The 57,671-nt window shown below is 31.0% G+C and carries 44 protein-coding genes and 3 pseudogenes (1 of these 47 running past the window's edge); 16 read left to right on the top strand and 31 right to left on the bottom strand.

The genetic code is table 11. The annotated features are described in order from the left end of the window. Window positions 1-461: the 3' portion of a Lon protease family protein gene (locus JJD95_RS04070; protein ID WP_291640626.1), read on the top strand. Its footprint begins 1,915 nt before the window's first position; the window shows 461 of its 2,376 coding nt (coding positions 1,916-2,376); the start codon falls outside the window, past its left edge; the stop codon is at window positions 459-461. Window positions 462-706: 245 nt separating this feature from the next. Beyond that, a complete protein-coding gene (locus JJD95_RS04065; RefSeq protein ID WP_291640624.1) occupies window positions 707-2,125 on the top strand; it encodes an MFS transporter in 1,419 nt (472 codons plus the stop codon). Between the two features lie 49 nt (window positions 2,126-2,174). Here the strand turns inward: JJD95_RS04065 and JJD95_RS04060 are convergent, their stop codons facing one another. The 3 genes from JJD95_RS04060 to JJD95_RS04050 are packed head-to-tail and all read right to left on the bottom strand — an operon-like array spanning window position 2,175 to window position 4,688. Further along, window positions 2,175-3,167 (bottom strand): Gfo/Idh/MocA family oxidoreductase, encoded by a 993-nt coding sequence (locus JJD95_RS04060; RefSeq protein WP_291640622.1) that lies wholly within the window; start codon window positions 3,165-3,167, stop codon window positions 2,175-2,177. A 43-nt stretch (window positions 3,168-3,210) separates the two neighbouring features. Then, window positions 3,211-3,786 (bottom strand): nitroreductase family protein, encoded by a 576-nt coding sequence (locus JJD95_RS04055; protein WP_291640620.1) that lies wholly within the window; start codon window positions 3,784-3,786, stop codon window positions 3,211-3,213. Between the two features lie 20 nt (window positions 3,787-3,806). Beyond that, window positions 3,807-4,688 (bottom strand): nitroreductase family protein, encoded by an 882-nt coding sequence (locus JJD95_RS04050; protein ID WP_291640618.1) that lies wholly within the window; start codon window positions 4,686-4,688, stop codon window positions 3,807-3,809. A gap of 508 nt (window positions 4,689-5,196) precedes the next feature. Between JJD95_RS04050 and JJD95_RS04045 the strand changes: the two genes are divergently transcribed. The 5 genes from JJD95_RS04045 (at window position 5,197) to JJD95_RS04025 (ending at window position 12,740) form a co-directional block, all read left to right on the top strand. After that, complete coding sequence (locus JJD95_RS04045; RefSeq protein ID WP_291640616.1) at window positions 5,197-6,318, top strand: BMP family ABC transporter substrate-binding protein; 1,122 nt, start codon at window positions 5,197-5,199, stop codon at window positions 6,316-6,318. Between the two features lie 130 nt (window positions 6,319-6,448). After that, entirely contained in the window at window positions 6,449-7,975 is a 1,527-nt protein-coding gene (locus tag JJD95_RS04040; protein ID WP_291640614.1) for an ABC transporter ATP-binding protein, read from the top strand. After that, on the top strand, window positions 7,976-9,127 hold the full coding sequence (locus JJD95_RS04035) for an ABC transporter permease (RefSeq protein ID WP_291640612.1): 1,152 nt from the start codon (window positions 7,976-7,978) through the stop codon (window positions 9,125-9,127). Beyond that, the gene (locus JJD95_RS04030) at window positions 9,120-10,058 is read left to right on the top strand and encodes an ABC transporter permease (protein ID WP_291640610.1); all 939 of its coding nucleotides are present in this window, start codon (window positions 9,120-9,122) and stop codon (window positions 10,056-10,058) included. Before JJD95_RS04035 ends, JJD95_RS04030 begins: the two co-directional genes overlap by 8 nt. 486 nt (window positions 10,059-10,544) lie before the next feature. Then, entirely contained in the window at window positions 10,545-12,740 is a 2,196-nt protein-coding gene (locus JJD95_RS04025) for an EAL domain-containing protein (protein ID WP_291640608.1), read from the top strand. Window positions 12,741-12,830: 90 nt separating this feature from the next. Here JJD95_RS04025 and JJD95_RS04020 read toward each other — a convergent pair whose 3' ends face one another. Both JJD95_RS04020 and JJD95_RS04015 read right to left on the bottom strand, forming a co-directional pair. Continuing rightward, entirely contained in the window at window positions 12,831-13,670 is an 840-nt protein-coding gene (locus JJD95_RS04020; protein ID WP_291640606.1) for a nitroreductase family protein, read from the bottom strand. 177 nt (window positions 13,671-13,847) lie between these two features. Beyond that, window positions 13,848-14,087 (bottom strand): hypothetical protein, encoded by a 240-nt coding sequence (locus JJD95_RS04015; protein ID WP_291640604.1) that lies wholly within the window; start codon window positions 14,085-14,087, stop codon window positions 13,848-13,850. A 218-nt stretch (window positions 14,088-14,305) separates the two neighbouring features. Between JJD95_RS04015 and JJD95_RS04010 the strand changes: the two genes are divergently transcribed. Then, window positions 14,306-14,785, top strand: a complete 480-nt coding sequence (locus JJD95_RS04010; protein ID WP_291640603.1) for an aminotransferase class I/II-fold pyridoxal phosphate-dependent enzyme — start codon at window positions 14,306-14,308, stop codon at window positions 14,783-14,785. Window positions 14,786-15,029: 244 nt separating this feature from the next. Then, a complete protein-coding gene (locus tag JJD95_RS04005; protein WP_291640600.1) occupies window positions 15,030-16,148 on the top strand; it encodes an NAD/NADP octopine/nopaline dehydrogenase family protein in 1,119 nt (372 codons plus the stop codon). Between the two features lie 107 nt (window positions 16,149-16,255). Here JJD95_RS04005 and JJD95_RS04000 read toward each other — a convergent pair whose 3' ends face one another. Beyond that, window positions 16,256-16,846 carry a class I SAM-dependent methyltransferase gene (locus JJD95_RS04000; protein ID WP_291640598.1) on the bottom strand — a complete coding sequence of 197 codons (591 nt, stop codon included), beginning with the start codon at window positions 16,844-16,846 and terminating at the stop codon, window positions 16,256-16,258. Window positions 16,847-17,277: 431 nt separating this feature from the next. Then, window positions 17,278-17,697: a YkvA family protein gene (locus tag JJD95_RS03995; RefSeq protein WP_291640596.1), complete on the bottom strand. Its 420-nt coding sequence runs from the start codon at window positions 17,695-17,697 to the stop codon at window positions 17,278-17,280. A 271-nt stretch (window positions 17,698-17,968) separates the two neighbouring features. On the opposite strand from JJD95_RS03995, the gene JJD95_RS03990 reads away from it, so the two are divergent. Further along, window positions 17,969-18,844 carry a DMT family transporter gene (locus JJD95_RS03990; protein WP_291640594.1) on the top strand — a complete coding sequence of 292 codons (876 nt, stop codon included), beginning with the start codon at window positions 17,969-17,971 and terminating at the stop codon, window positions 18,842-18,844. A gap of 205 nt (window positions 18,845-19,049) precedes the next feature. Here JJD95_RS03990 and JJD95_RS03985 read toward each other — a convergent pair whose 3' ends face one another. From JJD95_RS03985 to JJD95_RS03965, 5 genes and pseudogenes are all read right to left on the bottom strand, one after another. Further along, a complete protein-coding gene (locus JJD95_RS03985) occupies window positions 19,050-20,561 on the bottom strand; it encodes a DUF2357 domain-containing protein (RefSeq protein ID WP_291640592.1) in 1,512 nt (503 codons plus the stop codon). Beyond that, a complete protein-coding gene (locus JJD95_RS03980) occupies window positions 20,536-22,785 on the bottom strand; it encodes a hypothetical protein (protein WP_291640590.1) in 2,250 nt (749 codons plus the stop codon). The genes JJD95_RS03985 and JJD95_RS03980 overlap by 26 nt, the downstream gene beginning before the upstream one ends. Before the next feature lie 558 nt (window positions 22,786-23,343). Continuing rightward, window positions 23,344-23,973 (bottom strand): GyrI-like domain-containing protein, encoded by a 630-nt coding sequence (locus JJD95_RS03975; RefSeq protein ID WP_291640589.1) that lies wholly within the window; start codon window positions 23,971-23,973, stop codon window positions 23,344-23,346. A gap of 3 nt (window positions 23,974-23,976) precedes the next feature. Then, window positions 23,977-24,132 carry a hypothetical protein gene (locus JJD95_RS03970; protein WP_291640587.1) on the bottom strand — a complete coding sequence of 52 codons (156 nt, stop codon included), beginning with the start codon at window positions 24,130-24,132 and terminating at the stop codon, window positions 23,977-23,979. A 107-nt stretch (window positions 24,133-24,239) separates the two neighbouring features. After that, window positions 24,240-25,120 (bottom strand): annotated as a pseudogene (locus JJD95_RS03965) (Rpn family recombination-promoting nuclease/putative transposase). 300 nt (window positions 25,121-25,420) lie between these two features. Here JJD95_RS03965 and JJD95_RS03960 point away from each other — a divergent pair. After that, the gene (locus JJD95_RS03960) at window positions 25,421-26,245 is read left to right on the top strand and encodes an HAD family hydrolase (RefSeq protein WP_291640585.1); all 825 of its coding nucleotides are present in this window, start codon (window positions 25,421-25,423) and stop codon (window positions 26,243-26,245) included. Between the two features lie 241 nt (window positions 26,246-26,486). Here the strand turns inward: JJD95_RS03960 and JJD95_RS03955 are convergent, their stop codons facing one another. The 3 genes from JJD95_RS03955 to JJD95_RS03945 form a co-directional block, all read right to left on the bottom strand. Next, complete coding sequence (locus tag JJD95_RS03955) at window positions 26,487-26,633, bottom strand: hypothetical protein (protein ID WP_291640583.1); 147 nt, start codon at window positions 26,631-26,633, stop codon at window positions 26,487-26,489. Window positions 26,634-26,941: 308 nt separating this feature from the next. Further along, window positions 26,942-27,682: a hypothetical protein gene (locus JJD95_RS03950; protein WP_291640580.1), complete on the bottom strand. Its 741-nt coding sequence runs from the start codon at window positions 27,680-27,682 to the stop codon at window positions 26,942-26,944. 240 nt (window positions 27,683-27,922) lie between these two features. Further along, on the bottom strand, window positions 27,923-28,288 hold the full coding sequence (locus tag JJD95_RS03945; RefSeq protein ID WP_291640578.1) for a hypothetical protein: 366 nt from the start codon (window positions 28,286-28,288) through the stop codon (window positions 27,923-27,925). 163 nt (window positions 28,289-28,451) lie between these two features. On the opposite strand from JJD95_RS03945, the gene JJD95_RS03940 reads away from it, so the two are divergent. Continuing rightward, window positions 28,452-29,807, top strand: a complete 1,356-nt coding sequence (locus JJD95_RS03940) for a hypothetical protein (RefSeq protein ID WP_291640575.1) — start codon at window positions 28,452-28,454, stop codon at window positions 29,805-29,807. Window positions 29,808-29,888: 81 nt separating this feature from the next. On the opposite strand, the gene JJD95_RS03935 is transcribed toward JJD95_RS03940, so the two are convergent. The 3 genes and pseudogenes from JJD95_RS03935 to JJD95_RS03925 form a co-directional block, all read right to left on the bottom strand. Then, window positions 29,889-30,314: a helix-turn-helix domain-containing protein gene (locus JJD95_RS03935; protein ID WP_291640573.1), complete on the bottom strand. Its 426-nt coding sequence runs from the start codon at window positions 30,312-30,314 to the stop codon at window positions 29,889-29,891. Window positions 30,315-30,418: 104 nt separating this feature from the next. Beyond that, window positions 30,419-33,595 (bottom strand): annotated as a pseudogene (locus JJD95_RS03930) (DUF3427 domain-containing protein). A gap of 282 nt (window positions 33,596-33,877) precedes the next feature. Beyond that, complete coding sequence (locus JJD95_RS03925) at window positions 33,878-34,669, bottom strand: site-specific DNA-methyltransferase (RefSeq protein ID WP_291640571.1); 792 nt, start codon at window positions 34,667-34,669, stop codon at window positions 33,878-33,880. A 111-nt stretch (window positions 34,670-34,780) separates the two neighbouring features. Between JJD95_RS03925 and JJD95_RS03920 the strand changes: the two genes are divergently transcribed. Both JJD95_RS03920 and JJD95_RS03915 read left to right on the top strand, forming a co-directional pair. Continuing rightward, window positions 34,781-35,755 carry a hypothetical protein gene (locus tag JJD95_RS03920; protein ID WP_291640569.1) on the top strand — a complete coding sequence of 325 codons (975 nt, stop codon included), beginning with the start codon at window positions 34,781-34,783 and terminating at the stop codon, window positions 35,753-35,755. Window positions 35,756-36,222: 467 nt separating this feature from the next. Beyond that, window positions 36,223-36,620 (top strand): annotated as a pseudogene (locus JJD95_RS03915) ((deoxy)nucleoside triphosphate pyrophosphohydrolase). A gap of 8 nt (window positions 36,621-36,628) precedes the next feature. On the opposite strand, the gene JJD95_RS03910 reads toward JJD95_RS03915, so the two are convergent. From JJD95_RS03910 to JJD95_RS03865, 10 genes are all read right to left on the bottom strand, one after another. Continuing rightward, the gene (locus tag JJD95_RS03910) at window positions 36,629-39,529 is read right to left on the bottom strand and encodes a DUF3427 domain-containing protein (RefSeq protein ID WP_291640567.1); all 2,901 of its coding nucleotides are present in this window, start codon (window positions 39,527-39,529) and stop codon (window positions 36,629-36,631) included. Window positions 39,530-39,645: 116 nt separating this feature from the next. Continuing rightward, on the bottom strand, window positions 39,646-40,563 hold the full coding sequence (locus JJD95_RS03905; RefSeq protein ID WP_291640565.1) for a DUF5655 domain-containing protein: 918 nt from the start codon (window positions 40,561-40,563) through the stop codon (window positions 39,646-39,648). A 260-nt stretch (window positions 40,564-40,823) separates the two neighbouring features. Continuing rightward, entirely contained in the window at window positions 40,824-42,881 is a 2,058-nt protein-coding gene (locus tag JJD95_RS03900) for a reverse transcriptase domain-containing protein (protein ID WP_291640563.1), read from the bottom strand. A gap of 952 nt (window positions 42,882-43,833) precedes the next feature. After that, window positions 43,834-45,189: an SEC-C metal-binding domain-containing protein gene (locus JJD95_RS03895; protein ID WP_291640561.1), complete on the bottom strand. Its 1,356-nt coding sequence runs from the start codon at window positions 45,187-45,189 to the stop codon at window positions 43,834-43,836. Between the two features lie 1,001 nt (window positions 45,190-46,190). After that, window positions 46,191-46,949, bottom strand: a complete 759-nt coding sequence (locus JJD95_RS03890; protein WP_291640559.1) for an NERD domain-containing protein — start codon at window positions 46,947-46,949, stop codon at window positions 46,191-46,193. 15 nt (window positions 46,950-46,964) lie between these two features. Further along, a complete protein-coding gene (locus JJD95_RS03885; protein WP_291640557.1) occupies window positions 46,965-48,233 on the bottom strand; it encodes a PD-(D/E)XK nuclease family protein in 1,269 nt (422 codons plus the stop codon). 350 nt (window positions 48,234-48,583) lie between these two features. Further along, entirely contained in the window at window positions 48,584-49,594 is a 1,011-nt protein-coding gene (locus JJD95_RS03880) for a virulence RhuM family protein (RefSeq protein WP_291640555.1), read from the bottom strand. 281 nt (window positions 49,595-49,875) lie between these two features. Next, a complete protein-coding gene (locus JJD95_RS03875) occupies window positions 49,876-50,223 on the bottom strand; it encodes a hypothetical protein (RefSeq protein ID WP_291640553.1) in 348 nt (115 codons plus the stop codon). A 1,135-nt stretch (window positions 50,224-51,358) separates the two neighbouring features. Beyond that, a complete protein-coding gene (locus JJD95_RS03870; RefSeq protein ID WP_291640552.1) occupies window positions 51,359-51,571 on the bottom strand; it encodes a cell wall-binding repeat-containing protein in 213 nt (70 codons plus the stop codon). Between the two features lie 74 nt (window positions 51,572-51,645). Then, window positions 51,646-53,628, bottom strand: coding sequence for an FAD-dependent oxidoreductase (locus JJD95_RS03865; RefSeq protein WP_291640550.1), 1,983 nt, complete (start codon window positions 53,626-53,628; stop codon window positions 51,646-51,648). A 135-nt stretch (window positions 53,629-53,763) separates the two neighbouring features. Between JJD95_RS03865 and JJD95_RS03860 the strand changes: the two genes are divergently transcribed. Next, window positions 53,764-54,369, top strand: coding sequence for a TetR/AcrR family transcriptional regulator (locus JJD95_RS03860; RefSeq protein ID WP_291640547.1), 606 nt, complete (start codon window positions 53,764-53,766; stop codon window positions 54,367-54,369). A gap of 320 nt (window positions 54,370-54,689) precedes the next feature. Here JJD95_RS03860 and JJD95_RS03855 read toward each other — a convergent pair whose 3' ends face one another. Then, the gene (locus tag JJD95_RS03855) at window positions 54,690-54,917 is read right to left on the bottom strand and encodes a hypothetical protein (RefSeq protein ID WP_291640545.1); all 228 of its coding nucleotides are present in this window, start codon (window positions 54,915-54,917) and stop codon (window positions 54,690-54,692) included. A 31-nt stretch (window positions 54,918-54,948) separates the two neighbouring features. On the opposite strand from JJD95_RS03855, the gene JJD95_RS03850 reads away from it, so the two are divergent. Beyond that, window positions 54,949-55,824 (top strand): transposase, encoded by an 876-nt coding sequence (locus JJD95_RS03850; protein WP_291640543.1) that lies wholly within the window; start codon window positions 54,949-54,951, stop codon window positions 55,822-55,824. Between the two features lie 207 nt (window positions 55,825-56,031). On the opposite strand, the gene JJD95_RS03845 is transcribed toward JJD95_RS03850, so the two are convergent. Next, entirely contained in the window at window positions 56,032-56,790 is a 759-nt protein-coding gene (locus tag JJD95_RS03845) for a hypothetical protein (protein WP_291640541.1), read from the bottom strand. Beyond that, window positions 56,771-57,316: an RNA polymerase sigma factor gene (locus tag JJD95_RS03840; protein WP_291640539.1), complete on the bottom strand. Its 546-nt coding sequence runs from the start codon at window positions 57,314-57,316 to the stop codon at window positions 56,771-56,773. The genes JJD95_RS03845 and JJD95_RS03840 overlap by 20 nt, the downstream gene beginning before the upstream one ends. Between the last annotated feature and the right edge of the window lie 355 nt (window positions 57,317-57,671).

Below are 57,671 nucleotides of genomic sequence, written 5' to 3'. Positions count from 1 at the left end.
GTATTGTATTTGAACAATTATATTCTGGAATTGAAGGAGATAGTGCCTCTGGTGCTGAACTTATTGCATTATTGTCCAGTCTTTCTGATTTCAAAATAAAACAAAGTCTTGCAATTACAGGTTCTATAAATCAAAAGGGTGAAATTCAACCTATTGGTGGTGTAAATGAAAAGATTGAAGGTTTCTTTGACATATGCAATTTATATGGTTTAGATGGAACTCACGGAGTAATCATTCCCTATAGTAATGTTAATGATTTAATATTAAACATAAAAATATTAGATGCCATTGACAATAACTTGTTTCACATTTACGCAGTTAAAACTTTAGAAGATTGCATCGATATTCTGTACGATTTCGACTTTCATAAAAATGTGAGTACTTCCATCATGGATACTATTAAGGAGCGTATAATAGCAAAATTACAAAAATATAATAAAATCATTTTAGAAGAAAAATGAAGTTCATAATCTCCCTTTATTAATAACTTGTTATTAACTTGCCGACTTTCTTTAATAGATAGTCGGTTTTTATATTATTTTGCCACACCATCGCCTGTAAAATCTCCTATTACTTGGAGAACCTCTATTTACATTACTTATGGCTTATTTTATTAGCGAAGTGAATTTGCTTATGATATAATATTGCGAAACGAAAAAAATGGTACAAGACCAATTACAAGAATAAATATAAAAGGAGAACATATATGGATTCATCAAATAATAGTAGTAATAATAGTAGATGGGTAGTTTTATTTATAGTAGTAATGGTAACTTTTATGGCTACCCTAGATAGTAGCATTGTAAACGTGGCATTACCTGTAATGGCTAAATCTTTGAATGTAACATCAGGTGGTATTCAATTGGTAGTGACAAGTTATTTAATTATAATTTCGGCAACTATATTGATTTTTGGAAGACTTGGGGATATGGTCGGTAAGACAAAGATATTTAAATTTGGATTAGCTTTATTTACGCTAGGTTCTTTGTTTTGTGGAATAACAAACTCATTTTCAAGTTTGATTTTAGCTAGAGTAATACAAGCAATAGGCGCTGCAGCTGTTATGGCAAACAGTCAGGGAATTATCACAGAAACATTTCCAGCAAATGAAAGAGGTAAAGCGCTAGGAATTACAGGAACCTTCGTGGCTCTAGGCGCCTTGGTAGGACCAGCATTAGGAGGATTTATAGTAGACACCATCAGTTGGAAATACATATTTTTAATAAATATACCAATAGGTATAATAACTTTATTTTATGCTTTTAAGTTACTTCCTAAAGGACACAAGAAAGTAGAGGGAAAAATGGACGGAGTCGGAGCATTACTTTTTATGTTTGCTATAGTTCCTTTATTTGCAGCTCTAGGTAAAGGACAGCAGGTTGGTTTTACCCAGCCAATAATTTTACTTGGCTTTTTAATATCTATTATTTCCTTTGCTTTATTTATTGTAGTAGAAAAAAGGATTGAAAATCCATTATTGCAACTACAAATTTTTGAAAACAAATTATTTTCACTCAGCATATTTTGTGGATTTATATCATTTTTAGCTATATTTTGTTCTATTATTATTCAACCTTTTTACCTTCAGAATGTGATGAAGTTTTCACCTGCATTCACAGGATTAATACTTATGATTTTTCCCTTAATTTTGTCTATAGTGTCACCAATTAGTGGACATTTGTCTGATAAAATAGGTTCTGAAATTCTAACATTTATAGGGCTTGTGTTTACAAGTTTTGGGCTACTATTAATGTCAACTTTAAATGAGAAGTCTTCAGTAATAAGTATGATATTTTTTATAGCAGCTATGTCTATAGGTAATGGTTTATTTCAATCTCCTAATAATTCCCTTATAATGTCCACAGTACCAAGGGACAAGCTAGGCGTTGCAGGAAGTATAAATGGACTCGTAAGAAACTTAGGAATGGTATGTGGAATAGCTTTATCTACTACCCTGTTGTATAACAGGATGAGTTATAAAATTGGTCATCATGTAACTGATTATGTAGTAGGACGTAATGATGCATTTATTTACGGCATGAAAACTGTATATATAACTGCAGCTGCTATTTGCATGATTGGGGCGATTTTAACCTTTTTAAGATTATATAGAAAAAAGGTATAGCAAAATTTTGCTATACCTTTTTCTTCATTAAGCTTAATGTCTATATCTTTCAATCTTTGCTGCTAACTCTATAATTTTTTAAAATTTCATCCATAACCCAATTGGTTCTTGCGGCACTAATCCCTTTACTTGGGCTTACTTCCAAGCCATTAAGGTCATTTACGACACTTTGTATCAATTGCTGTTGAATATGCAATGGTTTTTTGATGTCTACTTCCGTAATACCCTCCATTGTTGTCAGTAAAATCGGCTCTTCTCCAAAAGTTGAAAATGATACTTTTCCTTTACTTCCCACAATCTCATTCATATCATAGTCAGAAAAGCTTGTAAAGCTCCATACCCCTACCCCCTTGACTCCTGAAGCGAATGACAATGACGCTGTAACAATATCTTCTGCCTCATACAATTTAGCTTGATTGTCCGCATAACCAGTTGCTTCCTCGATGGGTCCCAAAATATAATCTAAAACATCCAGGGTATGTGAAGCAAGATCGTGAAATTCCCCTCCGCCTGAAATTTCAGGGTTAACTCTCCATGGCATTTTGCCAGAATTCGAGTCAACTTGGATAGGTGTCCTATACAATGTAATTGAAACAAATCGAATTTCTCCAATTTGTCCGGAATCAACTAGTTCCTTAACCTTGTTGAAGCGGTCCAAAGCCCTTCTGTAATATGCAACAAATAATGGTACTCCGGCATTCTCACAGGCCTGTATCATTGCATTACATTCCTCAAAATTAAGTGCCATTGGCTTTTCAACATAGACCGGCTTTCCTGCTTGTGCACATTTAATTGTATACTCCTTATGAAATGCAGGGGGCGTAGCTATGTAAACTGCATCCACATCAGGGTCATTTATCAATTCTTCAGCATTATCATACCACTTAGGTACATTGTGACGCAGTGCATAATCCTTAGCAAGCTCTCCATTACGGCGCATTACAGCTACTAATTGTGAATGTTTTGATTTTTGAAATCCAGGTCCACTCTTAACCTCGGTAACGTTACCACATCCAATGATTCCCCATCGTATTGTCTTCATTTTAACCCATCTCCCTTTATTCTCAGTGTTATATTTAAATATATTACTCTTCTCTAAACTTCCTAAGATATTCAGATGCTGATCTATTCATTTCTAGTGAGAAATCAGACATATACTTACGGTTGCATAAAGCTTTAATATCTTCGCTGATATCTCTATTTGGAATTTCTGCCTTCTCATTTCTTATGCTTTGCATTTCTATATGCTCTTCCTTAGTTAGTCTTCGATATTTATTTTCATATACAATATACTTCTCTTCAAAACGCACAGGTTTTTTCCTATTCTTTTGAGCCTGAACGGGATAACCATAAACCACCATAGCAGCAGGCACCACATAATCCGGAAGATCTAATAACGCTCTAATAGTTTCACAATTCTCAATGATATCACCAATGTAACATGAACCAATTCCTAAAGATTCCGCAGCTACTACTGTGTTTTGAGCAGCTATTATTGCATCAGCACAGGCAAGAAGGATGTCACCCTCCCCTGGTGTTCTTGGATTGCAATTCTCTAATTCAAAAGCATCATACCATCTTTGATAATCTGCAAGGAATATAAGCACTAAAGGAGCTTTTGCAATAAAAGACTGATTATCACATTCATATAATAACCCCATAGTATAATTTAGTTAAAATATTATTTAGACCAAGTACAAATGTATTCCCATTCATTTGGTATATTTATATTTTTCACTTCTTGCCACTTGCCTTTTAACCCAAGTTCATTTGCAGATAACTCAAAGTGGCATTTGGCTATTCCAATGTCGTTTTTTTGCATCTCGTAACCAGTTACTCCATATCCTTTTGTTCTGGAAAGGAAAAAGTGATACGCATCCTTATCCTTTATAATTCTCCAAGGTTGTTTGTTTGAAGCAGAAGGTCCAAGTCTTACCATCTCTAAAGGAACAGCATATTCCCCCTCGCTGTCTTCATTAATTGGCACTAAACCATCTGCTTCAAAAAACAATTCACTCCACGGCTTTCGTTTATTAGCACCAATAATTGCTCTCATATCCGATTCAAAAACTCTAGGCTTTTCTTTTTTTATTCCTACAGGAGAAACAATGGGTATGAATTCATTATCAAGTAAACTCATATTTTGTTCAAAATTACTCTTATTAAAAGTTCCACCCAGCCAACATGTTTGAAGTCCCAAATCCGTTGCGAAAAGCACAATTTTTTCGAATAAATACCCAAATTCAAGTGCATCTTTTTCTTCTTTATCTAATATTCCAATAATATATGAATTAGCACGTGATATAATACCATATGTCCCTAATTTTTTCGCTTTTCCACCATCATTATCATTACTTTGTATAAATATAAACCTAACCCTTAATTTTGTTTCTTCATTGATTTTTGTAATATAATCCTTTAGTTTTTTAAGGGTTATACTATCAATATTTTTTTGATTAAATGATCTGCTTGATGTCCTCATCTTTATAAGTTCAATAACTGACTTTTGAAATTCCATACTTGCTGCTTTTAAGTTATCATTTATCAAGATTTCATTTCCCATTTATTTGATTATTATTTAATACAAAACTTATATATTAATGATACCATAACTAATAAAAAATATTAATACATTCCTTCCTTTTATATGCTTATATCACCAATATTAACTTGCTTCATATCTTAATAATAAGGACACATATTGAATAATTAAATAAATGCAACATCGAAAGTTTATTTCATAGAGGAATCTAAGGGATAGGCTTTTTAGCTTTGTTTCGATTTCTTGCTTTCAATTGGGTTTATAATTGGAAATTTAAAAACCAGGATGCCTTTTCAAAATGAATAACTTCAATATTGAAAAATCAAAACTCGCAATTGTATGATTATTCACAAAAATAGATTGATTTTATATGAGAAATGATGTAACATTACTAAAAGGTGAAAATCGAAAAATAATTTTAAAATGGAGGAACTTTAATTGAAAAGGAGGGTGTTTAGGCGAAACTTTAGATATAATAAAATCTAGTAAGTATTATTAACAATCGAATTGATTAGAGGGGGAATTATTAATGAAAAAAAAATTAGGAAGTTTATTTATTTCACTTACACTAGTTATGTCTTTAGTGTTGGTAGGCTGTTCTAGTGATTCAAAAACGGAAACACCAGCAACCGAAACACCTGTTACTGAAGATAAACCATTATCCATTGGGTTTCTATATGTAGGACCTGTAGGTGACGAGGGATGGACTTACGCTCATGACGTATCTAGAAAAGAACTAGAAACAGAATTAGGTGTAACAACAATGCTTAGAGAATCAGTAAAAGAAGATTTAGCAGAAGTAGAAAACGTATGCGAAGATATGATTAATCAAGGAGCTAACGTTATTGTAGGAACAAGTTTTGGATTCATGGATGGCATGGAAGCATCAGCATTAAAGCATCCTGATGTTAAATATCTACATGCATCTGGATACAAAAGTTCAGAAAATATGTCAAACTATTTTGGCCGTATGTACCAAGCAAGATACCTTTCAGGTATAGTTGCAGGAATGAAGACTAAAACTAACACAATAGGATATGTAGCAGCTTTCGCAATTCCAGAAGTTATAAGAGGTATAAATGCCTTTACTTTAGGAGTACAATCTGTAAATCCAAAAGCAATAGTAAAAGTAAGATGGACTAATACTTGGTATGACCCAGCTACAGAAAAAGAAGCAGGAAAAGCACTAATCGCCGACGGCGTAGACGTACTTTCTCAACATCAAGATACAGCAGGTCCACTACAAGCTGCTGAAGAAGCAGGGGTGTTTGCTATTGGCTACAATACAATTATGGAAGCTAAAGCACCTAAAGCTTATATGACATCACCAATTTGGGATTGGACACCATATTATGTTTCTCAAGTAAAAGCTATTCAAGATGGAACTTGGAAATCATCAAGTTATTGGGGTGGTTTAGATGACGGAATAGTTAAACTTGCACCATTAACAGCTAATGCACCAGAAGGCGCACAAGCGGCAGTAGATAAAGCAGAGGAAGCAATTTTATCAGGGGAAAACAAAATATTTGTAGGACCTTTAATGGGTCAAGATGGAAAAGTTAAAGTTGAAAAAGATATAGAGATGACAGATTCAGAAATGCTACAAATGGATTGGTTTGTTGAGGGAGTAGAAGGACAAATAGCAAAGTAGAATAATATCAGTATCAAAACATATATTATTAACCTATAAGAATATGAAATATAGTAAGTATGAAATTTATACTTACTATATTTCATATTTTATGTATCCAGAAGACTAAAAAATATGAAGGGCAGGGAATATGAATATGGATAAAATCCCTTATGTATCTATAGAGAACATCAGTAAAACCTTCGGAAAAGTTATTGCTAATAGAAATATGAATTTAACTGTACATGGAGGGGAAATCCATGCATTACTAGGTGAAAATGGAGCAGGTAAAAGTACTCTGATGAATATGTTATCTGGAGTATACACACCGGATTGTGGTACTATTTCTATTCATGGAAAGAATATGCATTTCACGTCTCCAAAAGATGCTATAAAGGCTGGAGTTGGAATGATATATCAACATTTTAAATTAGTAGAGGAAATGACAGCAAAGCAAAACATATTACTAGGCCAAAGCAGTGGCATATTTTTTAATAATAAATTAGAAGTAAAAAAGATCAATGATATATGTGAAAAGTTTCAATTAGAGGTGAATATAAATAAATATGTTTGCGATATGGCAGTAGGCGAGAGGCAAAACCTTGAAATACTTAAGGTACTCTATAGAGGTGCTAATATTTTAGTGTTAGATGAACCTACCACAGTGTTTACAGATAGTGAGATTGACAAATTATTTAAAATAATGTTAAAAATGAAAGAACAAGGATGCGCAATTATATTTATAAGTCATAAAATGGACGAAGTAATGGAAATATGTGATAAGATTACAGTTTTAAGAAAAGGTGAAGCTGTTAAAACAGTGGAAAAATCAAATACCACTCCGAAACTTTTAACAGAACTTATGATGGGACGAAAAGCAGATTTATCTATAAATAGAGTAGATAGAGAGGCAGGAGAAATAGTACTAGCAGTAAAGGATTTGAGAGTGTTAAATGCTGAAAAGGCAGAGGTAATTAAAAGTATTAGTTTTTATTTGAGAGAAGGCGAAGTTCTTGGAATAGCTGGAATAGCTGGAAGTGGTCAAAAGGAATTATGTGAAGCTATTGCAGGAATTCAGAAGATTTTCGGTGGTGAGATAGTACTTGATGGTGAAAACCTAGTTGGAAAATCACCAAGGGATATTATAAATAAAGGTATAAGCATGAGCTTTATACCAGAGGATAGATTAGGAATGGGACTGGTTGCATCTATGGGCATGGTGGATAACCTTTTGCTAAAGGATTATCATAAACAAAAAGGGATATTTATAGATAGGAAACCAGTGATTGAAAAGGCAAAAAAAATGGTGGATCAATTTGAAATTAAAACACCAGACATATATCATCCAATAAAATATTTATCCGGTGGAAATATTCAAAAAATATTAGTTGGAAGAGAACTTAGCATGTATCCGAAAATTCTTATTATGGCTTATGCAGTTAGAGGACTAGATGTTAATACATGTTATACAATTTACGATCTTATAAGTAAAGAAAAGGAAAAGGGTACAGCTATATTGTTCATTGGAGAAGACCTAGACGTATTAATGCAATTATGTGATAAGATTATGGTTCTTTGTCATGGAGAAGTTACTGGGATTGTCGATGCAAAACTTACTTCAAGAGAAAAAATTGGCATGATGATGGTAGGAAATTCGGTAGATGAGGGGGCAATATAGATGAGATTTGTTAAAAGAGCACAAATCAGTAAAACTGATAGTTTTAAAATAAGAACTATTGCAATCCTCCTATCACTTTTAGTACTAGCTATATTTCTACTAGTAATTAAACTTAATCCAATAGATGTGTATGCAGCAATTATAAAAGGGAGTTTTGGATCAGAATATACTATCAAGCAAACACTTATTAAAGCAATACCCTTAATTATTGCTTCACTTGGTATTTCTATAGCCTTCAAAATGCAATTTTGGAACATTGGTGGAGAGGGACAAATATTAATGGGCGCACTTTTTGCTAGTTATTTTGCTTTGAAATTTCCACAGATGCCTCAAATTCCACTATTACTAATAATGTTTGCTGCAGGGGTTTTAGGTGGTGGCTTGTGGGCATTAATTGCAGCAGTTCTTAAGGGAAAATGGAAGACTAATGAAACCATTGTAACCTTAATGCTAAACTACATTGCCATAAAACTTATTACTTATTTGCAATATGGACCTTGGAAAGATAAAAACGCAATGGGTTTTCCAAAAATACCAAATTTTTCTCTAAATGCAACTCTTCCACAGTTTTTCGGTATACATATGGGATGGGTAATTGCAATAATCCTTGTGATTATAGTGTACATTTTTATGAAATATACCAAAAAAGGATATGAAATATCGGTGCTTGGGGAAAGTGAAAAAACAGCTATATATTCAGGTATCAAAGTTAAAAACACCATGTATGTAGCTATATTTTTAAGTGGTGCCCTATGTGGAATCGCAGGTGTAATTCAAGCTTCAGCAGTTAGTAGAACTTTAACTCTACAAGTTGCAGGTGGAGCTGGATTTACAGCTATAATTATAGCTTGGCTATCTGCACTCAGTGCACCCGTTATTGTAATAGTATCTATACTTTTTGCAGCTCTTTTAGAGGGCGCCTCATATATTCAAACAGCCTTTGGAATACCAGAAGCAGCTGCACAACTAATTCAAGCGGTTATACTATTTTTCGTATTAGGCAGCGAATACTTCACTAGATATAAGGTAAGTTTTAAAGAACAATGTTATGTAAGTGAAATTAATATACCGAAGGATAATACTTTTGAGGTTAATGTGGAGCAAGTTAAAAAAGATGATGGCACCATAAAGGAGGAGAATGAAAATGGATAGTATAATATCATTTTTGGCAGCTGCGGTTGTAGCTGGTACACCTCTACTTTTTGCTACATTAGGTGAAATATTAACTGAAAAAGTTGGAAATCTTAATCTTGGTGTAGAAGGCATGATGCTTGTTGGTTCTGTCATTGGATTTATGGCTGGACTAAGTACAGGAGATCCAATCATAGCAATGATAGCTGCAGCAATTGCTGGTGCATTTAGTGCATTGATTTATGCATTTTTAACTATAAGTCTTAGGGCTAATCAAGTTGTATGTGGCCTTACACTTACAATATTCGGAACCGGATTTTCGAGTATGATAGGTAAAAACTTGATTGGACAAGTAACCCCTGATAAAGTTAAAGCATTTTTCGTACCTGTAAGAATTCCATTAATCGGAGATATACCTATTATTGGAGATGTATTTTTTAATCATGACAAATTTGTTTATTTTGGATATATTGTAACTGTACTTTTATTTTTATATTTGTATAAAACTACTAAGGGATTAAACACCATGGCAGTTGGAGAAAATCCAGCAGCAGCGGATGCAGCTAGTATAAATGTTAATTTATATAAATATGTTAATACTTTAATAGGTGGTGCTCTTTGTGGTCTTGGAGGAGCATATCTATCTCTTGTTTATGTGCCAGCTTGGCAAGAAAATGTAACAGCAGGTAGAGGGTGGATAGCGGTGGCTTTGGTAATCTTTGCGACTTGGAAGCCTCATAGAGCAATTTTAGGAGCATACCTTTTTGGAGGGCTTGATATCATTGGTTTTAGGTTACAAGGCATACCAAATTTCCCTGTATCTCAATACCTTATCGCTTTGATACCTTATGTAACTACAATAATTATTCTAGTAATAGTATCTAGGAAGAAATCCAGCAAAAATTCACCACCCGCTGGACTTTCTAATCCTTATTTTAGAGAAGAAAGATAATTGTATGCTTTAGAGAGGATGTCTCAAAATGATTAAATTAATCATTTTGAGACATCCTCTTTTCTAATTTTAAAGAGTTTGTGATTTACTTATAAAAAATACGGCTAATGCGCCTGGTCCACTATGTGATCCCACAGAAGGTCCAATTTCTCCTGATTACTTATCTGTTGCTCGCCGCACTACATAACTTATTTCTACTCATTAGCAAGAAAAAACCGGAATAGTTTTTATGTAAAATTAAACTCATTATTTATAATTTAACAGGGATATTTGTTGAAGTTTGTTGAAGTTTGTTGAAGTTTGTTAATTTTTATTGAAGTTCGTTAATTATTATGATATTATCTAAATGTGTATATTACAACAATTAGAGCATGTTACAAATGAGTTATTACAGCATTCTATTGTTAATTTAAAATATATCAAGGATGATTGTTTATCAAACATAAAAAATTTAAATATATTATTCCTAGTTTTTTTATCTTACTTTTGCTATATTCCTGTATATTTTATTTATATGAAAATCATAAACAAATATACATTTCAGAAATAGATGTTACGCTAAAAAAAAACTCAAATGATTATTCACTTTTTTTTAAATCAGCGATTAATTCCATCAAAAATCTAACAGAAACAACAGGTAATTTACTTTTACCTTCCATTTCTGAGTCAAAGGATGTATTAAACCCTGAAGTATCCACTAAAATAACCAGCACCTTTAATAGAATTATTAATAAATCTTCGACACTTCACAGCATTTATTTTGTTGATAATAAAACTGGCGTTGAGATTAACTATAAGGGTAACGTAACTATTGAAGACAGAAAAATTGACTTAAGGACTAGAATTTGGTATACCCAAGCTATTGCTACAAATTCATCTATAATATCAAAAGTCTATGATGACGTTGCTACAGGAAAACCTGTTATTACAGTAAGTTATGCTATAAAAAAAGATGATAATTTAATAGGAGTAATTGCAACAGATCTATTCCTGGATGATTTTTATAATACTTATAACGTTATTACAAATAACGGGTATACTAATACAAATATTACTGATCAATATGGAAATGTAATTCTTAATCATGAAAAAAATCTCTTAGGTTTTTCAATGTCAAATCCACAGGCTGAGTATTTAGCCACATATAATGTAAATGAACAAAAGATTATTAATAGTTACAAGGATTTATGGACTAAACACCTCTCAGGAAATGAATTTGGACAAATTGATTATATTAACATACTAGGAGTTAACGTTCATGGTTACTTTACCAAAATACCAGATTTAAATTGGCGAATTATTAGTTTAATAGATTATGATATTATGAATAAAAATTTTAATAACTATTTATTTAAGCTTTTACTTACTGGATTTATCCTTTCAATAATACTTATTTCATATGTATACTTTATATTGAGTACTTCTAATTACAATGATATTCTTACAGACTCTTATAACAAAAATAAATTAATAGATATTTTAAATAAGAAATCTAAAAGCAATAAAGAAAAATTTATTTTATATATAGATATTAATGAATTCTCATCTATTAATACAACTTATGGCAATGCTGTTGGTGATAAAATATTAAAAGAGTTTACATTAATATTAAGACACCATTTGTCAGATTACGGAACCCTGGTGCATTATAAATCAGCTGATTTTATGTTTTTATTTGAAACTCAAGATTGGAATTATGCATTAAGTATAGCCAAAGAACATCACGAACTCTTAAGCAAAACAATCATAAAAATTGAAGATTTTACAATTAGCATTAATACTTTCATGGGTTTAATAAAATTCAATAAAAATCAATTAAGAGATGTTGAAAATTCTCTACATTTATCAAAAGATACACTTAATGATTTGAAAAATTCAGATAATAAAGCTTTCCTTTCCTTTGATAATTTTGATGATATGCTTAAAATAAATGAAGAAAAGACTAAAAAGAAAACAACGCTACTAAAAGCTATCGATGAAGATAGAATCATTCCATTTTTTCAACCTATTTACAATATTAGAAAAGATAATGTTTCCAAGTATGAAGTTCTTATGAGAATTAACAGTGGAGATGAATATCTATCCCCTTTTCCTTTCATACAAATAGCTGAAGAAAATAATTTAATTGAGACCGTTGATTTAATAGTACTAGAAAAAGCTTTAGCCTATAAAAACATTGCGGATCCTGATGACACTATTGAATTTTCATTTAACATTTCTGGTAAGATGTTAAACAATGATGATTATTTAATTAAAGTAATAGATATAATGAAGATTCACAATATAAAAGCTAAAAATATCGTGCTAGAAATAACCGAAACTCAAAGTATTAAAAACCTGGATAATCTAGCTTCTATAATGCATACCTATAAAAAACTAGGTATAAAATTCTCTATAGATGACTTTGGAACTGCATTTTCATCTATACAATATTTAAAACAAATTCCTGCTAATTATATAAAAATTGATGGTTCGTTTATTCGAGATATAAATGATAAAAAAGAAAATTTCTACCTTGTTCAATCAATACTGAGTATGTCTAAAGCTTTTAAAATGGAGACTATTGCTGAGTTTGTTGAAAGTGAGCAAATATTAAATACTATTAGTGAAATTGGTATTGATTATGCTCAAGGATATTATGTAGGCAAACCTAAAAAAAGCATAATTCAGGTTTCAATTTAGTCACAGCCCAAATTTTATGATAAGACTATTCAGCATTTTACATTATTTTTTCATCACTATTCTCTTCCGATTATGTATTCGTTTATATTATTATACATTAGACCAGGTACAAATATACTCCCATCCATTTGGTGTATTTATATTTTTTATTTCTTGCCACGTGCCCTTTAACCCAAGTTCATTTGCAGATAACTCAAAATGGCATTTGGCTATGCCAATATCATTTTTTTGCATATCGTAACCAGTTACTCCATAGCCTTTTGTTCTGCAAAGTAAAAAGTGATATGCATTCTTATCCTTTACAACTCTCCAAGGCTGTTTGTTTGAAGCAGATGGTCCAAGTCTTACCATCTCTAATGGAACAGCATATGGTCCCTCACTATCTTCTTTTAGTGGTAGTAAACTATCTGCTTCAAAAAACAATTCACTCCATGGTTTTCGTTTATTAGCACCAATAACTGCTCTCATAGCGGATTCAAAAACTCTAGGCTTTTCTTTTTTTATTCCTACTGGAGAAACAATTGGTATGAATTCATTATCAAGTAAACTCATATTTTGTTCAAAATTCCCCTTATTAAAAGTTCCACCGAGCCAACATGTTTGAAGTCCCAAATCCGTTGCAAAAATCACAATTTTTTCAAATAAATACCCAAATTCAAGTGCATCTTTTTCTTCTTTATCTAATATTCCAATAATAAATGAATTAGCACCTGATATAATCCCATATGTTCCTAATTTTTTTGCTTTCCCACCATCATTATCATTACTTTGTATAAATATAAACCTAACCCTTAATTTTGTTTCTTCATTAATTTTTGTAATATAATCCTTTAGCTTTTTAAGGGTTATACTATCAATATTTCTTTGATCATATGATCTACTTGACGTCCTCATCTTTATAAGTTCAATAACTGATTTTTGAAATTCCATAATTGCTCCTTTTAAGTTATTATTGAGTTTAGGCATTGTAATACCGCTAAACTGCACCTAATCGCGGTTCTCCAGTTAAATTTACGGTGACCTCTTTTATATCATAAATAATTAATTAAAAAGCATTTATTTAATGAGTGCTTTTTTTCTATCGAATTTTTTTTATAATTTCTTAATTTATTTTAGCAACTCATATAATTTTCCCCTATATCTTTGTTCATTAAATAACTCCTCATTTTTCAAAACATAATGTAATTCCTCTACTAGAACTGCTCCAATCATTTTCTTTGCCATATCTTCTAAATATCCACTAGCTACTAATTTTTCAAAAACTTCAGTTGTACATTCAGGATTATTATCCCTCATTTGATTATCAACAATTTCTATGATGTGGCCTTTTAATTTATCATTTTTCAAGATTTCATTTCCCCTTTTTATGATTATTATTTAATACAAAACTTATATTACAATGATATCATACCCTATATCCATGAATAGACTCTTCTTCTATAATTATATCATAAATTATATATGTTCTTCCATACCAATACTTTATATTCTAGGTAAGTACCCACCAGAATGTCTATCCCCGTAAAATATTTATCAAATGCACACTCCAGCAAAATAAATCGTGAATGGATTGTTGGTTCAGCTGGCGTAGTAAGTGCTTTTTTTCAACAATTAAAGCTTTTTCAAATCCAGGAGATGGGATTATAATTATGACTCCAGTTTATTATCCGCTCTATCATTCAATAGAAAAAAATAATAGGAAGCTGGTTAAAAATCCACTAATAAACGATGGTTCAACTTATGAAATAGATTATGAAGATTTGGAAAAGAAAACACAGAATCCAAACAATAAAATATTACTATTCTGTAGCCCTCATAACCCGACTGGAAGAGTATGGAGTAGAGAGGAACTGGAGAAAATAGGAGAAATTTGTTTGAGAAATAATGTCTTAATTATTTCTGACGAAATACATTTTGATCTTATCATGCCAGGTTATAAACATACTATATTTGCTTCAATTTCTGAGAAATCAGCAAATAATATGGTGGTATGCACTGCACCAAGCAAAACATTTAACTTTAGTTTACTTAAAAATACTGCTTAAGTATATTCATTTCAAAGCAATGCTAAGTTAAATAGAGAAAACCGGAGCTATTTCCTATGAATATTTATATTTGGGTTATAATGTGGTTATTTGAACTTATATGATATAATAGTAACACGATTCAAAAAATAGCCCTCAATTTATAGCTGTAAATGGTGTTTTGGATAATACGGATTTAGCTTTTAATAACATATTGAAGGGAAAATAAAATATAAAAAAACAACTATGTTTAGGAGGACAAAAAATGAATATATGTATTTTAGGTGGTGGAAATATAGGTACACTTTTAATAGGAGACATCGGAAGGAATAAGGATCTTTCTGTTCGATTATTGACTTCCAGACCAGATGAGTGGACCCATATTATTGATGTTTGTGATAATGATGGAACAATTAAATACACTGGAAGGGTGGATGTGATATCTAGTAACCCAGAGGAAGTAATAAGAGATGCTGACATCATTATATCCACACTTCCATCTTATATATTTAGCAAAACCATTGAAATAATAAAACCTTTTCTTAAAAAAGAAGTTTGGATTGGCATGATGCCAGGTAACGGTGGTGGAGAATTTTATTGCAAGGAACTTATTGAAAACGGCTGTACAATATTCGGATTTCAGAGGGTTCATGGTATTTCTAGACTAAAGGAGTACGGAAAATCTGTATATGACTTGGGTAAGAAAGATGAACTTTTTATAGGTGCTATTCCCGCTTGTAATACATCAGAAGTATGCAAGGCATTGGAATACATAATTAACGTGAAGTGCAATCCACTAGAAAATTTTCTGCAAGTTGCGCTTGCACCAGCCAATCCAATTCTTCATACAGCAAGACTTTATGGAATCTTTAACCATTATAAAAAAGGATTATATTGGGAAAATATGATACAATTTTATAACGAGTGGACGGATGAATGTTCAACAATTCTAATAGCTACTGATGAAGAGGTGCAGAACTTGTGTCGCACGTTAGGAACTATTGATTTGAATAAGGTTGGTTTTGTAAAGGAGTATTTCGGAGCGAATTCACCACAGCAGATGACTGCTCAAATTAGCAATAAGCCTGCACTTAAGAATATACAGTCCCCACTTATAAAAACAGAAAAAGGGTATATTCCAGATTTTAATTCAAGATACTTTCTAGAAGATTTTCCATATGGACTATGCATTATTAAGAGTTTTTGCGAATTGTTAGAAGTTAAAACTCCATTTATTGATAAAATCCTTATGTGGTTTGAGACCTTTTATGGTGTTGAATATTATGTAGATGGTAAATTTGTGGGGAAAGATTTAAAAGTTCTTCCGCTTCCACAAAATTTCGCGATAAATTCAATAGAGGATGTGTTTGCATATTACAAATAATTTTTAATTAGGAAACCCCATGGATTACGTGAAGCTATCCATGAGGTTTTACTAATTTTTTTTCTTTAAAGAATATATATATCAGTATTATTGCTGCTAATAAATCTTTACTTAACTCCTATGCCTTTAATAAATATAAAAACTCCCTTACCAAACTGTTCATAACTTTCCACTCTAAATTTTGCTTTTTTTATAGTGTTATAAGTTTCTCTATTTACATTGCACTTTCCTATACACTTCCATGTGTCATTAAGAGAATTCACTAAATGCTTACAATGTTTTTCTTCAGGTAGAACATGTTCGATAAAATACATTTTACCACCTGGCTTAAGTACCCTATATACTTCACTAAGAGCCTTTTTGGGATTATCAACGGAACAATAAATTAAAGTTGAAACCACGCTATCAAAAGTTTCATCTGGAAAAGGTAACTTTTCAACATTTCCTACCACATAATGAATATCCATCTGTGAATTAAGTGGTTTCTTAGTTATTAGCCCATTTAGCTTTAGTTCCACAATAGTTAATTTTGATACATTCTCCGTAATATAGTAATCAAAGTTCACTCCAGTTCCTGCACCAATTTCTAATACATTCCCTTTAACGCGAGGTATCAATTCTCTTCTCCTTTTACTTAAAGCAATTTTCTCAAAGGGCTTCATAAACAAATCAAATATTCTTGCACTTATTTCTATCATTGCGTTACTCCCCTATTTTTAATTTTACATTACTTTTTAAATGTATATTTCAAACTTCCTGTTGGACATTTTTCCACACAAGCAAGACACTTTGAACAACCTTCACCTAAGTTATAGTAACCTATATAAAATAAGAATAAAAACGCTACATCCGTATACCCCCGTTAGGTATTCTGATATAGCTATTATATATGAATAATACTAAATAATCAATAGATAATCCCAAGTTACTAAAATGCTCCCCTTTAATACTAACTTTTTTACATCATTCATGATTTCAAAATAATCTTTTCTTCCTGAACAATTAACAGCATATTTGTTGAATGCTTGCTGGATTAGATCCTAATTTATCCCCAATACAATGATAAACTATCATACTTATCCACATATTAAATGTATATTTTTTCTTCACTTACTCCAAGTTATTGAAATTAGTGGACTTTCTGATTTTCATGAATCCTATTGTCTATATCTTTCAATACACTTTCTTCATATTCTCCAAACCAGCTTTTTAGCTTTGCTTTCGATTTCTTCTTAACTTTATCATCAATAAACATAGCTACAGCTACTATCGCTAATGCTAATACGCCCAAATCATCTGAATATCCAATAGCTGGAGTAAAGTCTGGAATTACATCTGCTGGAAAAATAAAATAACCCAAAGCACTAGTTATTGTTGCCTTTGCCCATTTTGGAACAAACGGTTTTTGTAAAACATAGAATAATAATAGCCCTGTATAAACTACATTTATTCCCGCCTTTTGTGATACTTCCACTATCTTATTAAGCATTGAATTTTGTGTGTTCTTTTTTGAACGTTTGTTAAATTGTAGTTTTTTATTTTCTTTCATATCGTTACCTCCAATAAGCCTGAATCATATTTATTAATGTTATACTATCATATTATTCACCTTAAACCTATGTTTATATCTCTCGTTATATATATTAAATTCAAACTGTAATTGTACCTTATTGTTAATAAATGAATAAATGTAGGGTTATATCCCACATTATCACTGAGTGAAATGTCATTATGAATTCCAAGATTTGATGTTATAATGAAATTGTAAATATGAAAAATAAATTTATCAATTATAATTTTATAGGTAGGTGTTTAGTTTGATGAAAGAAATAATAATTAGAAATAGGATTTCAAAAAAGACAATCGCACATCTTCAACTTTTATTTGTAGCCCTAGGTTGGGCAACGAGCACCATTCTTATTAAATTATATATAACTGAATTACCAGCCTTCCATTTTATGATGGCCCGATTTTTTCTAGCCACAGCATTTATTTTAATGACTTCTTTCGATAAGGTTAAAAAGATTCAAATGGAAGATATAAAAATCGGTTCCTTTTTAGGTATACTTACTTTTATCGCTTATTCCTTAAGTGTTATATGCTTGAAATACACCACCGCTTCAAAATCCGGATTTTTAGTAGCACTCCCTGTGCTTTTTATTCCGATCATAGAAACCGCAATCAGAAAAAAGACTCCTTCTAAGTATACAGTAATTAGCGTCATTCTTTCCTTAGTTGGACTTAGACTTATTTCAGGACTAAATGGAAGTGGCTTTAATATAGGTGATGGACTTGCCCTTGGCGTTGCAATCACCTATACCCTATATATTATACTATTAGATCGTTTTGGAAACGATAGGGATGCCTTTGTTTTAACCTTTGTTCAATTATCAGTAGTTACAATTGCAAGTTCTATAGGAGCTTATTTTGAAGGATTCAACCTTCCACAACTTTATCCGAATTTTGTACCGATTTTATTTATTGGTATTTTTTCCACAGGCATTTCATTACTTTTACAAACTAAGGCACAAAAGGTTGCTAGTTCAGAAAGTGTAGGAATTATATTACTTGGAGAACCTCTATTTACATTACTTATGGCTTATTTTATTCTACAAGAGAAAATTCTTTTGGGTGGTTTAATTGGGGCAATTCTTCTACTTCTTTCTTTAATAATTGCAATTATTAAGAAAATATAAAACTAAGTATAAAAGGAGAAATATATTACTCTTCTCTAAACTTCCTAAGATATTCAGATGCTGATCTATTCATTTCTAGTGAGAAATCAGGCATATACTTACGTTTCTGGTGTTCTTGGATTGCAATTTTCTAAATCAAAAGCATCAAACCCCCTGTTATAAATATCTTCACGAATTCATCCTGAACAAGCTCTTCACCATATTTTTACAACAATAACTTTTTACGAAGAAAATCTTTAAATTCTTGTATCTCACCGCCAGGCTTAAAAACAAAAGCACCCATATCATATCTTTTATGATATTCCTTCTCAAATAATTTCTTTGACTGCTCTCCTTTTATCGGTGCTAATATATAAGTTTCCCTTACTACTCTGCAATCATCACCTTTTCTTAATATTCCATCCCTATACTTGTGCATTTCAGCAAGCGCAACTCCTAAATTAGCATCTACCCTATACTTTGGATCTAACACAAGCAGTTCTCCATTAAACTCCAGTATAATATCCGGTATCATTCTCTGAGTATAAGTATAGTAAGGTTTTGAGTTACGTTGAAAAGATTTTTGATAATATATTAAGCCTCCATTTTTAAGCACAATCTTGCTTTCATTATGCTCACAGAGCTCCAATAATATGCCATCCACATTTTTTAAATAAATGCCAGAAGTATCTTCTAAAACATCTAATTCCCTGCAAATTTTAATTACCTGCATAAATGCCCATATTTCATATATTTGAAAAGTATCCTTTAGCGGGAAATTCGTCTTTAACCCCGCCTTCCACTTTTTATGATTATATAACTCATGAAACCAGTTATACCATAATCTATAAACCGGATGCTTTCTAAATACCTGAGATATGGCAACCTTTCCTTTATAGGGTTGTACCTTAGCCAAATAAGAATTTGCAAGCCAATAGTTGACTAAATCTAAATATTGCCTTGCTTTTAATTTAATCTTTTCATACTCCACTCTGCAATACTTTCGGAGCATCATTTGGAGTTCCATAAGTTGAAATTTTATAACCTTATTTTCATATATATCGTAGGTTTCTTCTGAGCTAATAACCTTTATGTAATTTGGCAACTTATTTTCAGTTCCACCAAATCTAGGTCCATTTTTCTCTATCCAGTTTTCAGTTTTTATACCAATTTTTTTAACTCTTTCTAAATCAGTTAATAATTCATTCTTTATAAGCATTTTAAGTGGAGCCTCTTCTATTTTACTAAATATCCTCTTAAGCTTCGCCATGCTTCTTTGTATATAATTCCATTGTGCAAAGGAAATTTTTCTTTGCGCTCCATGGGTATCAATAGACATTCCAAGGCCTGAATACTTTAAACAAACATTTGCTTCCTCCAATATATCATAAATCATATTTTCATACTGCTTTAATGTAATCTTTCTACTGTCCGGATATACAAAGGATTTTACTTTTTGAGTACTACCATCTATATTTATGTTAAAGTCAATTATTCCTGAGGCAAAAGGAGTCTGTATAGTACCAGAAAAGCCATTGAAATTATGGCCACTGCCACAGCTTTTAATCATCGATAGTGGCATTCCTTGCATTGTAATATATATTAATTTTTCATTATTTATTCTCCAAGAATACATTTTGGCTTCCTCTAAATAAGCTTCCTCAATTTTCACCCAACCCTTTTCCACTTCATCAAATATTTGCATGCTATATCTATCTCCAGAACTGAGCTGTTCCATAGCGTTCAAGTTCTCCTTCCATTCTTAATAGATGTTTTTCAACCTCTGAACCTTCACTAAAGTGTTTATTAGCCCACTGTAGTAATCTACTAATTAGATTTTCTATACTTTCATCTCCCCTTATCTTAGGAAAAACTTTTTCACAAATTACTCTATCCAGCATACTTTTCCTCTCCATTTGAAGATTACTTTTCAAATTTGCATTTGCGCTTATTTTACTTATCATTTCATCCATAGAACGATATCCAAAATGTAAATTATAAGGCTTTAATATACTATGTAGTTCTGATAATATAATATATTCACTCTCAAATTTATCCCTTATAGATTGCTCCTTGGATTCCCAATAATTTTCTAAATTAACATCTGATAATGTCATAACAAATGCCCTATCCAAAACTTTATCTGAAATAGTATAAGTTGTTTCATCTACATTTACAGTACCAATAATATATATATTAGGAGGTATTACAACTTCCTCTGGAATATTTTCAATATTATTTTCACTATGTAACCTTATTGGTTTTCTTGATTCCACTGCACTTAAATAATCACTTAAGTAATACTCTACTCTTGCAAGATTCATCTCATCCAGTACTATAAAATGAGGCTTATCTCTTTCCTCTAATGCATTAAGTATACATTTTAAAAACTCAGTCATGACATATCTCTTTTGAAGCGCACTATAGTAACCAAATAGCGCGGTAGAATCCATCCAGTCTGGCCTTACAGGTATTACTTTTAAATACGGATTCTGCTCTTCATATGCTAGTCCATATACAGCATTTGCATAAATACTGCATATCTGAGTTTTACCCGTACCGGATATACCATTTAATATTACAAAATGTTTATCGCCGAGTGATGTGAGGTTTAGATGAAAATCCCTAATAGTATCCACGGTAAAAATAAATTTACTCTCTTCAAAAACCTTTATAATTTCAGTCAAATCAAAATTACCTATATATTCGGCCTCCTCACCTTCTGTACCGTCATCATTATCATCAGCTATATCTACACCTGCTTCAATAATAGTTTCTTTGGGCAGAGTTATTACTTTACTAGTATCGGCAAATATTAATGCTGCTTTTAGAAGACGTTCCTTAACCTGACGAATATTTTCTGTAAAATTCATGGTGGAATTATCAAAGGTTGCAATATAGTACTTATTGTCTCTAACTTCAAAACCATGGGTTCTAAGCCTCTCCATTGCTTTTGTTAAAAGAATTGCATTGTCCTGGTCATGTTTTGCAAAACTTTTCTTTATAAACCATTTCACTTTATCTTTCTCAAACAGTACTCTTGGACTTGTATATATTTGTTCAAGACCATTTACATACACACTTAACATCTCATATGTTGATTGTGCACTATTCCTTTTATAATAATTTATAACTCCGCTAGTGACCATCTGTCCATTTTCATTTAGCATGTACTTTTGATAGTACCCCGCTCGCGAATTACGTTTTTGAGTTTCACCAAACTTAACCTCATATTCATGTTCATAAAGACTTATTTTTAAATCTTCACTATAGCCTTTTATTAGGTTTAATACACCTGAAGACTTGCTCTGTACAACTGAATTGTCCAAACTGAATTTTCTTAATTTCTCAAGTTCACACCATACTTTCCATAGACTATTAACTAATTCAACCTCATCGTCTATAGTTTCAAAAGATATCTCAAGTCCAATAAAGATCGGAGACCTCTTTCTAGATTTTGATGTTTTCTTAATAGTTTCCACAAGTTTCTCTTTAGGTATTTCCTCAAATGGAGCTTCTATTAAAAATATTTTAATATCTTCACTCAGGTTATTTACACTTCCGTCAAGATCATTTGATCTTAATACTTGCCATAAATAATCAAACTCTATTTCCATACCTATTCGAACTACTCTACTTTCTCCATAGCATGTAAGTCCTAATATGAAAAGTTCTACATCGTTATCAAATTTTTTCATTAGAACAGAAAAATCCCTTTTCCCTATAAATGTATCTCCCTCAGCATAATTAGTATCTATAGAATCGTTATCAGTATTTCTTAGAGTATCTTCATAAGTTTTCAGCTCATAATTCACTAATGAACTATCCTGTTCACTATAGTTATTAACAAAATCATGCATAATGCCATCCAAAACAGGCTGAATCTCAGATAAGATTCTTTTGTATCTCTCAGTAGTATTTTCCATATTGAATATTTCTTCAAACCTTTTAATGTTTATCATAAACCTCTCACCCCATATTGTAATTACTACTTCCAATTTTACAATATTAAGTATAAGTTGTCCATTGCATTCCCTCTTTTAACTGGAATCTCACTAGAGATACATCGTTTATATCTTTTAATTATATATTAATCGATAATTTTTATTAATTGAAAATAAGTCTTTACAAACACATATTATTATGTTATTATAAGTTCATAAACAAAGAAAGAAAATTTAAATCAAAACAAGAAGAGTGGAAGTAATTCCACACATTTATTAACTTTCATTAGATTAACTAAAATAATTGCTAATAGAAAGGGGATAGTCCAATGGTTCAAATTGAATTTCCACAGTTTATAGAGGATAGTACGATTTTATAAGTAAGAGGTCTTTAATATATGTAAAAGACACAGATGAATACTTTAATTAAAAAATAATGGCTATGCTCTACTTAATTTAAAATTAAATATGATATATTTTGAAAGGGAAGTTCATAAAATTGAACTCTCCTTTTGTATTTTATTAATAGTATAACTTCATAAGTATACAATAGATAAAACAGGCTACAAAATGTACTTAATCCACCCTAACAACCGGATGCCTTAAGACCGTTTTCATCTTTTCAGGTGATGTTTTTCTTGGATCTGACAAATAAATTTCATGATGCCTACGTATTCTTCCATCGGGGTAAGCAGTTGAAATTGCATCTTTAAAATTATTCTCGCTTAAATAACTTTCAATCAGTTTAACTGATTTTGGTTCATCATCAAATGGTCCAATGTGCATTATTTGAACACATAATCCCTCACTAAAAGTCTCGAAATATGCCTTTGAAGTATCAATTTTCGGTTTTTTCCTTTTAAGTTTTTCACATGCCCATTCGAACACCTCTTTAGTCACAAATTCTGGTTGCCTTATCATTGAATTCCAACAATATTTGTCCTTTAGTGTGAAATCCATATTATCATCTTCTAACCACCACAATCCTTCTGGCTCACAACCATTCCTCTTACTCATCTTTATTGTATAAGCCAACCCATATAGTAGCTCCACCGCCTTATGATATTCTCCATCTTCGTTATTAGGGTTACCACTTCCATTAACCATGATAAATGTCATAGCAGGTACATCAACCACCATTGGTTTTTGCTTTGGCAAATACAAATCCTTATATTTTTTCTTATAGTCTATCTTCTCTGCAATCATGATTTACGCCTCCTGTTTAAATGGAATAATAATTTCCGTAATATAGTTACTCGGATTACCTCTAAATATCATCCCAGGTCCCTTTATATATATTTCTCTGGATGGTATTAGGAAGCTAATATTGTTTTCCTGCGCATAGTCAAAAACAACTTTTAACACCGTATCACCTCTATATCGATAATTTAAATTATAATAAAAAACCGCCTGGATAAAATTCAACTTACCCAGGCGGTGGATATTTTTCTTTAATTATGCTCACTATGGTTTTAATGCACCATATTATGCTTTATTTCAATTAACCTTTCTACTGTAAGCTCTGTTATTTCAGCTATATCATCCATAGAAAGGCCTTTTATTATCATTTTCTCTGCTACCTTTATCGCTTTCTCAGTTGCTCCTTTTTCTATTCCTTTTTCTATTCCTTTTTCTATTCCTTTTTCTATCCCTTTTTCCTCTGCTGATTTTATCCTAGTAAGTTGGTCGCTGATTTCTGCCTGCCTAGCTTCATATAACATTCTAGCCTTTTCATCCTTGCTTATTATTTGCAATAAGCCATAAGCTTTCTTTATGTCCTTATTTTTTTCTGCTAACATCTCCATCTCTCCCTTCGATTTTGCATCTAAGAATTCCATCCACTGAACTATTGGATCATTTTCATCTTTCTCAATGTCTTCATCAAATAGTTTTGCGATCTCCAAGAAGTGTACCTCAATTATATCCGTCAACCTATAACCTGTTTTATCTTCTGTCAAATGGTAACTGGAATACAGTTTTTTTAGTGGTGTACACTTGAAGTCTACTATATTTATAGTTACACATTTCTTTAGCTTATCGTAAGATCCCCTGGTTTTATCTGACTTGTATACATCTTGCTCCAGTAGAAAATGGTACGTTCCGCCATATAATCTGTTGGTAATATTTGTATCTCAACATCTATTTGTTTTCCTGTTTTTGTTTTTACTCGTACATCCAGTATCCCTTTTTTATCTTCCTTAAAGTCCTTTAGTAGTTCACTATTTATTATTTCTATTCCCTCAAATTCTTCTTCTGGAACACCTAACACATCACTTAATAGTGCTATTAGTAAGTCTTTATGTTTTTCATTTCCAAATATATACTTAAATACAAAGTCATATTTTGGAGACATGATGAAATTATCATCTATTGATTTCACTTTTTTCTTAGTCATTGTATCACATCCTCAATATTTAACTTTGACTATTATCTACTATTTTATTCAGTATTACTTATCTTTATTTTATCAGAAAATTACATTTTATTCTACACTATTTATTATATAGTATTGTAAAATTGGTGGAAATAATGCAAATTTATCTTGTTTCCATAGAATGTCGCATTACCTTTTACATTCACCCATTTTATGCTAAACTTATTTATAGATGCTTTATATTTAGAAATTTAAAAAAATTTGTAGGGAGTGAAATGTTTGAACCTATATATTTCCGATTTAGATGGAACTTTATTAAATTGTGAACAAGTCATAAGTGAAACATCAGTTAAAATAATAAATGAGTTAATAGAAAAGGGAGTTAATTTTACAATTGCTACCGCTAGATCCTATGAAGCTTCAAAAAAAATATTAGAGCCATTGAATTTAAGATTGCCTATGATTTTAAATAATGGAGCTTTTATATACGATCCTGTATCGGGTGAAAATATTGCGGAAAATTATTTACCTAATGATACTGTTAATTTTGTCTTAAAGAATTATTATACTAATAATATTTCCCCATTAATATCTGCCATAGATCTTAATGGGGATAAGAAAATTTATTATAGAGGTATCTTTAATGAAGGGCAGGAAATATACATAAATACAAGAAAAAAGGCCGGAGATAAAAGACTTACTAAAGTAGATGATTTTTTTGAATTAGACGATCATAAAGTTATAAATGTATTTGCTATAGAAAAAACGGGGATTTTAGATGAAGCGTATGATTTATTTAGCAAAACAATAGATGCCTGCTGTCATTATACTGAGGAAATATACTCCAAGGGATTTTTCTGGCTTGAAATAAACAATAGTAACGCAAATAAACAACATGCTGCTAAATTGTTAAAAGAATACCTAAAAGTAGACAAGCTTATCTGTTTTGGAGATAATTTGAATGATATACCCTTATTTGAAATAGCAGATGAAAAATACGCAGTGAAAAATGCATACAAGGAATTGAAGGATTTAGCTACAGCAATTATAGATTTCAATTATGAAGATGCCGTAGCTAAATTTATTCAAATGCATACAGTATAGTCGCAAGCGGGTCACTGCGTAGGTAGGTATCCTTTATTTGATTATTTCCATGTCCTAATATTAAAAACAACCTCTAAATTTACAATTACTTTTTAACTTTGTCACTATAATGACATATATAATTGTTATTATACATACATAGAAGGTAATTGATTTTTCTTAATTAGAGTCCCCCTTTAATTAAATATAAATTTAATATAACTCCTTAAAACAACTGGTTAATATAATCAGTTGTTTTTTATTATATCTCAAATATCATTTCATCTTCTACAACTACTATATTGGGGTTATGCGCAAAAGAAGAAGATAATTCCTCAAATTTATCTACATTCCAATTTGGATTTATGTGGATAAGTTCAAGCTTTTGTATTTTATACTTGCTTAGCATATTGTTGATCTCCTCAAAGGAACTGTGATCTTTGCTACCTTCGTTTGCTATAGTCCACTTCCCAGTGTAATTAACTTCATAATTTATCCCCTTTCATTGTCTAAAATTGTTAAATTGAGTCACAACTGTTGAAATTTCTAATAAACTGCAGGAAACTTCTAGTCAGCTATACTTAGTATTATTATACCAAATTAAGCGAAATAATACCCTTCCGTATAGAAGGGTATACCGTACCATAACAATATATTTCAATTATACAATTCCCATACTGATTAAGTCGATGACTACTGTCATCGCCTTACTCTAATTTAATTACTATGGTCACAAGTATCTTGACTTTGCAAGACATACTTAACACCATCGAATTTGAATATTGATACAATAGTTGTCGGCTTTGTCATTAGTGTATTTGTGCTTATTTTGGTACCATATTTCGTTGTCCACGCATATAGTCTTAAATCATCGCTATTAATTTGATAACCTCCAATCTGTAAACTGAGAATATCTTGAAAGGCCGTTCTTTCCTTTAACGTTCCCATCCATGCCTCAACAAACTTTCTATCTTTCAAATACCATACATGACCATGAAAAACATCCATACCTGATCCACCGGAACGAGTTGTCATTTCATAAGCTTTATTTTCTCCATTAAGATTGTGCCAGTACTCCAAGTCCAATTTTTCTACTTTCCAATCTTTTTCTGCTACAAGAGAATATTTACCTTGGTTATTCTTATCAAATATAAAGAAATAGCCTACATGAACCCCTCCATCAATTTTTGCAACAATCTCAAAATCATTATCTTTATCAATGTTAGCTACCTTATAGGAAAGGCCCTCGAAATAATAAGGTCCTTTAGTTCCATGTGTATTTATTAGTTTTATTACTTCCTCTTTAGATACTTTTGGTAAACTACTTTCAATATCAATTACTGCTGCTTCTACTACTTCTCCAATAATTACACTGCAGTTTAGAATTATTGAAAAAAGCATTATTAAGAGTAACTTTTTAGGAATTAATCTGATTATTGCAGACTTTATATTTGGCATTCACTACACCTCACACTTTAAATAATTATATCTATTATGTGTCTCTACAGATTTAATATGTAGATATAATAAAATTAGGATTACCCTTTAGAGTAAGCCTTTTACATATAATACATTATCAGTCTATAGTGAGTCCAACTTAATTCTTGACGCAGTGTGTCAACTTTGAATTAATTATTTCTTGTAAATTAGAGTGTAAAAAAATTCTTTGCCAAATTCTTTTGCTAACACCAGTTGTTTTTACACCCATTCACTCTCAAGCTTCCCAAACCGAACTATCCTTCCATCAACTCTAACATCCCCATGCAAAAGCATCTCAATTACTCTCCCATCTAGAACATAGCAATCCGTTTTTCTCAGAAGTTTCAGTCCCCTATCTTTTGATATTCTCTTCAAAATCTTGTAAAGTTCAATTTCATCCCTATTTTTAAGTTTAAGCTCATGGATATTCTCTGCATTTTCAAGTAAATAAAGTGTGGTGTATGTAATAAGCTGCGTACCATACTCCACTGGTTTAATATTATTAATTTGAATTAATTCTTCTAATTCAAACCTTAAATACTCGTCTTCCTCATTACCTCTTCCAACTGGAATCTCACTACACATACAACGTTTATACCTTTTAACTTCTTTAATTTTGCCATAAAAATTTATGCCGCTTGTTAACACAAAAGTAAACTTTTATTATTAGGTACTATATTTGAGTATATTAAGTTGCTAATTACAAATACTAATCTTGAAGTAATAATTAAAAAGGATTGGTGTTAAAATGGATCATAAGCAATGCAAATACTACAGAGAAACTAAGAGTTTACCAGAGTTTAATTTAAATAAGTCCTCGAAAGATGGACACCAAAAATACTGCAAGGAATGCAATAAATATCTTAACAGAAGATATAAAGAAAGAAAGGCTTCTAAAGAAGGTAGAGTGATGCTTCCTTATAAATCTATGCAATATTCAACTATAAGCGATGAACAATTATTACAAATAATAAAAGATTTTTTCAATGAATTCAAACGAGCACCTACGACTGCTGACTTTGATAATTCTGATAACTATCCCCATTTCAAAACGTATTATAGGCACTTTATTTATTATAAACCCGGCACTAAAGTATCTTGCTGGAATGACATTTTAAAATTAGCAGGTGTATCTCCTTTAGATTTTAAAGACTTTTGGTCTGCATGGCAGTATCTTGTTGAAATATCAGCTTCAATTCTAGAGGGTGACTGTCTATTTCAGTATTGTGGATTTGGTTTAGATTTCAAACCAGATATTTATATTCCTCTTAAGCATAAAGTAATCGATGCAGCCACTTCCAACTACGCTTGCAAACACAAAGAAAAACAATATAAAAAAGCTACTGATCAAGGTGCCTCAGTAGAATATTGGTGCTTAAACAAAAATAATAGACCTGGCTTAAACCTTCCAAATTTAAAATATGTTTTTGCTGATGAAATAATTATGAGATTATCTGCACTAGGTTATCATAAATTATGTTATGACATTAAGAATCTTCATTTAGTATATAAAAACTTAAAAGATATATACACAGAACATAAAAAAAACTATGTGATTAAAAAGTTAAAAGAGTTTCACACAAAAAATAATAGAAGTCCTTATACTAGAGACTTTGTAGGTAATCCAGACTACCCCTCTTCAACAACCATAACTATATTGTTTGGGACATTTAATAACGCATTAAAAGCAGCTGGGTTAGATATAAATACTTTAGCTAATTTATCTTTTAATGAAAAAGTAGCTAAGGAAGATTTATTAAATCTTATTAATAAACTTGGACGATTACCATTATGGCGAGAGATAGCTCCTCCTAATACAACATATACTCAAAAAGTTTATTTTAAATATTGGGGTGGAATTGAAGATTGCGTTAACTCCCTTGGACTTGATTATTTGAAATTGAAGAATTTATCAATAACCACCAAAGTCAAATTAAGGCTTGACTCCATAACAAAATTTAAAACCATGCACGGCCGCTTTCCTAATATAGATGAGCTTCGCATTAAAAACAACCTCCCTAGCTATCACTGGATTAATGACCATTTTGGGACTTATGAAAATTTAAAAATCTATTTAGAAAATCCTATAGACAATAATAACTAATATTCGGACTATTTTCGTCCACACTGTTATGACAAAATAGCACACTTGTCCACAGATCAAATGTGTACTATTTTATCATATCTATTCTGTTTCTCTTTTTACTAATCCACAAATAATATCAATGCCATTTGATATTATTTTTCTTTGTTCATCATTTAATCCTTTATTATTGTGAAGTATTTTCTTTTCTTCAGCTAAACTTTTTATTAAAGTTGCTATTTTTTCTAATTCAACAAATTGAGAATCATTATGCATATAATATTCCTGGTCTAATTCCTTAATAACATGTATATCATTGCAGAGTAAATAGTCTAATGAAACATTAAAGTATTCTACAAAATTTCTAATAGCATTCATCTCTGGTATTCTCTTGTTATTTTCATATTGGCTAATAGTTGTTTTTGTAAATGCATAGCCGTATTGCCCATTAAATTCATCTGCTAACTGTTTTTGAGTCATATTTTTAGACAACCTTACACTCTTAAATCTCTCTCCAAAAGTTTTCAAAATAAACTCCTCCATAACTATAACTTATTTATAATTATGGCCAAACATCAGCTTCTCTACTCGAAAGTTTATATTATTGTATATAATGAAAGTGATTAAACCCACTAAACTATACTCTTGTTAGCCACCCTCATAAGTCGCGCAGGTATGTCTTCCTTAAGTCTCCACACAAAACTTATAGGACTGTTTCCGCTATGACGAACATACTCTCCCTCTCCAAGGTAAGTATATGCTGCAACTAATCCATCCTTTTTCTTATTTTCACGTACAAACAAAACTATCTTATTCCCAGTATTCACATGGTTAATGTACCTCTGACCCATATCACTTACCGCTGTAGTCCGGCTCTGACTTTGCCAATGAAATAGCCTTTCATTGATAGCATAATCCTCATACAGTGTAGAAGGCGAATAATCTTTCTCTGATTTATTTAATGTTATGAAAAAAGCATCAAGCTTTTTTTCTTTAAAATGCTTTACTCCTTCTCTAAAGGCTGGCTTTATACTTTCATCAAAATATCCTAACGCTGCCATGATTTGATCCGTGGAAAATGTGCAATACAAATCAATAGGACAGATAGATCCTAAATCCACAGACTTATCAACAAAATCAATATGCAAATAATTATACTGTAATATCTCAAATGCCTCTTCAATCATTGCTTTATTATTCTCATAGAGAGTAGCCAAAATCTTCTCAAAGGAATTAAACCCAAGCTTTTATGGTGCTTCTAAATAAAAACTGTAGTATATCATTCCAAGCATTAATTTCTCTTCTTTATTAAACTCAGAGCCTTGCATTATCCTACCACAGGTTAATATATTCGTTGTAAACTCAATAAGCTTTCGTGAATTAATATGGAATAAATTTTTTAATCTCTTTGTCATTACTTCTTCATCTTTATTTTTAAAGTCATGCATTATTCCGGCCTCAACCTTCATTCTGCTAAAGCTTCTATTTCCACCTTTGCCATACACATCGTTCAATGTATAATTATAATGCTCTAAAAAATTACTTAAGGTAGGTTCTTTGCCTGTATCACCTTCGAAATATTTTAATTTGCTTATCAAATTAGCTTTGGTAACCCTTGCATCCTTTATATTTCTTAGTATATATTCCTTAGCCTGCTTTTCTAGGTGTATATAACAACCCTTAGGCAGGTTTAAAAAGCCATTAATTATACTGTGTTCTACTGAGTGCTTTGCTCTTCCCATTAAAGCTTTGAATTTCTGCTCAAAATCATAACTCCTATGCGCTTGGCCTACAAAATCCAAGACCGTTAAACATTCTTTATCTTCACTAAGTCTGAGTCCTCTTCCTAGCTGCTGCAGAAAAACTGTTAAACTCTCTGTAGGTCTTAAAAATAGCACTGTATTAATTTCAGGAATATCTATACCTTCATTATATAAGTCAACAGTAAATAAAAATTTAACCTCTCCACTTACCAGTTTCTTCTTAGCACTACTTCTATCCTCTGGGCTGCTTTCACCTAGCACTGCCATGGAAGGTATTCCACTCTCATTAAATTTATTAGCCATATACTTAGCATGCAAAACACTTACGCAAAAACCAAGCCCTATAACTTCCTCAATATCTGTAACATATTTATTAAGACTTGTTATTACGCCGTTTACCCTAATATCATTACTTGTATATACATTTTCTAATTCTTGTTTGTCATAGCCTCCTCTTGTCCATTTAAGTATAGAAAGATCAATAGAATCAGAAACTGCAAAATACTGAAATGGGCTCAGAAGCTTTCTATCTATAGCTTCGGGAAGTCTCATTTCTGCGGCTATTCTATCATCGAAATGCTCCAACACATTTTTGCCATCCATTCTTTCAGGAGTAGCAGTTAATCCAAGTAATATTTTAGGCTCATAATAATCTAGTAGCTTTTGATAAGAAGGTGCTTCAGCATGATGGAATTCATCCACTATAATAAAGTCATAAAAATCAGCTTCAGTTTTTTCATTGAGTTTAGTTGAATTAAAACTTTGTATGCTCATGAATAAGTGATCTAATGAATCTGGAACATTGCCACCTACAAATAAATCCCCGAAATTATTGTCCTTTAAAATAGCCCTAAATGTATCTCTGCTTTGCTTTAATATTTCCTCCCTGTGAGCAATAAACAAAAGCCTATTCTTATCTTTCCTATGTGCCTTTGTGAAATCCTTATAATCAAACCCCGCTATTACAGTCTTTCCTACTCCTGTAGCTGCAACAATGAGATTTTTGTATCTATTAAATAAAGTTCTCTCAGCCTTCAGTTTCTCCAAAATTTCCTTCTGATAATAATAAGGCTTTATATCAAACATAAAATTTACACTATTATCAGTTTTCCCCTCCTTATTTAATGAGCTTTTAAGCCTTCTTTTATCCTCTTCACTCTGACCATTAAAGGAGGTAAACCCATCATCATTCCAATAGCCTTCAAACGTAGCCTGAAATTTCTTTATAATATCAAAGGAATCCTTTTCTGATACTTTTATATTCCATTCAAGACCTGAGGTTAAAGCTGCATTCGACAGGTTTGATGAGCCAATATATGCTGTAGTAAATCCCGTCTCTCTTTGAAAAAGATAAGCCTTTGCATGAAGCCTTGTTCTATCTGTATCATATGAAATCATAATCTCTGTATTTTTCAACTTACTCAGCTCTTCTATAGCCTTGTAATCTGTTGCTCCCATATAGGAAGTTGTAATTATCCTAAGCTTATGGTCATCATTATCAGTAAATTCCTTAAGCTCATCAAAGATACATCTAAGTCCACTCCATTTAATGAAGGAAACAAGCATGTCCACAGAATCACTACACAATATCTCCTTCTTTATCTCCCCCATCATATTAGGTTCCTGAGTAGTACCAGTAAAGAGGGAACTTTGAGAAAGTGGAGTTACAGGCCTAATTGCTTTACCTTCCTTGACTCCTCTTATATTGTTTATCTTTGAATATAATGCTGTAAGGATTTCGCCCTCCTCATCAATTTTGAAACCTTCAATATTTTTATCCTCTGCAAGTGTACTTAAGCCTTGAATGAGCTCATTGCAGGCTTTTATTTGTGAAATCAATGCTTCCTTATCGTTTTGCTTATTATTTTCTCTGATAAACCTTAGGCATTTCTTTACCACGGAAGAAACATAGCTTGATAATTGAGTTCTAGCCTCTTCTACATCAATGGGTTGCTTTTGGAAAATATATTTGTCTGAATCTAATTTTATTAATTGGTTTTTAAGATCATCATATATAATTTGCTCGTATATTCCTTCTTTTACCATGGGAATTATACCTCCAATTTAATTGTTATTATATGGAGTATTCTAGATTTAGGGGTGGATTCCCTCCTTACCTGTGACCGCAAGTGTAAATATTATTAATGTTCCCCCACGTTAAAAAGCTTAGTTAGCAATAAAACAGGCCATATACTGTGATAAAGTATATGGCCGTTCTATTGCTATGACTTCCGAGGTAATAATATAAACCACAAATTATACTGCCAATTATTGAGAAATCATAAGAGTTGACTTGAAGCATTCTCTTTGCAACCAACTTTAAAGTGTCTAGTTTGTAAGAGAAATGGCACTAATCATTTGCTGTGCACTTTCACAGTAATCTTTACTTATTTCAAAGCCAATAAATAGCCTCTTCATATTTTTACATACTCTACCAACGGTTCCACTTCCCATAAAAGGATCTAAAACCAAATCCCCTTCATTTGACCATGTTATAATATGATCTTCTGCCAACTTATCTGGAAAAATAGCTTGATGTTTATGTGCTAATAAATTTTCAGTACAATGTTTACCTACGACATAATACCATATATTACCTTTCACTTTCATACTCTTAACCTTTCCCGTAGTATTAAGTTTTTTAAGTTGTCCCTTTTTATCTTGTCTATAAGTTCCAGTTCTTTTTTGTCCACTAAATTTACATGGAATCATTATAGGATTAAAACACTTAGGTTTTCCTTTTGCAAAAACAAACATGTACTCAAATTCTTGTTCATATCTTCTGTGATTTTTAGGAGCAGGATTATATTTTGCAAAAATCATTGTATCCCATATTTTAAATCCAATCTCTTTAAAATATAAAGCTTGTCTAAATGATTCCCCAGACTCTGAGCCATTAGAAGTCTTATCTGCAACAACCCATATTATTACTGCACCAACTTTTAAACACCTAAGTAGTTCATTAGCAACCTCTTTAAAATAATCATAGTTAAAAATATATCCATTATATTCTCTCAAATTTTCATATGGTGGTGAAGTAATAACCAAGTCTATTGACATGTCTTGAACGTTTTTCAATCCACTTAAGCAGTCTGTATTGTTAATTTTAATTTGATTCATTGATAATCACCCATATAAAATGCTATATCCTATATATATTCATTAAGAATAATAAAAAATACTTTTTTGGTTAAAATAATTAAAATATTAATTAACGAGGTGCTAATAACTATGGAAAACCATAAAGAACTAAAAAAGACTTTAATAGATTATACTATTGTTACAAGCTTTGACTATATAAGGACTTTTGACGAAAATAATTTTACTGATTTCTCATTTAGTAAAGTATCAAACATTAGTAATTCTGAGAGTAAATATATTTTAGTTGGATTATCTGAAGCAGCCGGTAAACCCTTTGTTCTTTACAACCCCCAACTAGATTGCATACATGATGAGCTTTATCAAAGCATGGTATATACCAATAAAGTTAAAGGTTATAACAAGGATAGAAATAGAGTTCTAGGCTATTATGAAGGAGATGGGATTGTTAGATTTGGTAATAAATATCCTGAAACAATTAAAATACAATTTGAACTTGCTACAGTAGACGAAATTATAAGAAAAAAATATTATATCAGCAATTTGCCTAGTAAGACTCGTCACGAAATAATTCAAAGCTATATACTAAATTTAGGAGAAAGTCTTGGATACGAAGTAACCATAGCTATAAATGACAAAAAGAAATTGAAAAAACTTAATACTAATTTACTCATTGCTAAAAATCGTCAACCTGCTGATTTAGTGACTATTGCATCAAGTAAAGTCATAGATAGAATTGATGTGATTTGGTATGTAGCTATAAGTCCAATTGCTGCATTTGAAATTGAATTCTCTAACAATTATGCAGATGCCTTTAGAAGATTACATGCATTAAACGTATGTGGGAACACCATTAATCAAAATTTATACAATATAATTTGTAGTGATGACCAAAAATATTATGCTATTTCTCAGTATTGTAAAAATAACTATACATTTATTCAATCTCTTTTCCCAAAATTAAATTTATATTTTTTACCACTGTCTAAGTTAGATGATTCCCTTAAATTAAAGGATACTCTAGGCTTTGGAAAAGAAAAAGAAGTATGTAGAAATCACTTTTTCAGCCCTAAATCGCTCACTCCATTAACACTAAGCTTACATTGATTTCATTTGATAGAAGGTGTTTGTAAGTAATTGAAAAAGGTAGCCAAGTGAAAATCCAAACCGTCCGGCTCACTTTATACCATTCGATTATAACTTCAACCTCACTCTCTACAATCAAAGTTACTATAATCTTCTGCGCTCAAACACAGCCACTTTTTCAATAAGCCTAAAAAACAACTTCATATCAAATTCTTTTATCGGTGCTATTTCCATAATTTTTATAAACTGCTTCGCATTATATCTTTTGAACCAAGTTAGTGACTTTTACAATGTTCCCCAAGCCATAGTCACCATAATGTATATTTGCTCTTAGTCTTTTTTTATGAAATGTTTTTTAAATTAGTATATATGATTTATGTTGATCCCTCTATATTTCCCCTTAACCTCTCTCAAAACCTAACGTACTTAATAACCCATCACTTTTGCATTCACACCTTTTATGCTAAAATTACCTAGAGGTGTTTTATATGAAGAAATTAATAAAAGTTGTAGGAGCCATTATCGAAAATGAAAATAATGAAATCTTATGTGCTCTTCGCGCTCCAACAATGTCCATTCCAAATATGTGGGAATTCCCTGGTGGTAAAATAGAAAGTAGTGAAACTTTAAAAGAAGCTATTGAAAGAGAAATAAAAGAAGAACTAGCTTGCGAAGTTGAATTTATTGATCGCTTTAATGATAATACTTACGAATATGATAAGTTTATAGTGAATTTATTTACTGTTAAGTGCCGCTTAGTTGCTGGTACTCCTACCATAAGCGAGCATTCAAAATTAATATGGTTACATAGAGAGAATTTACTTTCCCTAAAATGGGCTCCGCAGATATTCAAGCTGTAAACCAGCTTTTATCAGAAAAGGTATAGCAAAATTGCTATACCTTTTTTGTGAATTCTGTATATAGATTCGCTGGCATTTCATGTTCTAATTCCATTAGAACAGTTATCGGCTTTTCACCTTCATATTCTGTTACATCACCTTTACCTATGTAAATATAAGGCTCGGAAGCTCCATCAATTTGCTTATACTTCCTTACAAAAACATGTAGGTTAATCCCTCTTTGTTTATTGAAAATAATGTTTTTACCTCTTTCTGAACTTTGAGATGTACTATTGGGACTTTGCCATTGAAAATATTTACTATCTTTAAATTTATCTTTATAATTTATACTTTCCTTAATATCTTCTTCTTTATGTAAATCTACAAAAAGAAAATATTCTTTTCCATTTGCTATAAGTCCGATCCCCCTGAAGGAGCTATGAATTTTAGTATAATTTGAAAGTAGTGCTGCATCTACCATTTGGTATTGTTCATATAACTTAAAAAATGGCACTCCATAATACTTACTTTCAAATTCTTTCTCATATCTTATAAGCGCATAATTTATAACATCTTCAATGTACATTCTATATTTCTCATTATATATTACCGTTTTAAAAGCCCATGTACGGCTTAAGACTTCCTCATTAAGTTCAAAGCATTTAATATTATTTTTAACTTGAGCTGAATCATAGTAGTTTTGATTCAAACACTGAAAAGCATGAATAATACTATTATCATCTACATCCTCAATATACTTTAATATTTCATTTTTAGCTTGCTTAAAGCTTATATCTTCATGGATTAGTAAATATTTAATTACACTAAATTCATATACTCTTTTTATAGGTAACTTAGCTGAAAGTTCTTTAAGGATTTTAAGAAAAGCTTCATCTTCTAATAATTTTTTTAAAGCTTCATCATTCTCCATTTTAGCCACAAACCCAATATAAGTTTTTTCCTTATTTAAAAATTTCAAAGGATTTGGAGCTCCCTCATACTTTATATAATCCATAAGAAAATATGGAGTTTTTCCACTATTCATCATCTTAAATTCTAAATATTCTTCCTTTAAATATTTCATAGAATTAAAATTTTCGTCAGTTAACTGCTCTAATATTCTTTCCTGAGCAATTCTATCCATTTGAATATTAGTACATCCAGGTATATTCCCAAACTGAGTGGCCACAGCTACTTTCAAACTATCTTTATCATAATATCTTGAACCATTTAATGCTATTGCTATCAAAAACACTTTTTTATGATTTCCTATAAAATCTAATACAGTTAAAAAAGATTTTTCTTTATGATTTCTAAGTCCTCTACCCAGTTGTTGTATGAATATTATAGGTGAATTAGTTGGTCTAAGCATTAAAACTAAGTTAATAGCTGGTATATCCACACCTTCATTAAAAATATCCACAGTAAATATAACTTCTAATTCATCCTCATCTGATTCTAGTTTCTTTATATAATATATTCTTTCATCTGCTGAATTTACTCCTGTTAAGCATATACTTTTTATCCCTCTTTTATTAAATTCAGCTGCCATATACTCAGCATGATCAATACTTGCACAGAAGCCTACCCCTTTACGTTTCTCTCCATCGTAGCCGTAAAACTCCATCTTATCCACAATAAAGTCAACTCTCTCATTAACCTTTAATCTTTTAGCTATTTCATTTGTATCCTGAACATTCACATCACTTAAGTCAATACCCTCAATATCAGATATACCAAAATAGTGGAATGGAATAACTAGTCCTAGCTCTAAGGCTTCCCTAAGTCTTAATTCTAAAGCCACATTATTATCAAATATATCGAATATATTACCTCCATCACATCTTTCTGGTGTTGCTGTCATACCAAGTAAAAATCTTGGTTTAAAATACTCCATAACTTTTGCATAAGAAGGGCTAGAAGCATGATGAGCCTCATCTACGATTATATATTCAAACTCATCTGGCTTGAAATTTTCAAGATTATTATTCATTGATTGTATAGTTGAAAACAGATAATCCGCGTTCAAATCTTTACTTGTGCCAGTTAAAAGTCCTGTAGTTTTATTTTTATTCTTCACTAATTTCTTAAAGGTTTCCTCTGCACTCCTTAATATTTCTTCCCTATGAACCAAGAAAAGCAGCTTCTCAGGTTTATAGCTCACAGCATCAAAGGCTGACATATATGTTTTGCCTGTACCTGTAGCAGCAATAACCAAGGCTTTAATCTCACCAGAAGCTCTTAATCTACTCAAATTATCCATAGCTTTCTTTTGCATATGGTTAGGCTTAATTAATTGATAATTACTAAAGTCTAAGTTTTTGCTTTCCCCAGTTTTTTTAATCTCCTTTAGAAAATTACTATAACTATTAATAAAGTCATCATCTACAATAGAAGTTACTTCCCATAAACTTAAATACTCTTCCAAAACCTCACGGGTAAAACTATCGTTTTTCTTAGAAATAACTTTAACATTCCACTCTACATTACTCTTTAAAGCTCTTTGAGTTATATTAGATGATCCTATAATTATTTTGTATTCATCTTTATATTCAAAAATGTATGCTTTAGTATGAAAGCCTTTCTCATTAGTAGCCACAAAAATCTTTAAATCAATATTATTAAACTTATTTATTCTTTCAAGAGCCTTTGGTTCAGTAAAATTAAGGTATGTGGATGTTAGTATCTTGCCTTTCACACCTTTTTCTTCAAGTTCTTTAAAGCTATCCAATAAAAGCTGAAGTCCGCTAAAATTAATAAATGCCACACTAAAATAAAACTTCTCACAGTCACTTAAGCATCTCTTAAGCTCATCTAATAGATTACCTTTTTCTGAATTCACTATTAGCTTGTTATTGACTAGGAATTCAGTGTTTTCTATTTCTTTATGTTTAACATCATCAATACTAAGTTGATGATCTTCTTTAATATTTATTTTATCTAGTATTGAATTCATAATATCCCCCATAATTTAATATGCACCTAATTTTATTTAGTAAAGTTTAATTTATATCTCTAAACTATAAATTTTCATCACTTATACACATACTCTAACCCCTAAGTCTGATCTTATCACTTCTTCGATTTATATAACTGCTTAATCAAACTAAATATATACTCAATATCTTCGTCATTACTTATTTGTATCTGATAATCACCATTTCCCCAGTGTCCTGTATTCGAAACATCTCTTGCGATATTTCTAGGATCATCTAACGTTCCTACCTTTGTATTTAACCAGATTTTCAAGGCTTTCTTTTGCAAATGTATATCTAACATGACTTTCTTGTTATACATAAAACCTACTTCTAATTTTTTAGCTTTTATATCAATAGTGTCATCTAATGTTAGTATAAAATCTTTTAATTTATCATATAATTCAACAATTTCCTCACTAGAGTTATTTAAGTGCTGTTCTTCTGTATATACTTTAACTTCTGTATTTACAATATCAGCTTCACTACCACTTGTAGCTATGGTCTTTATAGACTCACTACTTTTGGATGATTTAATTAGATTAAAATACATTGTATCATTAGTAAATCTCTTTACTTCCCATAACTCAAAAGGTAAATCTTTAAAATTAATAGCTTCCTTTTGATAATTATTAAAGGCTGGTGATACAAATATAACCCTTGATTGTGACCAATCCACATCATCTCTCTTTAATGTACTATTACAATTTTCATTATACTCAAGTATAAAATCAGCCTTATTATTAAGCATTAAAGAAAGATAAGAATAGCCTTGATCTATAACACTAAAGTTACTAGTATTTTTATATTCAATGATAACAAATGATTTACTGTTCTCATTGAATGCTAAAGTATCAAGCCTAAAATTGTTAAAAGTGAACTCTCTCCTAACAAACTTTAACCCAAATATATCCTCTAAATTATTTTCACATAACTTATGAAGCTCCACCTCTTTTGAAAAAGTCTTTTCCTTTATTTCTTCTAAGTTATTACCATCTATTTTATATAAAAACATAACCACTACCCCTTTACTTATAAAACTTTTCACTTTACAATTAAAAGTTACTGTATTAACCTTTTTCAAACCTCTTTAAAATACTCGGGTATAGTCCATCCGAGTATTTTAACATGGTGGCTTATACGCCCATGTATACTTGTTATTATATGAAGTATTCGAGATTTAAGGATAATTTCCTTTTTACTTATTACCACAGATGTAAATCTCGATAATTATTATTCTTATCTCATCCTTATATTACAATATTAATTATTATATTACTCCTCTTTATCTTGACTTATTGCAACTTGTTGCGCTGCTATTAAACCACCACTATCTTTGACTGCCTCTGCTAATATTTCTCCATAGTGTATAAAAATTTCATCATAAGCCTCATGTAATTTTATGCTTTGTATGAAATTATCAAACTCAGATTGACATATTTTAAGTCTTGGCTTACCATTTTTATCTTTATAATGTGCTAATGTCTTTTGGTTTCTAATTTCATGAACAGCTTTAAATGAATGATAAGCAATAGGAAATTCACTTGCCATTTGATCTAATACAGATCCAAAATCGCCTGTTGTATACTCTTTATCCTTTGAAATTATATCAAATAAAATATTATGAAATAAATCTAATGCCATTAAAGACTCATTAGGATTAATATTCTTTTTATTTATGTAAATTCTCAAATCATCTTTTATTTCTTTGTATACTATTTGTGTTTCTTTGCATAGAACTAAAAAATTATCTGGTACTTCTACATTAAACTCAGTAACCATTATGTACTGTAAATAATCATATTCTTCATCATTAATTATTTTTTTTATATAGTCATTGCAATTATCAATTATTGGTTTATGAGAAAATTCTTTATACCACATATTAAGACCATGTAAAGAAGTCATAACATCATTACTGCAGATTAGGCTTTTTAAAAATACTTGTTTAGAATAGTCAGTTTTATAAGATTCATATTTTATAAAATTAACTTCTCTCTGTATGTAGTAATTGTTTTTTTCATCAAATTGCATTATTAAATCAAATTGTTCATTATTTTTTAACCAATTAATTAGTTGATATTTTACTATCCAAAATCTCTTCTCATTTTTATAGTTAGAGTGAAATACCTTTTCATCAAATTTTAAGCTTCTATAACTTTTAAATAACAATGACTTATTGTATTGATATAGTACCGTATCCCCTAATAAGTATGATGATATATATTTAATAAAGGTATCATCCGAAGGGTAATTCTTATCAAAATAATAAATAATACCCTTATAAAATAATTCTAATTTATTAAGATTTTGCAACAAAATATTTTTTATATCATCATCTTTATCGAGTTTAAAAAGTGCAAAGCTGATAATGGTTTTGTTTAAATCGGTATTTTTAATGCAATCTATAAGTTGTTTTTTTAGTTTTGTATGAGTTTTAGTTTTTAATTTATTATTGTTCTTTTGATATTCTTTAGCAATATTTGAAAATTTCGCAGATACAGTATTTATGTGCTTGTCTATATTTTCAATATAAACAATACCAATTTTTTCAGATTGTGGTATCAAAGATAAATCGCGACCCAATAAATCTAAATAGACAACTATTTTTTGACACTCAATCTGCGATTTGGCCATTATATTAATATCATCTGCATATCTAAAATATTTTATGTTTTTATGTTTTCTAAGTTCTTCATCAATTTTAAACAAATAAATTTCCGAAATAAATGAGGAACTTATAGGCCCTTGAGGTATACCATTGCTTTTTTTAAATTTAAAATTGGCAGTTGGAGACACTGTCCACTGAGAAAGACACCATCTCAACATTTCAATTAAATCATCCTGAATTCCATATTCTTTTAATATTTCGCACAATATATTGTGATCTATTGTATCGTAAAAAGAAGCAATGTCAAATTCAGCTGTATAATGGTAACCGACATAGTAAGAAGCTCTTTTTATATCGTTAAATTTTTTCCATTGAGTTTTCCACCTCTCGTAGAAAAAAATGGAGTTTTTATTGGTTGTAGCTTTAAAAACATTTCCAAATGTGTTAGCATTAAAATATTTTAACATTATCGGATAAAATATATCGGCTATAATATTGGCTAACGCTTGATATACAATTTGATCAATTAGGCACAGCAAACTTATTGGACGAGCCAAGTTTTTCTTCTTTGGCATATAATACTTTTCACAATTTTGAGGTATATATATATACTCACGAATATTAATAATAAGCTGATCGATATTTTTTTCAAAAAATAGTTCGAAGCATTCAAAATCTTTGTAAAAAAATTCTTTGTACTCGTCTCTTTTAACTGTCTTCAATCTTTTATAAGCAAGTATAAAATTTTCTTTTGAAATGAATTTATCATATTGCGTTCCCGTATTAAATCACCACCTTTTTTATTCTTAAGTTTATTAATATAAATATTTTTTCATGTTATTTTCATTTATCCACAAAGTTAAAAATCAGAAATGAAATCATTGTATATATAGTAGCAAACAGAACTTGTCTACTAAGTTACAAATTTATGTAACGGGGTCGCGTCAGCCACAAAAAAAGTAAATACAGGTTGCAGATTTAACTTAGCAATCAGGCCACTTCATGACCCACTAAGGTAACAGTGACTTGGTAAAAACAGTAAATAAGTTCTACTCTAATGGACATAGGCTCACCATCAAGTGTAATAGCAAGCTCATACAAGGTCTCGTAGCAATCTCAGCCAAGGCCTAGCAAAGACTCCTAGGGGTAACCCGAATGGTGTCGATATTATAGGCCATGAACTTTATCAAGCTGCGCATCTAACTAAAATATTAATTAATATGCTATTTTCACTAACGGTATTTGTGAAACTCTTAAAGCAAGTATTCATATTCACTTTTTCAAGTTCCCATTATTATACATAACTTGTTCAACTGTATGGATAATGGCGATTTCAATACACATAGTGTTTTTATCAAATTCGCTCCGCTCATAAAAACCCCCGGGGGACGTGAACAATTTGCTTGCTAACGCGATATTCCCGTTCCCACGGACAAGAAAACACACCTACTCTCGTGGTAGTTATAGTTATATATGCGTAAAAAATTCCCCAAAGCTAGCAAAAACAGTTATTACTGGCTTTGTGAGGCTATCAATTTCTATTACTTTTCTCTATCCGCGCCACGCACTCTACATGACTTGTGGCGGTGATAATGATGTCCTAAAAACCTATCGGGGCCTTGGCGGAAGGGTATTTTTTAATTCTTGTCTATTTTTCTTTAATATTCATCTGAACTATCTGTCATGACAAAACTTATATTTCAAGCCACTACCGCATGAACATTTATCATTTCTACCAATCTTTTTAGGCCTTTTAACTGGAGTATTAGAATTAATTGGAATGTTGCCTTGATTCATCAAATCAACTTCTCTTAGCCTATACAAATATTCCGATATAACTAATATAGCCTGAAATAGTCGCACAGCTTCATTCTCAAATTCCAACAGATACGCAGTCTCTTTCTTTGATCTATCTTTTGGATTCGGAATATATGTTATCTGTTGTGTGATTGTGTCATAGCTAACATCATTATGACCTATTGCATTACGCAATTTTGAATTAACTATAACATGAAGACTCTCCGTATATGATTCTGTTTCATTACAGAAATGGAACCTGTTAGCTTTTGTCAAACCTATAAAGCCATCCAAAGACTTTACCTTGTTTACCATTACCTTGATTGATTCATAATTACTACGATATTTTATATTATTTAATGACGTCGGTAAAACCATTAGTGTTCCCAATGCTTCATATGCATCTAAATAAAATTGTTTTACTGAATCAAAAGTACTTGTTGTTGATCCTTCAATTGCAAAGTCTACAAAACTTTCTTTATAAAACTGAGTAGCAAAGGCCGGAATCAAGAAAGGATATACTTCGATAAATTCATTTAGCATTTTGTAAATCAGCGATTGAAGTTCGTTCAGACTATAGCCATCGTGACAATTCAAATATTTTATCAGTGCACTGATCTGTTCAATGTCCAGTTTCAATACACTGTCACTTATCGTAAGATCATCAATAATATCTCTACGAAGTGGAGATATAAATCCATGAATTTCAATCATATGTATTGCCCTTAATATTTCAAATTCGTTTCTACAAGGAAATACATCCTCTGAAAATATTTTCTTTATCTCCTGAAGCAAATAGCTTTTATTATCATTTTGGGATAAATCAAGCACTCTTTTATAATCAGTCCACTTTTCAGCCGTTTTATTTAATGTTGATACGCTATTTACGAACTTATCATACCCATTTTCTTCCTCCATTCGCATTTGATTTCTGATAAACGGTGTTATATCCATTTCTGGTGCTTGCGCTCCATTATACTGTTTTACTGTAGGAAATTCGCCCGAACATTCAACGAGATAATCCGCCTTGTCATCATTACTTAAAATATCAGCATTATCAAACTCAAACTTCAATCCCGGCTCAACTTGGCCTATATGTACTTTACCCAACAATGAAGTACCACATTTTCCACAAGCAATAACAATTGGATGTTGTTCTTGCCATCCTACCTGCAGTCTAACTCTAGTTATACTCTCACATACTCTACATTTTATAAAACTGTTATATACCATTCTTACTAATCACCTCTATGTGTTTTTTTAAGTAACATATCTATATTCATAATGTCTACTCAACCCTTGACACTTTTTCGGAAAAACATTCACAGCAAATTCGCTTTGCTCATAAAAACCCCCGGGGTACGTGAACAAATTGTAAACATAATTTGTTTTGCTACGTAGAAAAAAATGGAGTTTTTATGGTTGTAGCTTTAGCAACACAGCTTGTCCGTTTAACTTCCAATCTGTGTAAGGGGTCAGACCCTTGTCAAAAGCTGGAACAGTTTTTGTTTCTAAGTATTTAAAATATATTAAACTTTTCTCCAATTTCCTTTAATAATTCTTCGTTCTTGTTATATATCACCTTTAACTGATTGATATTATTTTTCATATTTGATAGTCTCAAATCATCCATAAATGTACTCCTTTAATTATTTAAGTATCCTAAACCTATATTTTTACATCAATTACCAATTTCCTCTATATAGAATAACATTTATGTCAGCAAATACTAATTTGCGATTAAATGGATGAGATAGCCATGGTAACGGGGTCGTGTCAGCAACATAAAAAAAGGAAATTGATTAGAATCATGTACCACTAAAGTAACCACGACTAGAAAAAGTATCTTTTCATCCACTCCCATTTATTTCCTTTTTCATTTTACAATTATTTAGGCTTATATAAACCATATTTCTACATTAATTTCCAATTCCCTCTATATAGAGTAACATTTTTGTAAATAAGTACTAATCCATTATTAAAATCAAATAAAGAAAGCCTACCTCATAAATTCCTCTATAAAAGAAACTTTTTTCTAGCAAGTGGGTCACATTGAGAACCACTAAAGTAACTGTTAGCAAACACAACTTGTCCACTGCGTTACAAATTTCTGTAACGCGGTCGAATCTGCCTCCTAAAAAAAGTAATCAAAGTGTGCCTAAAGTGTAATATTGAAAATTCTTAGGCGCAACCTCCATTTCAAATGTCAAAAGCTCAATCAACAAATTCTCCTGTTATTTTTCAATAAACCTACACTTAGGAAAATTACTGCACCCTTTAAATTTACCAAACTTACCATATCTTAAAATTAAGTTTCCTCCACATTTAGGACAGATATCACTATTAACTTTAATTTGTTTTTCATCTAATGTCCTGTGAATTGCTTTTACATGAGTTTTTCTAGTTTCTTTACTATCAACATTTAAAGAAAGTAATTTTATATATATTTTCTCTTTAACTAAATCACTTATATTCTCAGCATTATATTTTTTAATTGTCTTAGCCAGATTGATGGTATACACAACATCTGTTTTAGATGTTACTTTTAACTCTGCCCTTGTTGTAAAAGCTACTATTGAAATATAATTTACACCTCCAAATTCCTTCAAAATCTCTTTCAATGATTGTATATGTCCATAATTCTGTTTTATTGGATTATAAAGTTTTTCTTTCCGTTTATAAATTACTTGCTTCCAATTATCATCAAATTCATCACCAATAATCCAACCCTTGTAATTCTTAGTTTCTATAACAAAAATACCATAATTAGATACTATTACATGATCTATTTGTGTTGTTTTATTTCCCACTTGCAACATAATATTGTTGATTACCTTATACCTTGTTTTATCAAGACCTGATAAGCTAAAAGCAACTAACTTTTCACCAAGAAATCCTTTAATTTTAGGCATGAAAACCTCTAATACACCAGCTGCAATAACTAATATCCATAAGTACCAAAACTTCGTTAACATTTCAAATAATATTTCCATCCACTCTCACTTCTTTCATCCTCTATTATTTAATAATCCTTTTAACTTACTTGAGTTATTTATGGCTTTAAATATATCAAGAACCTCATTTCCAATAGATTCAACTGACTTATCCATATAACCTTTATCCACCAATTTATAAATGTAGCTATCTTGAAAATTCAAGTCATATTCTAAGTATCTATATTTAATACTTCCTGACTTATCAAAGCCTAGTGATATAATTATTTTAAGTATCTCTTCATCATACTCTTCATATGAAATATAATTTCCCTCAGTATCTACAATCGAAAGAGAAGCATAAATACGAGTATCATGCCTAGCATTAGCTATTAATAAACGAACTTCTAACTTTTTATAATAGCCTATAAAATAATCAATAAAGTACTCTCCATCTTTACTTTTCCTAGCCGTGACTATATCATCAATTGAAGCCATTTTATTTGTTGGAAAATTTTCATACCCAACAAATTCATACCCCCAATCCTGAATATATTTGTCACACTTCTCATATAAATTGTACCAAAAATTAAATTCTACCTCGGCCTTTGCATATGGAATTGCCTTTGTTACTTCATCTATAATTTCAAGGTTACCATCCTTTAGTAAAAAGTCTTTAATATCCATTGCTATTCCTCCATCAACTTGGTTTGTAATTTTCTTTACTAATTTGCTATACTGCCTTAAAGATTCTCTTATACTAGTGAGAAAAGGAGTATTATAAGATCTTATACAAGCATCTAACCAGTGCAATATATCACTTGCAAAAGATATACGAGTGTATTCTATATCCTCATCTGACCCAGTACTATACTTACTTGCATCAGTTCCAAAGAGCGTCAAATAGTAAATCTTATATTCTTTGCAAGTTCGCTTGCCATAATCAGAATATCTTTTTACCTGCTCCTCTTGTTCTCCAGCATCAATTTTCATTTCAATTATAATTAACTTTTCTTTATTCTCAATTACTAAATCTACTCTGCCTAATTCTTTAATATTTCTTTCTCTATCTACAAATACATTTTTAAAATTAAAGTCCTCAATTTTTAGCACTATTTCTATAAATAACTTCAAATATTCATATCCCTGATAATGACTCCCCTTAGGGTTTAACAATTCATATATAAAAGCAGAATGTGTTCTTACTTCTAATCTCTCCATATTTAGTATTGAAAATATATTAAACTTTTCTCCAGTTTGCTTTAATAATTCTTCATTCTTGTTATATATCACCTTTAACTGATTAATACTATTTTTTATATTTGATAGTCTCAAATCATCCATAAATATACTCCTTTAATTATTTAAGTATCCACAAACTATATTTCTACATTAATTCCCAATTACCTCTATATAGTGTAACATTTATGTCAGCAAATACTAATTTGTGTTTAAATCTAATATAGAAAAAAGCCTACCCCATAGATTTCTCTATAAAATAAGCTTTTCTTGTTACATATATCTTATTTTTAATTGCAATAGCAACAAAATTTAAAAATTCATTTCCAATTTTTGAAAGGTGCCTGTGAGATACTTATAGTTTAACTCTGCCTATTTAGTTAATTGCTTAAATTATAAGATTAATTAGTTTATACCCTAAAACTCCTAATAAATTGTATATAATTTCTTGCAAATTATTTTTCACCTTTTAAATATTTCTCCATTTCTAAATCGAAATCAGATATATATCTTTCATCTTGTTTAACCCTAAATTTCCCATATTCGCTAGTCGCCTTTTTCACTGCATTTTCATGACTGATTTGCCCTGTTCCATGTAAAATTTTTCTACGATTGTTTTGAAGGAACCTATTTGTTTCATCAACCCAATCTTGCATACTCATTACAATTTCATCCTCAGATTGCATTTCAGCATAATCAATAAACATAGTAACAATTCTATTCATCTTAGATAATTCTTTTTCATTTAGATAATTCTTTGCGATTACAATATCACGCTTTAATATTTTACCATCAGGAGAGTTCTTCCAATTAGTTAATCCCATTGTAGGAAGTTCACAGTTTACTCTCTCAGTAATAAGTTCTGCTGCTGTTTTCCCAGTAATAGCATAATGTAATTTATTTTGAACAAAAGCATAAAAAGTCTTAGTCGCACTACTACTATTATTATAGTCATAACTGCACTGTTCAAAAATATCTGCAATTTTCTGATAAGCTCTGCGCTCGCTAGCTCTAATCTCTCTTATTTTTTCTAATAATTCATCAAAGTAATCTTTACCAAAGGATTTTCCATTTTTCATTAAATCATCATTTATTGCAAACCCTTTAATAATATAATCTTTTAAAGTTTGTGTTGACCATTTTCTAAATTTAGTTGCCTCCTTAGAATTTACTCGATATCCTACTGCTATTATCGCATCTAAATTATAATGGACTACTTCTCTTTTCACATCCCTATTTCCTTCCTTTTGAACTACCGAGATTTTCACGGTAGTTGAATCTCTATCTAATTCCTCTTCTTCAAAAATATTTTTTAAATGTAATCCAATGTTATCCGTTGATGTATTAAAAAGTTCTGCAATTGTTCTTTGTGTTGCCCAAAAAGTTTCATCTATAAAAATTACATTAACACTTATTTTCCCATCATCTGACGAATATAAAACTATTTTGCTTTCCATTATATCCATATTTATCCACACCACCTCATCTTGCTAATCCATATAAATATATGTTTTTCATTGATTCGTTCACTCTTACTAATCGCTGTGAATAATTATTTACACAATCACTGACTGCATAAATTAAGATTTCACAAAATCATTTCCTTACCTATCATTTTAATCTATCCACCAATTTATTTCAAATCTATTTCCGCTAAAAAGCGCACACCTATATTGATATATTTCCCCATACTGGGTGGCTCGAATTGCCATTATTAATGTCGGCGTTCTCGGGACCAAGTCCACAACTATTCGCCAGCCTTATTAAGGGTATTAAATATTTTTGTAGGAAATAGTTTACTTAATTCCGCATTGCCTGCCAACGCAGCCCTTGCAATATTACGAATAAACACATCCGCATCATGGTCATCAAAGCCTTTTTCCAAAACTAAGTATCGATATAATTCTCGACAAGGAAACAGCATAAACTTCTCATTAAAAAAGGCATTCATTGCTTCCTCTTTATCAACATTACATACCTTCATCAATACCCGCAGAATTTCATCATCTTTGACCTTTGCTTCATATAAAGCTGCAGTCACAAGCTTTATATCATTATTTCTAATCTGACATTCTTCTAACGAGCCTATATACATGTATATTTTCTCCTTCTTCAATGTCTATAATTCTTCATGGTACATGATTGTTCATAATTACAATAGGATTGCTTTTAATTCATCGCTCATCAATTCCTACCTTTTTTCCATGAACTCCTCAAAATAAGCTAATTCATAAGAAACATCAGAAGGCAGATATTTAACATTATCACTATTCACCGGAATCTTAAACTAGCCCACTAAAGGCATAGCATTTTTACTTTCGTTTTCTTGACCTTCAAACAATTGAAGATTTGCGAGAGTATTTCTTCTACGACGCCATTCAACTTTTCTGTCAACATCAATTAGCAAACAGAACTTGTCCACTGCGTTACCAATTTCTGTAACGGGGTCGTGTCAGCAACATAAAAAAAGGAAATTGATTAGAACCATGCACCACTAAAGTTAGCAACACAGCTTGTCCGTTTCACTTCAAATCCGTATAAGGGATCAGACCCTTGTCAAACACTGGTATAAAGTAAAACCTGCCCACTTGCGTTCCCAAATTTTACTACGGGATCGTACCAACCATAGCCATCAAGCTAAGGATTGAAATATAATCCAAATGATGATGGCTATCATTATTTTATAAATGGAATTTGTGATATGGACAAAAATAGAATTTTTTCAAAATAATTAATAAATATTGTGAATTTTAGGTACAGTGAATAAACCTACAATTAATCTTGCATATTATTTACATATATTTAAATAACATCAAGTTTTGACTTACCATTTTTACCAATTCATCTTCTGTTATTTCAATGTCCTTTAGTATTAATGCTAGTGTTTTTCTACCTTTTCGTTTGCATTTCAAACCTAATTTTCTTATTAAATCCCCCTAAAATTGTTGATTCTCCTAAAGTAAGAAAGAAACATAAAAATATATAAAAGAGGTGAACATATGTATACCTGTAATCATTGCAAGTTCATAAAATACTATAAATGTTTATTACTTGTTGCTATCCGTATTTTTTCTGTTTGGCTTTTAAAATGCCTATGTACCTCTTTGAAGGCTTTGGCAATACCAGTTCTTTTTTATTGATGTCGACAACAGTATATTTTACTTTGGTTTTGAGTATATTAATGAATATCTGTTCGGTATCTTTCATAGATGATGGATAATTACCATTGGTTACTCTCCAATTCCTAATGCACGTGAAGAACTAGTTACTGGTGATTTTACTTGTTTTATATATTCTTTTGATATTTCTATTGCAGTTTCAAACCTAGTATTTCCTCCTAATCTTGTTATTACAAGATTTCTATTAGCATATACATTAATTGTCGGTATCAAAATAGAAACTGTTGATACTAATGCTAAGATTTCGACGAAAAAACTACTCAAATATATAGTCTTCTATATATTTGAGTAGTTCCCATTAATGGCTGTAGCCAAGTTTTTTTGTTTCTATTTATTATCTAGATACTTCTTCCGAGTTCATAACCACTCCAAATTGCGTTCATAACATTACTAACTTTTCTAGAATCTCCTATGTTATAAAGTACCTTTTCACCATCATTAAGACTATTGTACAATTCATTCTTTTGACGGTAACCCACAGCAGTAATAACAGTATCAGCTGAAATTTGGGATTGTCCTTCTGCGTTACTTATAACTACTGAATTTTTATTTACTTTTTCTACTTTTGTATTTTTATAAACATCTACATTGTGAAATGCTAGAAGCTCAACTAACATTGAATAATTCATCATAGGCATTCCATGAGGTCCACCTAAAACATCACTTTGCATCTCAACAACACTTACCTTCTTGCCCATCTGTGCTAACCATAAGGCAGCTTCACAGCCTACAAGTCCTCCACCAACAACAACTATTTCATTGCCTGCTTTGGATACATCTAATAACACATCATTTGCAGTATATACATTGTTTTCGCTTCCAAAATTAATGCTAATTGGAGATGAACCTGTTGCAACTACAATTACTTCGGCATCAAAATTTTCAACATATGCTTTATCTACTGGTGTATTCTTTATAACCTTTATACTAAGTTTTTCTAACTGGTATTCGTACCACTTAATTAATTCTCTGTCATCAGTTTTGAAATCTGGAACAGAACCTGGAATAATATTTCCACCTAGTTTACTGGATTTTTCAACTATAGTTACTTTATGACCACGAATTGTAGCTGCACGTGCACATTCCATACCTGCAAGTCCACCACCGATTACTAATACTTTCTTTGGTGAATCAGTGCTATCTAGCCCATATTTTGCTTCTCTTCCGCAAGCGGGATTAACTGCGCAGGACAATGGAGACCCTGTGGCAATTCTTCCCATGCATCCATCGTGGCAAGAAAGACAAGGACGAATATCTTTAAAATTGCCTGTACGAATTTTCTCTGGAAGATAAGGATCTGCAAGAAGTGGTCGTCCATATGATACTATATCGCAACAACCATTAAGTGCATCCATTGCAATATCAGGATCATCTAATCTACCTGCAAGTATAACAGGCACATCAACTACCTTTTTCACAGCTCTTCCAAATTCACGATACATTCCCTTTTCGAAGTACATTGGTGGGTGATTCCAGTACCATGAATCATAAGTTCCTGCATCAACATTTAGAATATCATACCCAGCTTCTACTAAAATCTTTGCAGCTTCTAAACCTTCTTCTAAATCTTTTCCTTTTTCCTGGGCTTCTTCTCCTGGTAATATACCCTGACGAAGAGCTTTTATAAAGGATTTTACACTAAAACGCAAAGATACTGGAAAATCTTCACCACATGCTTTTTTCACACCTTTTACAATATCCGTTGCGATCTTTAATCTTGCCCTTAAATCTCCGCCGTACTCATCAGTACGTTTATTGAAAAAGCTTATTGCAAATTGATCAAGTAAGTAACCTTCATGTACTGCATGGATTTCAACACCATCAAAGCCGCCTTTTTTAGCAATTGAAGCAGATTTTATAAAATTATTAACTAAAACTTGAATTTCTTCAGTTGTCATTTCCTTATGAATTATACTTGGATCAAAACGATTCTCATTAATAGATGGGGCTATGTGTTTTTTCACAAGTCCTGGAATTGCAGAACGACCTAAACCACCTGTAAGCTGTAAAATTATTTTAGAATCATAAGCATGAATTCTTTCAATCATAGATGCTACAGAACTACAAAATAATGCAGGTTTGTATGTTGGACATGGCATTATCAACTCTTCCACTTCATTGTAATCTACGTTACAGATACCAGTAATAATTAACCCCGTACCGCCTTTAGCACGTTCTACATAATAGTTTTGCGCATTTTCATTAAACCCACCATTTGGGTCAGAATAAAAAACTAAACCCATTGGCGCCATGGAAATTCTATTTTTTAATTTCAGCTTGCCTATTGTCATTGGTTCAAAAAGTTTTTGATATTTATTCACAAAAATTCCTCCTTCATATTTAACAGAATCAGTTCGATGAATTGATTCTGTTAAAATCTTAACACTTAAATTTATAAAAATCAAATTTATTTTAGTATGATATAATAATACTTAGTAAAAAAAAGGAATGATATTGTGAAAGAAATTACAAACCGAAAAAAACAAGCGATTGAGACAAAAGAAAAAATATATAATATTTCAATCCAATTAATCAAAGAATATGGATATGATAATGTTAAAATAACTACTATTTGTGAAAAAGCAGGTGTTTCTGTTGGCAACTTTTATCACCATTTCAAAAATAAAGCTGAGATCATTATTGAGCTTTATTCAATATGTGATATTTATTTTTCAGAAACCGTACTCCCAACTTCATTAAAAAAATCGAATTCTTATTACAATAAAATTATAGATTATATTGCTTCGCAAATGCAGTATGGACTTGATATTGGAATTGATTGTTCCACACAATTATATAAGGCACAAATAACAGATGGTAACAAATTCTTTTTATCTATGGAAAGAGGATTACCTAATGGTCTTTGTTATTTAATTCAATGTGCACAATCAAATGGTGAGCTTGAAAGTAATATTTCTTCTATTGATTTAGCCAAGGAAATATTGATTATTTCAAGAGGAATACTCTATAATTGGTGTGTCTGTGAAGGAGAGTCTGATATTATTTATGAATCAAAACGTATGTTATCTAATTATCTAATATATTATAAAACTAAAAAATAATAATTGTGGATTGTTTCTTTTAATCAATATCCAAGATATAAAAAAGATCATATCCAACTTGCTCTAACTTTTTTCCTTGAATATGCAAATCCTGAAAACTTTTTTTATAATGGTAATGTGTTTTTGAAGAGAGCTTCCCACAAGAAGGACATCTAACTTCTTCACGGTTAGATACTACATTTTCTGGTTTTCACCTATAATTTTAATGTACTTGGGGTACGGCAACGATTTGGGTAAGTAGACGGTAATCTTCACAGATACCGCCCCTTTCAGAACCGGACGTGCCCAATTTAGGCATCCGGCTCCCCATATGAACCTCTTTACACATAAGCAGGATTTAGATTAACTAAAGATTTTGGTTTAGGGTTTTCTAAAGGATAATGTTTTAAAAGTTTACTCATTTTATCCCAGTTTAAGCTAGTTCGCTGACTTCTCTTTTGAAGCCAATAGAGCATACTTTTTACAATTTGCCTTTTATATTTCACTAGATTATTCCAATTATCACTAACACCGTAATAATTATAATGACCTCTTAGTTTTAGATTCACCTTTTTCCATATTGTGTAAGGGGTCAGACCCTTGTCAAAAGCTGGAACAGTTTTTGTTGCTTTTGAGACTAAATTAAATGAATATACCGAGTTTGAGGAAACGTTAGAGGAAAATGAAATTAACGAACTTAATCTTACAGATCCAGATGCTAAAACAGTTAAATTTGGTGCCCATCAGGGAACTGATATTGGCTATAATATTCAAGCAGCAGTAGATTCAAAAAATAAGTTAATAGCTGGATTCGATGTTACTAACAACTCAGCGGATCAAGGTGAATTATATAATACAGCAATTATAGCAATGAGAAAATTAAATGTTGAAAACATTGAAATTTTAGCAGACAAAGGATATTTTGAAGTAGATGATTTAAAAAAATGCGAAGAAAATAATATCACTTGTTATGTTTCTAAGCCTAGGTATTCTAATAGCACTGGAGATTCTATTTATTTTAATGATAAATTTATATATAATCTACAAGACAATACTTATAGATGCCCTGAAGGTGAGATTTTAGTGTGCATAACTAAGAAAAAGGGTGCAAAACAAAGAAATTATGCTAATCATAAGGCTTGCGCCAATTGTACCTGCAAGGATAAATGTACAACAGCTAAAGCTGGAAGAATACTAACAAGAAAAACAGAAGAAGACATTGTTGATATTGTTAATAAAAGGACCAAAGAAAACAAGGCTAAATACAGTCAAAGGCAAGCAATTATTGAGCATGTATTTGGCACATTAAAAAGAGGTATGAACTTCGACTATTTACTTTTAAGAGGATTCAAAAAAGTGATTGGTGAAGTCAGTATAGCCTTTTTTAACTACAATTTGAAAAGAGCCATAAATATCCTAGGTGTTCAAAATTTTCTAGGATATTTAGTCAATCCCAATATTATGAAAACAGCCTAAGATAGGTGCTTTTTTTGCTTTAAATTAAGACGATTAATTGAAATAAAATTTGAAGCTTGTAGCATAATTCTGGACTATGTTAAAAAGATAGTTCTCGCACAGCCTGCCGGGGGTCGTGAACAAAGTGTGAACGACATAATATTGAAAAGTCAAATTCCAGACAAGAAATGTAAAAACATCTTGACTGGAATTTTTATTTAGCTAATTTTACTGCTCACTTATTATCTTAAAGTCCTTAAGCATATTATCTAATCTTACGCCGTGTCCTTCAAAAGCTTCAAGAAATAATTGTTGCTTGATTACAAAGGTTCCTCCTTTAGTATTATCAACTAAATAGTATTTTACAATTTGACTGTTCCACTCTGAGCCGCTATTTGCATATATCAATATACCTTTTACAGGATTATTTACAGTTCCGTTATTATAAACCTTACCATATTTTTCCGTAAGTTCTTTCTGAAGTTCTGAAGCTATGATTTCTGGTTTTTTATCCTTTATCTGCTGAATTTCCATAAATACTTCGGGTGCATTTTCAGCTTTAGTATTTGCCGTGATTTTGTCTATTCCTTCTAAATGTTGCATTGTATATATTTCTTCATCAACATAAATAATGTATTTCATTGGGCTTTCCTCTAGAGACACATTGCTCTGCTGCTGGGTACCTTCTAGTTGTTGTGTTATTGACTTATTGGGAACAAACAAATCTTTAATTTTGCCTACTGCCGCTTGACCAAGCTGCGTATTTAAGGATAAGATAATGGCCACTGCTGCTGCCATGCTACCATATTTAGTGATTATAGATATCCTACTTTTCTTTGGCTTCATATTTTCCTCCTTCAGTGCATCTAAATTTAATTCTCTTTGAATGTTATTCCATACCATGTCTTTTAAATCAGTAACTTCCTCTGTATTTTCAAGAAGTGCATCGCTTATTTTTTTATCTTCTCTAAGATCCATAATTTTCATTACCTCCTTCAAGCATTTCTATCACATTCTTAAGCTTCTGTCTGCCTTTAAAGAGTCTAGACTTTATTGTATTTACATTGATGCCTAAGATTTCTGCTATTTCAGTTTCTTTGAAGCCTTTTAAGTATTTTAAAATTATTGGGATTCTATTATTATCATTAAGGGTCTCAATTGCCTTATACAAGTTTTCATACTTTTCAAATTTATAATCATTTTCCATAGATATCTGTAGATTGTCTTCTATTAGATCATCTATAGGGACTGAGTTTGAAGTCTTACCAAGGATTCTATTACATTCATTGATTAGAATTGTATATAGCCAAGGTTCAAAAGGCTTATCTATGTCAAAGCTATTTATATTTTTATAGATTCTTATAAAGGATTCCTGCACAGCGTCTGCAGCACTCATTTTGTTTCTTGTAGTAGCCATGGCAACTCTCAATGCGAAGTTTGCATATTTGTTATATAACTCTGCAAAGGCATCAGTGTCTCCATTTCGAATATCTTGAAGCAACTTTTTATCCAATTTAACAACTCCTATCTCAAACATAATTTATCCGGATTAATTAATGCTTACATAAGTATATACCCCGTGAATACAAAAAAAGTTTTCTTATTTTATATTTTTTTTAATATGCCCCCCGAAAATTAGCAACAGAGCTTGTCCGTTTCACTTCCAATCTCTGTAAGAGGTCAGACCCCATAGCCGTCAAGCTAGTAGAACCAATTAATGTAATTGAGATTCGCTAGCTTTTTTATTTATTTTTAAAAAACAAGCTAATTATTACATATATAGGATAATTTTACACTCTTTGTTTTTTGTTTTAGCCTTAAATATTATAAAATTAGTATACAAATAATATAGTTACTAATGAAAGGAT

This window comes from Clostridium sp. (assembly GCF_016650035.1).
GTDB lineage: Bacteria > Bacillota > Clostridia > Clostridiales > Clostridiaceae > Clostridium_AD.
The sequence above is the reverse complement of the archived record's forward strand: the minus strand, read 5'-3'. Positions and strand labels throughout refer to the sequence as shown.

What these genes read in the sequence shown, in the direction of transcription:
- JJD95_RS03985 (WP_291640592.1), bottom strand. Translation starts at nt 20,561, where the DNA reads ATGGAACAGCTCAGTTCTGGAGATAGATATAGCATGCAAATATTTGAT.
- JJD95_RS04035 (WP_291640612.1), top strand. Translation starts at nt 7,976, where the DNA reads ATGAGATTTGTTAAAAGAGCACAAATCAGTAAAACTGATAGTTTTAAA.
- JJD95_RS03955 (WP_291640583.1), bottom strand. Translation starts at nt 26,633, where the DNA reads ATGCTAAGCAAGTATAAAATACAAAAGCTTGAACTTATCCACATAAAT.
- JJD95_RS03885 (WP_291640557.1), bottom strand. Translation starts at nt 48,233, where the DNA reads ATGGATGATTTGAGACTATCAAATATAAAAAATAGTATTAATCAGTTA.
- JJD95_RS03875 (WP_291640553.1), bottom strand. Translation starts at nt 50,223, where the DNA reads ATGTATATAGGCTCGTTAGAAGAATGTCAGATTAGAAATAATGATATA.
- JJD95_RS04050 (WP_291640618.1), bottom strand. Translation starts at nt 4,688, where the DNA reads ATGGGAAATGAAATCTTGATAAATGATAACTTAAAAGCAGCAAGTATG.
- JJD95_RS04045 (WP_291640616.1), top strand. Translation starts at nt 5,197, where the DNA reads ATGAAAAAAAAATTAGGAAGTTTATTTATTTCACTTACACTAGTTATG.
- JJD95_RS04055 (WP_291640620.1), bottom strand. Translation starts at nt 3,786, where the DNA reads ATGGGGTTATTATATGAATGTGATAATCAGTCTTTTATTGCAAAAGCT.
- JJD95_RS03995 (WP_291640596.1), bottom strand. Translation starts at nt 17,697, where the DNA reads ATGAAAGAAAATAAAAAACTACAATTTAACAAACGTTCAAAAAAGAAC.
- JJD95_RS03990 (WP_291640594.1), top strand. Translation starts at nt 17,969, where the DNA reads ATGAAAGAAATAATAATTAGAAATAGGATTTCAAAAAAGACAATCGCA.
- JJD95_RS03975 (WP_291640589.1), bottom strand. Translation starts at nt 23,973, where the DNA reads ATGATTGCAGAGAAGATAGACTATAAGAAAAAATATAAGGATTTGTAT.
- JJD95_RS04040 (WP_291640614.1), top strand. Translation starts at nt 6,449, where the DNA reads ATGAATATGGATAAAATCCCTTATGTATCTATAGAGAACATCAGTAAA.
- JJD95_RS04000 (WP_291640598.1), bottom strand. Translation starts at nt 16,846, where the DNA reads ATGATAGAAATAAGTGCAAGAATATTTGATTTGTTTATGAAGCCCTTT.
- JJD95_RS04060 (WP_291640622.1), bottom strand. Translation starts at nt 3,167, where the DNA reads ATGAAGACAATACGATGGGGAATCATTGGATGTGGTAACGTTACCGAG.
- JJD95_RS03890 (WP_291640559.1), bottom strand. Translation starts at nt 46,949, where the DNA reads ATGGAAATATTATTTGAAATGTTAACGAAGTTTTGGTACTTATGGATA.
- JJD95_RS03950 (WP_291640580.1), bottom strand. Translation starts at nt 27,682, where the DNA reads ATGCCAAATATAAAGTCTGCAATAATCAGATTAATTCCTAAAAAGTTA.
- JJD95_RS03910 (WP_291640567.1), bottom strand. Translation starts at nt 39,529, where the DNA reads ATGAATTCAATACTAGATAAAATAAATATTAAAGAAGATCATCAACTT.
- JJD95_RS03880 (WP_291640555.1), bottom strand. Translation starts at nt 49,594, where the DNA reads ATGGATATAATGGAAAGCAAAATAGTTTTATATTCGTCAGATGATGGG.
- JJD95_RS03940 (WP_291640575.1), top strand. Translation starts at nt 28,452, where the DNA reads ATGGATCATAAGCAATGCAAATACTACAGAGAAACTAAGAGTTTACCA.
- JJD95_RS03895 (WP_291640561.1), bottom strand. Translation starts at nt 45,189, where the DNA reads ATGGTATATAACAGTTTTATAAAATGTAGAGTATGTGAGAGTATAACT.
- JJD95_RS04030 (WP_291640610.1), top strand. Translation starts at nt 9,120, where the DNA reads ATGGATAGTATAATATCATTTTTGGCAGCTGCGGTTGTAGCTGGTACA.
- JJD95_RS03945 (WP_291640578.1), bottom strand. Translation starts at nt 28,288, where the DNA reads ATGTGTAGTGAGATTCCAGTTGGAAGAGGTAATGAGGAAGACGAGTAT.
- JJD95_RS04065 (WP_291640624.1), top strand. Translation starts at nt 707, where the DNA reads ATGGATTCATCAAATAATAGTAGTAATAATAGTAGATGGGTAGTTTTA.
- JJD95_RS03925 (WP_291640571.1), bottom strand. Translation starts at nt 34,669, where the DNA reads ATGAATCAAATTAAAATTAACAATACAGACTGCTTAAGTGGATTGAAA.
- JJD95_RS04020 (WP_291640606.1), bottom strand. Translation starts at nt 13,670, where the DNA reads ATGGAATTTCAAAAATCAGTTATTGAACTTATAAAGATGAGGACGTCA.
- JJD95_RS03905 (WP_291640565.1), bottom strand. Translation starts at nt 40,563, where the DNA reads ATGTTTTTATATAAAATAGATGGTAATAACTTAGAAGAAATAAAGGAA.
- JJD95_RS03920 (WP_291640569.1), top strand. Translation starts at nt 34,781, where the DNA reads ATGGAAAACCATAAAGAACTAAAAAAGACTTTAATAGATTATACTATT.
- JJD95_RS03845 (WP_291640541.1), bottom strand. Translation starts at nt 56,790, where the DNA reads ATGAAAATTATGGATCTTAGAGAAGATAAAAAAATAAGCGATGCACTT.
- JJD95_RS03980 (WP_291640590.1), bottom strand. Translation starts at nt 22,785, where the DNA reads ATGATAAACATTAAAAGGTTTGAAGAAATATTCAATATGGAAAATACT.
- JJD95_RS04010 (WP_291640603.1), top strand. Translation starts at nt 14,306, where the DNA reads ATGGATTGTTGGTTCAGCTGGCGTAGTAAGTGCTTTTTTTCAACAATT.
- JJD95_RS04005 (WP_291640600.1), top strand. Translation starts at nt 15,030, where the DNA reads ATGAATATATGTATTTTAGGTGGTGGAAATATAGGTACACTTTTAATA.